This is a genomic window from Acinetobacter sp. Z1, from assembly GCF_024296945.1.
Taxonomy (GTDB): Bacteria; Pseudomonadota; Gammaproteobacteria; order Pseudomonadales; family Moraxellaceae; genus Acinetobacter; species Acinetobacter beijerinckii.
This window is the reverse complement of record NZ_CP101115.1, coordinates 2940772-2998442: the sequence shown is the minus strand read 5'-3', so window position 1 is coordinate 2998442 and position 57671 is coordinate 2940772. Positions and strand designations below refer to the sequence as shown.

At 38.6% G+C, this 57671-nt stretch carries 47 protein-coding genes (2 of these 47 only partly in view); 28 read left to right on the top strand and 19 right to left on the bottom strand.

The window, feature by feature from the left end:
- The 8 genes from NGC85_RS14110 to NGC85_RS14075 all read right to left on the bottom strand — a co-directional run.
- Positions 1-1299 carry the 5' portion of an efflux transporter outer membrane subunit gene (locus tag NGC85_RS14110; protein ID WP_254732005.1) on the bottom strand. The gene continues 102 nt to the left of window position 1, outside the view, so 1299 of the gene's 1401 nt are visible here — the first part of the coding sequence; its start codon is at positions 1297-1299; the stop codon falls past the left edge of the window.
- Positions 1300-1573: 274 nt separating this feature from the next.
- The gene (locus NGC85_RS14105; protein ID WP_005059540.1) at positions 1574-3565 is read right to left on the bottom strand and encodes a MacB family efflux pump subunit; all 1992 of its coding nucleotides are present in this window, start codon (positions 3563-3565) and stop codon (positions 1574-1576) included.
- Position 3566: 1 nt separating this feature from the next.
- Complete coding sequence (locus NGC85_RS14100) at positions 3567-4904, bottom strand: MacA family efflux pump subunit (protein ID WP_254732004.1); 1338 nt, start codon at positions 4902-4904, stop codon at positions 3567-3569.
- A gap of 109 nt (positions 4905-5013) precedes the next feature.
- Positions 5014-5844 carry a Sir2 family NAD-dependent protein deacetylase gene (locus NGC85_RS14095; protein ID WP_254732003.1) on the bottom strand — a complete coding sequence of 277 codons (831 nt, stop codon included), beginning with the start codon at positions 5842-5844 and terminating at the stop codon, positions 5014-5016.
- A gap of 37 nt (positions 5845-5881) precedes the next feature.
- Positions 5882-6877 (bottom strand): DNA polymerase III subunit delta, encoded by a 996-nt coding sequence (gene holA, locus NGC85_RS14090; protein WP_254732001.1) that lies wholly within the window; start codon positions 6875-6877, stop codon positions 5882-5884.
- A gap of 9 nt (positions 6878-6886) precedes the next feature.
- The gene (gene lptE, locus NGC85_RS14085; protein WP_005051468.1) at positions 6887-7396 is read right to left on the bottom strand and encodes an LPS assembly lipoprotein LptE; all 510 of its coding nucleotides are present in this window, start codon (positions 7394-7396) and stop codon (positions 6887-6889) included.
- 211 nt (positions 7397-7607) lie between these two features.
- Positions 7608-10232, bottom strand: coding sequence for a leucine--tRNA ligase (leuS, locus tag NGC85_RS14080; RefSeq protein WP_254731989.1), 2625 nt, complete (start codon positions 10230-10232; stop codon positions 7608-7610).
- A gap of 142 nt (positions 10233-10374) precedes the next feature.
- Positions 10375-10698, bottom strand: coding sequence for a DUF4124 domain-containing protein (locus NGC85_RS14075; protein ID WP_254731987.1), 324 nt, complete (start codon positions 10696-10698; stop codon positions 10375-10377).
- Between the two features lie 517 nt (positions 10699-11215).
- Here NGC85_RS14075 and NGC85_RS14070 point away from each other — a divergent pair.
- The 4 genes from NGC85_RS14070 (at position 11216) to NGC85_RS14055 (ending at position 17137) form a co-directional block, all read left to right on the top strand.
- On the top strand, positions 11216-12940 hold the full coding sequence (locus tag NGC85_RS14070; protein ID WP_005051484.1) for an acetolactate synthase 3 large subunit: 1725 nt from the start codon (positions 11216-11218) through the stop codon (positions 12938-12940).
- Positions 12940-13431, top strand: coding sequence for an acetolactate synthase small subunit (gene ilvN / locus NGC85_RS14065; RefSeq protein WP_004804329.1), 492 nt, complete (start codon positions 12940-12942; stop codon positions 13429-13431). The genes NGC85_RS14070 and ilvN overlap by 1 nt, the downstream gene beginning before the upstream one ends.
- A 101-nt stretch (positions 13432-13532) precedes the next feature.
- Positions 13533-14549 (top strand): ketol-acid reductoisomerase, encoded by a 1017-nt coding sequence (gene ilvC, locus NGC85_RS14060; protein WP_004655853.1) that lies wholly within the window; start codon positions 13533-13535, stop codon positions 14547-14549.
- 527 nt (positions 14550-15076) lie between these two features.
- Entirely contained in the window at positions 15077-17137 is a 2061-nt protein-coding gene (locus NGC85_RS14055) for a bifunctional diguanylate cyclase/phosphodiesterase (protein ID WP_005059526.1), read from the top strand.
- Positions 17138-17238: 101 nt separating this feature from the next.
- Here the strand turns inward: NGC85_RS14055 and NGC85_RS14050 are convergent, their stop codons facing one another.
- Positions 17239-18387, bottom strand: a complete 1149-nt coding sequence (locus NGC85_RS14050; RefSeq protein WP_254805613.1) for an alpha/beta fold hydrolase — start codon at positions 18385-18387, stop codon at positions 17239-17241.
- A gap of 248 nt (positions 18388-18635) precedes the next feature.
- Between NGC85_RS14050 and arsC the strand changes: the two genes are divergently transcribed.
- The 6 genes from arsC (at position 18636) to NGC85_RS14020 (ending at position 22887) form a co-directional block, all read left to right on the top strand.
- Positions 18636-19061: an arsenate reductase (glutaredoxin) gene (arsC, locus tag NGC85_RS14045; protein WP_254731986.1), complete on the top strand. Its 426-nt coding sequence runs from the start codon at positions 18636-18638 to the stop codon at positions 19059-19061.
- A gap of 58 nt (positions 19062-19119) precedes the next feature.
- Positions 19120-19440, top strand: a complete 321-nt coding sequence (locus NGC85_RS14040) for a metalloregulator ArsR/SmtB family transcription factor (RefSeq protein WP_254731985.1) — start codon at positions 19120-19122, stop codon at positions 19438-19440.
- A 6-nt stretch (positions 19441-19446) separates the two neighbouring features.
- Positions 19447-19920 (top strand): arsenate reductase ArsC, encoded by a 474-nt coding sequence (locus NGC85_RS14035; protein ID WP_005051490.1) that lies wholly within the window; start codon positions 19447-19449, stop codon positions 19918-19920.
- 7 nt (positions 19921-19927) lie between these two features.
- On the top strand, positions 19928-20971 hold the full coding sequence (gene arsB, locus NGC85_RS14030) for an ACR3 family arsenite efflux transporter (RefSeq protein ID WP_005059518.1): 1044 nt from the start codon (positions 19928-19930) through the stop codon (positions 20969-20971).
- Positions 20972-20976: 5 nt separating this feature from the next.
- A complete protein-coding gene (gene arsH, locus NGC85_RS14025; protein WP_005059514.1) occupies positions 20977-21681 on the top strand; it encodes an arsenical resistance protein ArsH in 705 nt (234 codons plus the stop codon).
- Between the two features lie 381 nt (positions 21682-22062).
- Positions 22063-22887 carry a hypothetical protein gene (locus NGC85_RS14020; RefSeq protein WP_005059512.1) on the top strand — a complete coding sequence of 275 codons (825 nt, stop codon included), beginning with the start codon at positions 22063-22065 and terminating at the stop codon, positions 22885-22887.
- 18 nt (positions 22888-22905) lie between these two features.
- On the opposite strand, the gene NGC85_RS14015 is transcribed toward NGC85_RS14020, so the two are convergent.
- Positions 22906-23256, bottom strand: a complete 351-nt coding sequence (locus NGC85_RS14015; protein WP_005059510.1) for an IS630 transposase-related protein — start codon at positions 23254-23256, stop codon at positions 22906-22908.
- Positions 23257-23699: 443 nt separating this feature from the next.
- Here NGC85_RS14015 and NGC85_RS14010 point away from each other — a divergent pair, with 443 nt between their 5' ends.
- The 5 genes from NGC85_RS14010 (at position 23700) to NGC85_RS13990 (ending at position 31424) form a co-directional block, all read left to right on the top strand.
- Positions 23700-25259, top strand: a complete 1560-nt coding sequence (locus NGC85_RS14010) for a YadA-like family protein (protein ID WP_254731984.1) — start codon at positions 23700-23702, stop codon at positions 25257-25259.
- A 57-nt stretch (positions 25260-25316) separates the two neighbouring features.
- On the top strand, positions 25317-26981 hold the full coding sequence (locus NGC85_RS14005) for a YadA-like family protein (protein WP_254731983.1): 1665 nt from the start codon (positions 25317-25319) through the stop codon (positions 26979-26981).
- A gap of 284 nt (positions 26982-27265) precedes the next feature.
- Complete coding sequence (locus tag NGC85_RS14000; protein ID WP_254731982.1) at positions 27266-28144, top strand: hypothetical protein; 879 nt, start codon at positions 27266-27268, stop codon at positions 28142-28144.
- Between the two features lie 207 nt (positions 28145-28351).
- The gene (locus NGC85_RS13995; RefSeq protein WP_005059498.1) at positions 28352-29419 is read left to right on the top strand and encodes an AraC family transcriptional regulator; all 1068 of its coding nucleotides are present in this window, start codon (positions 28352-28354) and stop codon (positions 29417-29419) included.
- Positions 29420-29726: 307 nt separating this feature from the next.
- Positions 29727-31424 carry a hypothetical protein gene (locus NGC85_RS13990; RefSeq protein WP_254731981.1) on the top strand — a complete coding sequence of 566 codons (1698 nt, stop codon included), beginning with the start codon at positions 29727-29729 and terminating at the stop codon, positions 31422-31424.
- 75 nt (positions 31425-31499) lie between these two features.
- Here the strand turns inward: NGC85_RS13990 and NGC85_RS13985 are convergent, their stop codons facing one another.
- Together NGC85_RS13985 and NGC85_RS13980 are read right to left on the bottom strand one after the other, a co-directional pair.
- Positions 31500-33008 carry a hypothetical protein gene (locus NGC85_RS13985; RefSeq protein WP_254731980.1) on the bottom strand — a complete coding sequence of 503 codons (1509 nt, stop codon included), beginning with the start codon at positions 33006-33008 and terminating at the stop codon, positions 31500-31502.
- Between the two features lie 424 nt (positions 33009-33432).
- A complete protein-coding gene (locus NGC85_RS13980; RefSeq protein ID WP_254731979.1) occupies positions 33433-33819 on the bottom strand; it encodes a carboxymuconolactone decarboxylase family protein in 387 nt (128 codons plus the stop codon).
- 527 nt (positions 33820-34346) lie between these two features.
- Here NGC85_RS13980 and NGC85_RS13975 point away from each other — a divergent pair.
- From NGC85_RS13975 to NGC85_RS13965, 3 genes are read left to right on the top strand one after another with little or no spacing between them, the layout of a single operon-like run.
- Positions 34347-35732 (top strand): long-chain fatty acid transporter, encoded by a 1386-nt coding sequence (locus NGC85_RS13975; RefSeq protein ID WP_254731977.1) that lies wholly within the window; start codon positions 34347-34349, stop codon positions 35730-35732.
- Positions 35733-35763: 31 nt separating this feature from the next.
- Positions 35764-36651, top strand: a complete 888-nt coding sequence (locus NGC85_RS13970) for a bile acid:sodium symporter family protein (RefSeq protein ID WP_254731975.1) — start codon at positions 35764-35766, stop codon at positions 36649-36651.
- 34 nt (positions 36652-36685) lie between these two features.
- Entirely contained in the window at positions 36686-38053 is a 1368-nt protein-coding gene (locus tag NGC85_RS13965; RefSeq protein ID WP_254731973.1) for an amidohydrolase, read from the top strand.
- 56 nt (positions 38054-38109) lie between these two features.
- Here the strand turns inward: NGC85_RS13965 and NGC85_RS13960 are convergent, their stop codons facing one another.
- The gene (locus NGC85_RS13960; protein WP_254731968.1) at positions 38110-39117 is read right to left on the bottom strand and encodes an AraC family transcriptional regulator; all 1008 of its coding nucleotides are present in this window, start codon (positions 39115-39117) and stop codon (positions 38110-38112) included.
- 216 nt (positions 39118-39333) lie between these two features.
- Here NGC85_RS13960 and NGC85_RS13955 point away from each other — a divergent pair, with 216 nt between their 5' ends.
- The gene (locus NGC85_RS13955) at positions 39334-40356 is read left to right on the top strand and encodes a fatty acid desaturase (protein ID WP_254805612.1); all 1023 of its coding nucleotides are present in this window, start codon (positions 39334-39336) and stop codon (positions 40354-40356) included.
- A 108-nt stretch (positions 40357-40464) separates the two neighbouring features.
- On the opposite strand, the gene NGC85_RS13950 is transcribed toward NGC85_RS13955, so the two are convergent.
- Positions 40465-41211, bottom strand: coding sequence for an IS5 family transposase (locus NGC85_RS13950; protein ID WP_254730381.1), 747 nt, complete (start codon positions 41209-41211; stop codon positions 40465-40467).
- 295 nt (positions 41212-41506) lie between these two features.
- Between NGC85_RS13950 and NGC85_RS13945 the strand changes: the two genes are divergently transcribed.
- The 5 genes from NGC85_RS13945 to acnA all read left to right on the top strand — a co-directional run bounded on the left by NGC85_RS13945 (position 41507) and on the right by acnA (position 48717).
- A complete protein-coding gene (locus NGC85_RS13945) occupies positions 41507-43096 on the top strand; it encodes a peptide chain release factor 3 (protein WP_005051522.1) in 1590 nt (529 codons plus the stop codon).
- A 69-nt stretch (positions 43097-43165) separates the two neighbouring features.
- A complete protein-coding gene (locus NGC85_RS13940) occupies positions 43166-43987 on the top strand; it encodes a hypothetical protein (protein WP_254731966.1) in 822 nt (273 codons plus the stop codon).
- A gap of 118 nt (positions 43988-44105) precedes the next feature.
- Positions 44106-45020: an RsiV family protein gene (locus tag NGC85_RS13935; protein ID WP_254731964.1), complete on the top strand. Its 915-nt coding sequence runs from the start codon at positions 44106-44108 to the stop codon at positions 45018-45020.
- Positions 45020-45835, top strand: coding sequence for a TatD family hydrolase (locus NGC85_RS13930; RefSeq protein ID WP_254731962.1), 816 nt, complete (start codon positions 45020-45022; stop codon positions 45833-45835). Before NGC85_RS13935 ends, NGC85_RS13930 begins: the two co-directional genes overlap by 1 nt.
- A gap of 125 nt (positions 45836-45960) precedes the next feature.
- Positions 45961-48717, top strand: a complete 2757-nt coding sequence (gene acnA, locus NGC85_RS13925; protein ID WP_254731960.1) for an aconitate hydratase AcnA — start codon at positions 45961-45963, stop codon at positions 48715-48717.
- Positions 48718-48761: 44 nt separating this feature from the next.
- Here acnA and NGC85_RS13920 read toward each other — a convergent pair whose 3' ends face one another.
- Positions 48762-49517, bottom strand: a complete 756-nt coding sequence (locus NGC85_RS13920; RefSeq protein ID WP_034710892.1) for a hypothetical protein — start codon at positions 49515-49517, stop codon at positions 48762-48764.
- Between the two features lie 288 nt (positions 49518-49805).
- Here NGC85_RS13920 and NGC85_RS13915 point away from each other — a divergent pair, with 288 nt between their 5' ends.
- Positions 49806-50993, top strand: coding sequence for an MFS transporter (locus NGC85_RS13915; protein ID WP_254731958.1), 1188 nt, complete (start codon positions 49806-49808; stop codon positions 50991-50993).
- A 60-nt stretch (positions 50994-51053) separates the two neighbouring features.
- Positions 51054-51815 (top strand): ThiF family adenylyltransferase, encoded by a 762-nt coding sequence (locus tag NGC85_RS13910; protein WP_254731956.1) that lies wholly within the window; start codon positions 51054-51056, stop codon positions 51813-51815.
- A 16-nt stretch (positions 51816-51831) separates the two neighbouring features.
- Here the strand turns inward: NGC85_RS13910 and NGC85_RS13905 are convergent, their stop codons facing one another.
- Positions 51832-52311 (bottom strand): CHAP domain-containing protein, encoded by a 480-nt coding sequence (locus tag NGC85_RS13905; RefSeq protein ID WP_005051539.1) that lies wholly within the window; start codon positions 52309-52311, stop codon positions 51832-51834.
- 766 nt (positions 52312-53077) lie between these two features.
- A complete protein-coding gene (gene dusA / locus NGC85_RS13900; protein ID WP_254731954.1) occupies positions 53078-54094 on the bottom strand; it encodes a tRNA dihydrouridine(20/20a) synthase DusA in 1017 nt (338 codons plus the stop codon).
- 823 nt (positions 54095-54917) lie between these two features.
- Here dusA and NGC85_RS13895 point away from each other — a divergent pair.
- Together NGC85_RS13895 and NGC85_RS13890 are read left to right on the top strand one after the other, a co-directional pair.
- Positions 54918-55136: a hypothetical protein gene (locus NGC85_RS13895; protein WP_005051582.1), complete on the top strand. Its 219-nt coding sequence runs from the start codon at positions 54918-54920 to the stop codon at positions 55134-55136.
- A gap of 272 nt (positions 55137-55408) precedes the next feature.
- The gene (locus NGC85_RS13890) at positions 55409-55882 is read left to right on the top strand and encodes a BLUF domain-containing protein (protein WP_254731952.1); all 474 of its coding nucleotides are present in this window, start codon (positions 55409-55411) and stop codon (positions 55880-55882) included.
- Here NGC85_RS13890 and NGC85_RS13885 read toward each other — a convergent pair.
- Together NGC85_RS13885 and NGC85_RS13880 are read right to left on the bottom strand one after the other, a co-directional pair.
- A complete protein-coding gene (locus tag NGC85_RS13885; RefSeq protein WP_254731950.1) occupies positions 55869-56207 on the bottom strand; it encodes a hypothetical protein in 339 nt (112 codons plus the stop codon). The genes NGC85_RS13890 and NGC85_RS13885 overlap by 14 nt on opposite strands.
- Positions 56208-56724: 517 nt before the next feature.
- On the bottom strand, positions 56725-57671 hold the 3' portion of the coding sequence (locus tag NGC85_RS13880; RefSeq protein WP_254731948.1) for an MFS transporter. It continues 247 nt past the right edge of the window; 947 of the gene's 1194 nt are visible here — the last part of the coding sequence; the start codon falls outside the window, past its right edge; it ends in the stop codon at positions 56725-56727.

The window sequence follows — 57671 nt, the reverse complement described above, 5'->3', positions numbered from 1 at the left end:
TGCATTGCGTGTGGTCTCTTGAGCATCCAGTAAATTCTTTAATGCAATCGCACCATTGCGATAACGCACTTCAGTTAAACGTTCGGTTTTATCTGCTAACTCGACATTACGTTGCTGTAACTGTACTTGTTGATTCAGTTGCGTTCGATTTGACAAAGCATTTTCAACATCTGCAAAGGCTTGATATAAAGTTTGACGATACTGTGTAATCGCTTTCTCATATTCAAGATCACTGATTTCAATATTCTTTTTCATATCATTATATTGCAGAAAAGGCAGGCTTAGGCTCGCCCCCAATGTCAAAGCAGGATTCTTCAATAATTGAGTGAGTGAGGTACTCGAAGAACCTAAACTACCGGTAAGATTAATCGATGGGTAGTAACTTGCTTTAGTTGCATCTTTAGTGGCTAAAGTTTTGCGTAGGCGCAATTCTGAAGCTTGTAAGTCTGGACGACGCGATAAAATATCCGCAGGTAAACCTACAGCGATATTTGGTAAAGCATTTCGTGGTAGCTGTTTCGGCTCTTGAATATTCAATTGCTGAATAGGTTGATGCAGCAATACCGCAATGGCAGTACGTGCTTCGACTCGCTGTTGCTCAATTTGACTCAGACTGGCTTTTTGACTTTGAACTGATTGTTCAGCTTGGGTTAAATCTAAACCTGAAACCGCACCTGCTTTATACTGTGATTGCACCAAAGAATAAATTTTTTGAGTAGAGGCTAGATTCTGCTGAATAGTTTGGTAGCGTTCATTTAAATAGCCCAATTGCCAGTACAGTTTCGCTGTCGTCGCAATTAAACTTTGAGCAGTAGCTTGTAAGTCTTGCGCACTTGCTAAAGCTTCCCAACGACTCGCTTCAGTTTGATTGGCGAGCTTACCAAATAAGTCGAGCTCATAGCTTACACCAACACTGGTTGATAAACCACGATCTGATCCATCACCTGAACGTAGATCATAATTATAACCAGTTGAAACACTTGAATTGGTACGTATGCCTTGTTGGTTCTCAGCCAAACCTGCTTGTAAGCGTGCTTGTTTTAACGTGATACCCGCAACAATCAGATCATTATTTTTAGCTAGAACTTGGTCAACCAATTGATTGAGCTGAGCATCATTAAATAGCGTCCACCATTGATCGGTTAGATTCACATTTTTATTTTTTTGTGCATCGTATTGGAACTGCTGTGGCACTTGTACGGCGGGTGCATTGTAAGGTGTTTTGACTACAGCAGAACAACCCGCTAATGATGTGCTGAGGCATAGTGCAAGTGCGATTTTATGTTGTTTGAATAACATTGATCGTCATTCCCTTAATAATTTGAAAGAGTGTGATCATCGAGACAGTGTCTTATCGAGTTCTCATCCATTTTCAGTTTAAGCCTTCGGCTCGACCTACCTTACGAAACAATGTTTCTCATTTCGGGAAAAGTAGGCAAAACCATCGTCATCCGCAAAACCTGTTCTATTTTTTCATTTATCTAACTTCTCGCAGAAATAATATCTTGTTGATACCACGCAGGTTGCGGATGACATTCCCGAGTATCTTATTTCTGAGATCAATTTTTGCTAGTTATTCTCTCGCTAAAGCTGCTACTGGATCGAGCTGAGCTGCATTTCTGGCAGGTAAGAAGCCAAATACAATACCGATTAAGCTTGAGCAGACAAAGGCAGCAACAATGGATGTGGTTGAATAACTCATTTCAATAATGCCTTTGGCGAAGTGCCCAATAATTTGTCCAATACCCAATGAAAGCAACACACCCAGTACTCCACCGAGTAAACAGACCAAAATGGCTTCGATCAGGAATTGCTGCAAAATATCACTTTGTCGAGCGCCTACTGCCATACGAACACCAATTTCTTGGGTACGTTCAGTCACCGATACCAACATAATATTCATCACACCAATACCGCCAACAACCAGTGAAATCACCGCGATCGCTGAGATCAATAGTGTCATGGTTGCCGTAGTCTGTTGGATAGTTTCACGGATACTGTCTGAGTTTTGGGTAAACACATCTTGCGCACCATGACGTTGTTCAAGCAAAGTTAAAATTGCATTCTCAGCCGCGCTGCTTGGATAGGTATCCTTAATACGCACAATAATGCTTCGAACATTGGATTGACCTAACATACGGCTCATGACTGTGGAATAGGGAAGGTAGACATTTAAACTGTCTGAGCTTCCCATAAAGCCTTGTTGCGCATCAATCACACCAATAATTCGGCTTGGAACACTGCCTAACAACAACACTTGTCCAACTGGATTAGTCCCATCTGCGAAGAAGGTTTTTTCAGTATTGGTATCAATCACTACGTCTTGAGTACGTTGAGTCACGCTTTCTTTATCAAAGGGTTGCCCTGATTTAAACGTCATGCCTCGGACATAGAAGAAATCATTACTGACACCGTTGATGGTGGCTGAAGCCTCAGTTTCTTTATATCGTAACGTCAAATTGGTATTGACCGATGGGCTGACACCATCGACATAAGGTTGCTCAGCAAGTGCATCTGCATCAGCAGGAACTAAAGTTTTGGTCTGTGATGCCCTTGAATTATCACCAAATCCTCGACCTTGATAAACCGTGATGGTATTCGTACCCAAACTACTAATATTCTCTAAGATTTGTTTCTGCGAACCATTACCAAGTGCAACAACAGATACAACTGATGCAATCCCGATGATAATGCCAAGCATAGTCAAAAAGGTACGCATTCGATGCGCATTCATGGCAAGCAATGCCATACGAAATGCTTCACCAAGACGATCAAAGAAAGATCGCCAAGCCGAGGTTTTCTTTTGAGTTGTGCGTTGTAGGGTTTGATGTTCTAGAGTTGCATCATTATTCTCAGGGATGTTTTCGCGGTCTGAAATAATATTACCATCACTAATCTCAATGATGCGTGTTGCGTTTTTAGCGACATTAAGATCATGGGTAACTAGAATGATGGTGTGACCTTTGGCATTTAGCTCACGCAAAATACGCATGACTTCAACACCACTATTTTTATCCAATGCGCCTGTGGGTTCATCGGCTAAAATGACATCACCGCCATTCATCAAAGCACGAGCGATAGAAACACGTTGTTGCTGACCACCTGAGAGTTGGCTTGGTCGATGGTGTAAACGTTCTTCAAGTCCCAATTCTGACAGTAATTCAGCAGAGCGTTCTTGTCGACGGCTGCTCTCTACACCTGCATAAATTGCAGGAACCTCCACATTACCTGAGGCGCTTAAATCACCCAGTAAATGATAGCGTTGGAAAATAAAGCCAAAATATTCGCGACGTAATTGCGCCAGTTCATCAGGTTCCAGTTGGCGCGTTTCACGACCACTGACCAAATAGCTACCAGCGGTAGGTTTATCTAAACAACCTAAAATATTCATTAAGGTTGATTTACCAGAGCCTGACTGCCCAACAATGGCAACCAGTTCACCTGCATAAATCTTTAAGTTAATTCCTTTGAGGATTTGTACTGTTCCTTCACCCGCAGGAAATTCACGGGTGAGGTCTGTGACCTCAAGTAATGGTTGTGATGAGTGTCTTTGATCTTGAGTCATATTACATTCTCATCGCACGTTGATTACTTCGTTTTGCAGATTCATTTGAACTATCTGATGCATCAGCAATTACCACTTGATCGCCTTGTTTTAAACCTTTAAGCACTTGTGCAGTCACTCGGTTGTTTAAGCCAATCAACACAGGTTGAGGCTGTGCAGTGCCATCGGCCTGTAATACACGAACCATACCTGTTGATGCCTTACCTTGTGCAATCAGTGCTTTGTCTTGCTCATTTAGGTCTAGACGTTTTGGTCGTTCCGCATTATTAGCATCGTTTGTTTTTGATTGTTCAGTTGACTTATTCGCATTACTTGGGCGCTCTTTACGATTCCCACGTTGGGTTTGAATCGCTGCCGAAGGAATCGTCAGTGCATTTTTAGCTTCTGCTAGGACAATATAAACTTGTGCAGTCATATCAATACGCAGTTTGCCATCTTCATTTGGTACGTCGAATAAAGCGTTGTAGTAAATCGCAGTTGAAGATGATGATGAGTTGGTTGATGAATTTTCAGTATTGATCGATTCAGGTGCAGGTTCAACTTGGCGTAAAGTAGCGTAATGCTTTTTCTCACTATTGCCTAAAGTCGTGAAATAAACGGTTTGTCCTTTTTCAACTTTCATGACATCGGCTTCAGAAATTTGAGCTTTAATGGTCATGGTATCTAAGGTTGCTAACTTAACGATTGTCGGAGCAGTTTGATTTGCGTTAACCGTTTGACCTTCTTCCGTTACAATTGCCACAATCGTACCGTTCATAGGTGCAACAATACGGGTATAGCCTAAATCTTCTTTTGCTGTTGCAAGTGTTAAACGTGATTGCTCAATTTGTGCATTAATTGCATTGATTTGAGCTTGTGCAGTTTTATAGTTTGCTAAAGCTGTTTCAAGTTCTGCTCGTGAGGTTGCATCTTGGCTAAACATTGCTTGTTGACGCTTATATTCAGCTTCTACTTTCGCTAAATTTGCTTGCTGTACTGCAAGTTGCGCTTGTTGATTTTTAATGTTGGCTTCCGCCGTTTTTAAATCATTCTCTTGACGAATGGAATCAATTTGTGCGATCAATTGACCTTGCTTAACTTGATCGCCTAATTGCACATACATTTTTTTGACTTGACCAGAAACCTGAGCACCGACACTGACCATTTTGGTTGCTTCAAGCACACCCGTTGCCAATACTGAGTTTTCGATATCACCACGAGAAACTTCGGCACTGATGTATTGCGGTGTTTCTGCTTTAGGTTTAAAAAACATCCATCCAAGTACTGTAATAATCAGTACTCCGATAGCGATCATAATTATTTTGCGAGGCTGAATTTTTTTAGACGTTTTTTTTTGCATGGCGACAGGTCAAAAATTAAGAAACTGAGCCTAGTATAGAAGTGAAATAAGGATAAAGCGTGAATATTTTTTATCTAGAATGCGGATTGTTTGCTATTTTGTGAATGGGTTAATCGATAAAAATCTGATAAATACTTTGTATTCCTACTTGAGCTTGAGTTGCCAAAGCGACACCACCTTGCTTCGGTAATCCATATTCTCTTGGATTGATTCGGATCAAATGCGGTGCAAACCGCTCACTGAAATAACGTACGGTCGGAATGGCTGTACCTGCACCGATTTCAATGATGATAGGGTGATGATGCCGCTTTAAAAAGGCTTGTAAACGGTTTGCTTGCTGATCGTGCTGATGACTTAACCATGTCATATCATTGAACATTAAAATATTTGGTCGTGCTAACCCGCCACAATTCGGACATTGAGGTTGTTGTCCTAGCCACTGGCATTGTTGCGTATCAATTTTAGGTTGTAATTCTTCAGCAGACCAAATGGTTAGTGTGCAGGTTTTCAGACATTGCAGATGATGAATTGAACCATGACATTCATAAATTCGATCAGGATCGAAGCCTGCTTTTTGAAACTGCCCATCCACATTTGAAGTAAATACAAAATAAGGTAATGCCAGTTGTTTTGAGAGTTGTTTAAGTAAATGGAAACCTTGATGCGGCAACGTTTGGCGATAAAGTTTTAGACGATGTCCGTAAAATCCCCAAGCCAAGTCAGGATGCTGTTTAAAAGCATTCGGGTTGGCAATTTCAGTAAAATCAATTTGTTGTTTGCCTAGTTCAGGATAAGCTTGCCACATACCTTGATTGCCGCGAAAATCAGGCAAGCCTGAATCAACCCCCATACCTGCACCAGCACTAATCAATAGGCTATCAGCACCTTTGAAAATGGATTTGATCTGCTCAATTTGATTTTGGGTTAAATGAAAGGACATAGGCGCATCGTTTTATGTTTAGCCTTAAGTTCATGTTCTATACAGATGGCGTGAATAAACTTTTGCCACAGAGTTCAGCTAAAGCTTGTAGCATTAAATGTTCAGAATTTTCTTTAGACATGCCTTTGATCGCAGCATCAATACGCAATAATAAATCAGACCATGTTAAAAATTGTCTTGGATTCAAACGACGTAAAGCTTGTTGATATTGAGAAACTTTAGTTTTCCAAATGCCAAGTTGAATCGCGTTGTGTGGTTGCTCAAATAACTGCATCAGCAAACGCATTTCTTTGTTTAGCGTCCATAAAATCAAGCTATCAGGTTCACCCGCTGCAATTAGATATTGATAGATTTTCACAGATTGCGCTAGATTTCCTGCCAGTAGAGCATCACTTAAATCATACGTGGTATAGCGTGATTGATCTTGTAAACAAGCATAAAGCTGTTCGATCTGAATCTGTTGAATATCTGGAAAAGTATCCGCAACTCGCATCAAACTGTTTTTGGCTGCAAGTAGGTTGTGTTCATGATGCTGCATTAGCCATTGCCATGCATCATTATTCAACTGGATTCCGAGCTTTTCTGCTTCAATATTTAAAATACGTTGTCGATCTTGTGGATATGTCGCCGTTAATGCAACGACAACTCCATTGGCTTCGATCACTTGAAAGAATGCCGACTTTAAACTATTGCTGTCCTGTTTCGGTAAAACAATCAGCAAGAGATTATGTTCATTATGCTGGATATAGCTTTTTAGTTGTTTTAAGCCATTGGCATCTGGTTTGATATTGCCATGTACTTCAATTGCCAGTTGTTGTGAAAACAATGACAAACTGTTCAGCGCATTAAAGACATTTTTCCAGTCATTTACGCTATTGATGTCATACCGCTGACGCTCAACCTCTTGCTGCTGCCAGCTTTTACGAAACGCATCTAGCAGATTTTGTTCAAGCAACGGCTCTTGACCATGCATGATCCATGCACCGCGAGCTTCTTCAATGCGTTTTAAGGCTTGAACATAATCTAGTTTCATAATTAAGGTTTATGGCTGAGCTTTAGGTAAGCGATTGGCTGCGATTTGACGGGTAATTTGTTGTGCGACATCATCAATTACAATACGGTTTAAATAAGCTTCTTGTTGATTGTCAGTGTTAACTGTTGCCACGTCGTATTGATAGGTACGAGAAGCCGTTAACGTACGAGGTTCTGTAATTTTCTTTCCTTGACGATCTTCAATTTGGAAAGTCACAGTCAAACGTAATAACACTTCCGTCAATTTACCATTGAGTAGCTGGCGGCGAGGGGTGTAATCCAAAACACGGAGTACATAAGCATCATTGGCGTTACTCAGTTGTACCCCTGTTGCGCCGAGATAAATACTCAGTTGATTTTCTAACTCATCGGTATTATCAGGCATCACCAAGGTGAGTTTATTGTAGACCAGTGGTGCAGCGGTTGGGTTAGTGCCTTTTAAATGAAAGCCACAGCCGACTAAGCCTGCACTTAGACCTAAAGTTAATACAACTGCTGCAACACGTTGAACTAAATGCATGCTTTGTCCTTATGATATTCCAACAAATATGGAAGATTTAATCTTGATAAATTGACCACATTTTAGAATCAAAGCCCGTTGAATAACAGCGGGCTTTGATGAGGTTTTGTTTATTGCTTTTAATTCCCCTCTTTTTTAAAGAGGGGTTAGGATGAGGCTAATAACCTCTCCCTAGGCCTCTCCAGAGAGGAGAGGGAGTTTAAGCAGAAAATTAAACCACTAAATTAACAAGTTTATTTGGTACGACAATTTCTTTTTTGGTTGGACCAGTCAAGAATTGTTGCACTTCTGGTAATGCTTTTGCCAAAGACAATAACTCATCTTTAGAGATATCAACTGCGACATCTAATTTACCACGAAGTTTACCATTCACTTGTACAACAATCGTTTGCGTATTACGCGTTAACGCTGACTCATCTACTTGAGGGAACAGCGTCGTATTAATATCAATACTAAACTGCGCCAAAAGTGTTTGACTTAAATGTGGTGCAAATGGCGCAAGTAACGTCAATAAAGTGGTAATTGCTTCACGTGCCACAGCCACATCGTTGTCATCTTTTGCTTCGAACTTATTGCTGGCATTGAGTAATTCCATCAATGCTGCAATAGAGGTATTAAAAGCATGACGACGCTCAATGTCATCACCGACTTTTTGGATGGTTTCATGGGTTTTACGACGTAAATCTTGTGCATCTTTAGAAAGATTTGCTGTATCAATTGCAGTCGATTGATTGCCTTTTTCCAAGAAGCCAGTAGTCAACCGCCAGACACGTTTCAAGAAGCGATTAGCCCCTTCAACACCTGCATCTGACCATTCTAATGATTGATCAGGTGGCGCAGCAAACATCATGAATACACGTGCAGTATCCGCACCGTACTGGTCAATAATCGCTTGTGGGTCGATACCGTTGTTTTTTGACTTAGACATTTTCTCTTGTCCGCCAATCACAACTTCCTGACCATCACCTGAGTATTTCGCAGAAAGGATACGACCTTTATCGTCACGCTCTAATTCTATGTCAGCAGGGTTAAACCAAGTTTTCTTGCCATTCTCTGCTTCGCGGTAGAAAGTATCAGCCAATACCATGCCTTGTGTTAACAAGTTGGTGAATGGCTCATTACCTTGTACCACGCCTTCATCACGCATCAACTTATGGAAGAAACGTGCATAAAGTAAGTGCAAAATTGCATGTTCAACGCCACCGATATATTGGTTCACAGGAAGCCAGCTTTGCGCCGCTTCAGGTTTCACCATACCGCCAGTAAAGTCTGGAGATGCGTAGCGAGCATAGTACCAAGATGATTCTACAAAGGTATCCAAGGTATCTGTTTCACGACGAGCATCGCCACCACAGCTTGGACATTTGGTTTCATAGAATTCAGGCATTTTGTTCAATGGGTTACCAGAACCATCTGGAACCACATCAGTCGGTAATACCACAGGTAATTGATCTTCTGGTACTGGCACTTGACCACAACTATTACAGTTGATCATTGGAATTGGACAACCCCAGTAACGCTGACGAGAAACACCCCAATCACGTAAACGGAATTGAACTTTAGAATTTGCCAAGGCTTGTGGTTCTAATTTAGCAAGGAACGCATCAAAAGCGGCTTGGAAATTTAAACCATCAAATTCGCCTGAATTAACCAGTTTGCCTTCTTTAGAGCCATACCATTCTTGCCATTCAGCAGAAGAGTATTCAGCATCATCAGCACCTTTGGCATCAATCACTTGCTTGATGGCTAAATTGAATTTGTTAGCAAATTCAAAATCACGTTCGTCATGTGCAGGAACAGCCATCACTGCGCCTGATCCATATGACATCAATACATAGTTTGCGATCCAAACAGGGAGGTCTTCACCTGTCACTGGGTGCTTCACATATAAGCCAGTTGCCATACCTTTCTTTTCAGCAACTGCCAAGTCAGCTTCTGCAACAGAACCCATACGGCACTCTTCAATAAATGCCGCAAGTTCAGGATTATTTTCTGCTGCTTTAAGTGCCATTGGATGTTCTGCTGCAACCGCAACATAGGTCACACCCATTAAGGTATCAGCACGTGTGGTATAAACAGTTAAACTATCAGCATAAATTTCAGTATTTGCAGAAGGGAAAGTAATATCCATCCCTGTAGAACGACCAATCCAATTACGTTGCATGGTCAAGACTTGTTGCGGCCAGCCGTCTTTCAAGGTGTCCAAATCGTCTAATAATTCTTGTGCATAGTCGGTAATGCGGAAGTAGTACATTGGGATATCACGTTTTTCAACCAATGCACCTGAACGCCAACCACGACCATTTTCAACTTGTTCATTCGCAAGTACAGTTTGGTCAACTGGGTCCCAGTTTACGGTTGAAAGCTTACGATAGATCAAGCCTTTCTTATAGAGCTGGACAAATAACCATTGTTCCCAGTGATAGTATTCTGGTGTACAGGTCGCAAATTCGCGATCCCAATCCACAGACAAGCCCAATTTTTTTAATTGGTCACGCATGTAGGCAATATTTTCAAAAGTCCATTTTGCAGGTGCAACTTGATGGGCTATTGCTGCATTTTCAGCAGGTAAACCAAACGCATCCCAACCCATTGGTTGTAATACCGTTTCACCTTTTAAACGATAAAAACGGCTGATCACATCACCAATGGTGTAGTTACGCACATGCCCCATATGCAGTTTGCCACTTGGATAGGGGAACATCGATAGGATATAGCGATGCTTGCCCTCTACAGTGTCTGCAACTTTGAAAACTTTGCGATTGTCCCAGTCTTGTTGAACTTGAGGCTCAATGGCACTTGCTTGATATTCGGAGTCAATGTGAGAAGTCGTCATAGGGATATGCGATACAACAAAAATTAAAGTTAAGATTGCCGCACAGCATAGCGCAAAATAGGGGCGAATGTCAGTTTTTAGCTGAGGATTTTATCTTCAAGGTGGTCATGCAACCACCTTGGTTTTATATACTTAATGTATTTTAGCGATCTGAATGGGATGAGCTTGACTCAGATTGAGGTGTTGACGAGTTTCTTGCCGCCGTTTCAGTCGCTGCACTTGCTGCACGAGATGCTTCTTGAGCTGCCTGTTCTGCTTGATTTGATGCTGTTGTCGTTTGAGATTGTGTAGGCTGACTTGCACCATAAGTCGAAACTTTATCTAAACGTTTTGCACCTTTAGGTGGTGGGGTCGTGGTGTAATGTGTCGAACCATTTTTATCCACCCATTTGTAGTATTGTTGAGCAAATGTTGAATTTGAAAAAGCTAATAGTGTTAACGCTGTTATTAAGTAAAATGTTTTCATATTTGATCTCCCCAAGAGAATTTTACCTATTCTATCTTTCAATCTATCTTGATTAAAATAAGTAAATTACGATGCCTAGTTTTACCTAAAAAGAAAATAGGTTTTGGACAAAAGGGCGGTAAAAATGACTAAAATATTTTGTGAAATGTGTTTAAAAAAACAACAGCCAAAAAATATTCGTTAAAAACCTTTTCTTAGTTCTTGACTTTGCTTATGAAAGAAACAAGAATGCTTTCTCAAGTTTTATATGTGTTTATTTGATCACCCTTCGAATAAATGTCATGGCTTGCAATGGACATTCTTTCTAGCCGAGAGAATGCTGTTTTGAAATTTGCTTATCCCAGCATATTTTGATTCGAGATGTCATCAAGTTTATACGGCTGATGAGTCTCAGAAAATTTTTCCTATTGCAGCAAAAACGAGTAGAATACGCACAGTTATAAGAAGTGCAAAAGTTAATGAATGAAACACAATTTATGTCTCCCATAAATTGTGCAAAATACTAGGGTGAATCACGTTGGAACTTTTATCTGGTGGTGAAATGCTCGTTCGTGCGCTTGCGGACGAAGGCGTAGAGCATGTTTTTGGGTATCCAGGCGGCGCTGTATTACATATTTATGATGCGCTATTTCAACAAGACAAAATCAACCATTACCTCGTACGTCATGAGCAAGCTGCTGGTCACATGGCAGATGCATACTCACGCGTAACGGGTAAGACAGGTGTTGTACTGGTCACTTCTGGGCCTGGCGCAACCAATACCGTCACTCCAATTGCTACAGCCTATATGGACTCAATCCCAATGGTGATTTTGTCTGGTCAGGTTGCAAGCCATTTGATTGGAGAGGATGCATTCCAAGAAACGGATATGGTTGGTATTTCTCGTCCAATCGTAAAGCATAGTTTCCAAGTGCGTCACGCGAGCGAAATTCCTGCAATTATTAAGAAAGCATTTTATATCGCGTCTTCTGGCCGTCCAGGTCCAGTGGTTATTGATATTCCAAAAGATGCAACCAATCCAGCCGAAAAATTTGCTTACGAATATCCTGAAAAAGTGAAGATGCGCTCATATCAGCCGCCTTCTCGTGGTCATTCTGGTCAAATCCGCAAAGCGATTGATGAACTCATTACTGCAAAACGCCCAATGATTTATACGGGCGGTGGTGTTGTTCAAGGTAATGCATCCGCTTTATTGACTGAACTTGCACATTTATTAGGCTATCCAGTCACCAACACCTTGATGGGTTTAGGTGCTTTCCCTGGTAATGATCCACAATTCGTGGGTATGTTAGGGATGCATGGTACTTATGAAGCCAATATGGCAATGCATAATGCTGACGTGATTTTGGCAATTGGTGCGCGTTTTGATGACCGCGTGACTAATAACCCTGCAAAATTCTGTCTCAATGCGAAAGTGATTCATATTGATGTAGACCCAGCAACAATCTCTAAGACGATCATGGCGCACATTCCAATTGTGGGTGCTGTTGAACCAGTTCTTCAAGAAATGTTAGCTCAGTTGAAGCAGATGAATGTTTCTAAACCAAATCCAGAAGCGATTGCTGATTGGTGGTCTCAGATTAACGAATGGCGTAAAGTTCATGGTTTACGCTATGAACCTGCTCAAAATGGTGAAATGAAACCACAACAAGTGGTTGAAGCGCTTGATCGTGTAACCAATGGTGAAGCGATTATTACCTCTGACGTAGGTCAGCACCAAATGTTTGGTGCAAACTACTATAAATACAAACGTCCACGCCAATGGATTAACTCTGGTGGTCTAGGCACGATGGGTGTGGGTTTACCGTATGCAATGGCAGCGAAGCTTGCATTCCCAGACCAACAAGTAGTGTGTATCACAGGAGAAGCATCAATCCAGATGTGTATCCAGGAATTATCAACATGTAAGCAATATGGCTTGAATGTGAAAATTCTTTGCTTAAATAACCAAGCTTTAGGCATGGTGAAGCAGTGGCAAGATATGAATTATGAAGGACGTCATTCAAGTTCTTATGTAGATTCATTACCTGATTTTGCAAAATTAATGGAAGCTTATGGTCATGTAGGCATTCAAATTAATCATGCAGATGAGTTGGAATCTAAACTTGCTGAAGCAATGGCGATTAATGATAAGTGTGTTTTCATTAATGTCATGGTTGATCGTACAGAGCATGTGTATCCAATGTTGATTGCTGGGCAATCGATGAAAGATATGTGGTTAGGCAAAGGGGAGCGTACATAATGAGACACATTATTTCTGTACTCGTTGAAAATGAAGCAGGTGCGCTTTCTCGTTTGGTGGGATTATTCTCTCAACGTAATTACAACATTGAAACACTCAATGTTGCACCAACTGAAGATGAAACCTTATCTCGTTTGACGCTTACCACTTATGGTGATGATCATAAAATTGAACAAATCACCAAACAACTCAACAAATTAGTTGAAGTGGTTAAAGTGGTTGATCTTTCAGAAGGTTCACATATTGAACGTGAATTGATGTTGATCAAAGTCAAAGCTTTAGGTGCTGCTCGTGCTGAAATTAAGCGCACCGCAGACATCTTCCGAGCGCAAATTGTTGATGTGACACCAACCACATATACGATTCAAATTGCAGGAACCACTGACAAGATTGATGGTTTTATTGATGCTTTAGCTGAAAATACGATTCTTGAAGTTGTGCGTTCTGGTGTATCCGGCATTGCGCGTGGTGAAAAAGTTCTAACTATTTAATAACCTCCTCAATTCTTCCTATAGACATGCAAGAATTGAGGGTTAAAAAGATCTGTCCTTGTACAACAAGGGAAATGACAAAATTTTAGCGGAGAAAACAGATGCAAATTTTTTACGATAAAGACTGTGACTTATCAATCATCCAAGGCAAGAAAGTTGCAATTATTGGTTATGGTTCACAAGGTCATGCTCACGCACTTAACTTGAAAGATTCAGGTGTAGACGTAACTGTTGGTTTACGTGCTGGTTCTACTTCATGGAAAAAAGCTGAAAATTCTGGTCTTAAAGTATCAGAAGTTCCTGCTGCAGTTGCTCAAGCTGACTTAGTTATGATTTTGACTCCTGATGAGTTTCAATCTCAACTTTATCGTGATGTAATTGAGCCGAATATTAAAGAAGGCGCGACTTTGGCATTTGCGCATGGTTTCTCAATTCTTTATAACCAAGTTGTTCCACGTAAAGACTTAGACGTAATTATGGTTGCTCCAAAAGCACCAGGTCACACTGTACGTTCTGAATATCAACGTGGTTCAGGTGTTCCTGACTTAATCGCAATTCACCAAGATGCTTCTGGTAATGCACGTAACGTAGCTCTTTCTTACGCTTCAGGTGTAGGTGGTGGTCGTACGGGTATCATCGAAACTTCTTTCCGTGAAGAAACTGAAACTGACTTATTCGGTGAGCAAGCAGTTCTTTGCGGTGGTGCGGTTGAATTGGTTAAAATGGGCTTCGAAACTTTGGTTGAAGCTGGTTATGCACCAGAAATGGCGTATTTCGAATGCTTACACGAACTTAAGTTAATCGTTGACTTGATGTTCGAAGGCGGTATCGCGGACATGAACTACTCAGTTTCTAACAACGCTGAGTACGGTGAATATGTGACTGGTACTGAAGTCATCAATGAACAGTCTCGTGAAGCAATGCGCAATGCATTAAAACGTATCCAATCTGGTGAATATGCAAAAATGTTCATTCAAGAAGGTGCGTTAAACTACCCATCTATGACTGCTCGTCGCCGTCAAAACGCTGCTCATGGTATCGAAGTAACAGGTAACAAGTTACGTGCGATGATGCCTTGGATTCAAGCGAACAAAATCGTAGATAAAGAGAAAAACTAAGTTTTAGTTTAATCTTTAAAAACCCTTGTTTCTACAAGGGTTTTTTATTAGTTAAATTATAAGAAAAACTCGTTAAGTTTTGAGCTTTAGTTTCAATAACAGAGTTATAACAATATCGAAATTAAAAAAGCATATTATATATATGTTATATCTATGTCTATTAAAGTAGTTATAGCGGAAATAAAACAACAAAATTGCTGCATTCTTTTATCGTGCAGTTGATTTAAAAAACGAACGAAAATTACGCGATTAAAAACTAAAAATTAGCTGGCAAAAATAAATTAGTCTTTCGGTAAAAAATTGAGATAAAAAAAACAAGACTTTTCATTGGTTTGAAATGATTATATGTTTTTATTCTATTGATTTATAAAGTGAAAAAGACTTGACCTTATGCTAGATGATGTTATTGTTAAGGAAAGTTTATGAATTTACGATTTGTATCTTTTTTGAGTGTGAAGGATCGTTCTGATTTTGGGCTATTCGCTCAGCAAATAAAAAAAAGTACTGAATAATCATGGAAGTCCTTTATGGTACACGTTGATTACGATAGCACATTGGTCATCGTTTCCATTCTGGTTGCAGTAGCGACATGTTATGCTGCAGTTTCGATGGAAGAACTCGTTTTCAAAGCCGCTTATAAAAAGTTTGAAAAAAGCATCTTGTTTACGAGTGGTTTAATCTTAGGATTAGCGATATGGTCAATGCACTTTGTGGGGATGCTGGCTAGCCACTTGCCGGAAGGCTATCATTTTGATTTTAGTTTAACCGTACTGTCTTATATGGTTGGTGCGATCGCATCTATTTTTGCTGTTTGGTTAACGACAAGACCGACTTTGCCTATACCTCGCTTAATATTAGGTGCAGTATTTATGGGCTTTGGTATTTCTGGTATGCATTATACTGGAATGCTTGCATTATCCGTTCAACACCATCAAATGCATTACGATCCTCTATTGGTGATCTGTTCTGTTTTGATTGCGATTAGTGGTTCTGGCCTAAGTTTCCTATTTGTTTTCAAGTACAAAACAGCCGTGAAGTATCGAACAACATTAAAAGCAATTGTTGCAATCCTCATGGCGTTTAGCATCGTTGGGATGCATTATACTGGAATGGCAGCGACATACTTTGATGAGAGTATTGCAAGAGTTTTAAGCCAAGCACAGACTGAACAAAGCGTTTTGTTATTTACCATTATTTTTATTACCAGCTTAGTCTTTGTTGCTGGCTTTGCTGTAGCCATCTTGGAAGCCAGATTGGAAGAACGTAATCAGCAACTCACCAAGATAAATAAGGAATTAGCTTCTCAGTCTTTACATGATTCATTAACCAAATTACCTAACCGTTTGCACTTAACTGAAAGTTCTGAAGTCATATTTACCCATCATCGTTTAAACGATCAAAAAGCTGCTTTTTTATATATAGATTTAGATCGATTTAAATCGGTAAATGATGCTTTTGGACACCATGTTGGTGATCAACTTTTGATTCAAATGGCAAATCGTTTGCATGATAAGTTAAGTTCAAGCCATAAGTTGTTTAGAATCGGCGGTGATGAATTTGTATTATTATCTGAGAATACAGATGTAAATGAAGCAATGAAGCTTGCTGAGGAAGTGCTACATTTTATTCAAGAAACATATTTAATTGCTGCAAAAGAAATTAACATTTCAGCCAGTCTTGGAATAGCAATGTATCCTGAGCATGGAACTAATGTACAGGATTTATTGATTAATGCTGATATTGCAATGCTTGCTTCCAAAGATCAAGGTCGTAATACTTACACAGTTTTTCATTCAGTAAACAATCAGCAGGATGTACGAAGTCAGTCTAAATTGATTAATGACTTATATAAAGCAGTTGAAGAGCAGCAGTTCGTACTATTCTATCAGCCAAAATTTACCTCAAATTATGAAGTCTGTGGCGTAGAGGCATTAATTCGATGGAAGCATCCGAGTCTAGGGCTTTTAACACCGCAAATGTTTATTGAGGGGGCTGAAAAAACGGGTTTAATCATCCCAATGGGATATTGGGCACTTGAGCAGGCGTGTCAGCAGATCCAAAAATGGGAGTTGAGTCATAGTCCATTTTATCCAATTGCCGTTAATCTATCTGCTCTGCAATTTGAAAATAAGAAACTCTTCGATGTCCTACAACAATTATTAGAAAAATATCAAATTAAACCTCACAACCTTATTTTAGAAATTACTGAATCCACTGCCATGCATCACATTGATTCAAGTATTCGTACTTTGGAGCGCTTGCGCAAATTAGGGATACGTATCGCGATTGATGACTTTGGTACAGGCTATTCGAGTTTCTTATATTTGAAAGATTTACCTGTGGATGAACTTAAAATTGACCGAGGTTTCTTAATTGATTTACAGCCAAACTCCAAAGAGGAGGCGATCTTAGAAAGTATTATTCATCTTGCCGCAAAATTAGGTTTGATCGTTACGGCTGAAGGGGTAGAGACGCAACAACAAGCAGATATTCTAACTAATTTGGGATGTAATCAATTGCAAGGCTATTTGTTGGGAACGCCTGTCAACGTGGAAAGTTTAGTGTTAAGCCGCCATCATTTTGCATAATAGCTCAGCCTAACTGAATGATATTGAGTAGTTTATGTGCATATATTGCACATCTCTTTCTGAATAAAATAGAGATGTGCTTTCCAAAGTGATTTTACCAATTAAAGAGAGCGCTCTGTTAACCATTGATTAATCACTGGCCAAACTGCTTGTGGTGCTTGGCTGCCAGAAACCAATCCCATATGTCCGCCTGAAACAATTTTAAATTGCTTGTCTGTACTACTAATCAAATCCATTAATGGTCTTACTGCTTCGGAGGTGACTATGATGTCAGTATCTCCACCAATCGCGAGCACTGAGCACTGAATATCTTTTAGATTTGCAGTTTGGTCGCCAAATTTAACACTACCAGTTGAAAGCTCATTATCAATCCAAAAACGCAAAATAATATCTCGCATCACGCCGCCAGGATATGCAAGCATATTATCGACAAATGAACTTGAAGTTGCATGATTAATAATAAATTGACGATCATCTAAGTTTTTGAATAATTGCCAATAATTTTTTAAATTTCCAATAGGATCTGTTAATTTAAATCCAAGCGTATTCTGCCAGCCATGAACATGAAAAACCCGACTTGGAATTTGATTAATACGGAATTTGGTATTGTTTCGAACCCACTGTGCAGGCAATGTCAGGCGTTGATAAAACCTCCCCATATAACCTGATTTATGCGTATTGATCGGCGAAGCTAAAATAATTAAATTTTTAATATCTTGGTCTTTGAATAATGAGGTATAGCATAGCGATAACACGCCACCTAAACTCCAACCAAACAAAGATAATTGTTGTTGACCACTATGTGCTCGAATTTTATCAATAAAATCTGGCATAAATATTTTGACATAGGTACCAAGATTATATTTTGCTTGGTGAAGACTTGGCGTTCCCCAATCTATTAAATACACCTCAAAGCCTTGAGATAGAAAATAACGCACAAGACTACGTGTTGGAAATAAATCGAAAATCAGCATGTTAGCAGCAAGAGGTGGAACAATGACCAATGGTGTACGAGGCTTCTGCGGCACTTCAATGCTATCATCTTTATAGTGACGTAAGCTGATAATTTCACGTTCATAGATCACATCAAAAGGTGTTTTACCTGACAAAGCAAGTTGACCACCTCTCAAAATACGATCTGCCGCATTTGAAAATACATGCCGAGTTCGTTGACTCTTTCGGCTATTCAACACTTTTTGGGCAGTTTTAGATTTGAGCAAGGTCTGTTTCACTTTTGGCAATTGAGTCATCGGATAAAACTCTAAGGTTGCATTCTGTAGCGGCATCTTAGAAGAAAACACTGATAAGCTCAGTGACTCAACTGCTTAACTTACTTTCCAAAATGATCAATTTGTTAATAACAGTGTTTCATATCGCTATCAATTAGCGGTTTTTTTAATCTTATTTGTGAGACTGAATAAATGCACTATATATGATATTGCATATATATGTTTTTTCATATATAAAGTGATATATGTTTAATGATAGTTACTAGAAAATGAGCAAAATTAAGATTTATCACAATCCAGAATGTGGCACCTCACGAAATACCTTGGCACTCATTCGGAATACGGGTATTGAGCCCATCATTGTTGAATACCTCATTACACCACCGACGCATGACGAATTAGTTAAATTGATTCAGGATGCAAAATTAACTGTAAGACAAGCGATTCGTCAGAATGTTGCTCCTTATCGTGATTTAGCATTAGATCGTGAGGATTGGACAGATGAGCAGTTGCTTGCATTTATGCTTGAACATCCGATTTTGATTAATCGACCATTTGTAGTAACCGATCTTGGTACTCGATTAAGCCGTCCATCTGAACTTGTTTTAGAGATTTTACCATTAGCGCAACAGGGTGCTTTTGCCAAAGAAGATGGTGAGAAAGTGATTGATGAAAATGGGCAACGACTGAAATAAAAATTTAACTGTTATATTTGATTATCTGTATATCCAAATAATGAGATAAGGCGCAACTATGGATCAAGTCAATTTTTTTAAATGTTTATCTGATGAAACACGTCTCAGTATTGTAGCCCTAGTTGCTGAAAATAAAGAGCTTTGCGTATGCGATTTAACTGAAAAATTGCAGTTGAGCCAACCCAAAATTTCTCGTCACCTAGCATTATTACGTTCATCTGGATTACTTCAAGATCGAAGACAAAGCCAATGGGTGTATTACAGCATTCATCCTGAGTTGCCGACATGGTGCCATGACATTTTAACAACATTGATCAGACATCATCCTCTAATTAATCAAGATTGCCAAACCCTACAAATTAAAAGTTATTGTGAGTAAAAAATAATGAAATTCCTTTTTTTATGTACTGGAAATAGTTGCCGTAGCATTTTATCTGAAGTGCTTTTTAACAGTCGTGCGCCTGAAGGTTGGAAGGCATACAGTGCTGGTAGTAAGCCGTCAGGACAAGTGCATCCGTTGACCATAGAAACTCTAGAAAATCTTGGTCTTTCAACTGATGGCTTGTGGAGTAAAACCATTGATGACTGCGAACAATATCAACCTGACGTGGTGATTACTGTTTGTGATTCAGCAGCTCAGGAAGCGTGTCCACTTTATTTGGGTGGTGCGATCAAAGCACATTGGGGCTTGGCTGATCCATCACATTTAGATTTGCCGAAAGAAGAAAAGCTCAAAGCTTTTCAAGTGACAGTCGATCATATCAACCGCCGTTTAGATGCTTTATTTGCACTCGATACAGCACATATGTCTCGTCCTGAGTTGATTGCAGCGATCAATCAAATTTCGCATATTGAATGAGATCATCATGGCTCAACAAAGATTATCTTTTTTAGATCGTAACCTCACGCTATGGATTTTTATTGCCATGGCGTTGGGGATTGCAATCGGTGTGTTCTTTCCCCAAGCCTCAGTGGCATTAGATAAAATGAGTGTGGATTCAGTCAATATCCCGATTGCGATTGGCCTGATTTTGATGATGTATCCACCTTTGGCAAAAGTGGACTATGCTACGCTACCACAAGTGTTTAAAGACAAAAAAACCTTAACTTTGTCTTTGGTACAGAACTGGCTTATTGCACCTGTTTTGATGTTTGCATTGGCGATTATATTTTTGCAGAGTTATCCCGAATACATGACAGGCGTAATCCTGATCGGTTTGGCGCGCTGTATTGCGATGGTTTTAGTCTGGAATGGCCTAGCCTGTGGTGATAACCAATATGTTGCGGCATTGGTGGCATTTAACAGTATTTTCCAGATTCTATTCTTTAGTACCTATGCTTGGTTATTCCTGACCTTCTTACCGCCGTATTTTGGCGTTGCTGGGCAAGTGATCAATGTCGATTTTTGGACGATTACCCATGCGGTATTGATCTATTTAGGTATTCCATTTTTCCTTGGCTTTATGAGTCGATTCATTCTGGTTCGAGCTAAAGGTTTAGATTGGTATCAAAATATCTTCTTACCTAAGATCAGTCCACTGAGTTTGTTGGCTTTGTTATTCACGATTGTGGCGATGTTTAGTCTCAAAGGTGGTGACGTTGTAAGCCTGCCAATGGATGTTCTGCGTATCGCAATTCCTTTAACAATTTACTTTGTCTTGATGTTCTTTATTAGCTTCTTTATGAGCAAATGGATGGGCAATGATTATCCGAAGACAGCAGCAATCTCTTTTACTGCTGCGGGGAATAACTTTGAATTGGCACTTGCTGTCGCGATTGCAACTTTTGGTTTAGCTTCACCAGTCGCTTTTACCACGGTAATAGGTCCACTGGTTGAAGTACCTGTTTTGATCGCTTTAGTGAGTGTGTCCTTATGGCTCAGAAAAAAGTTTTTTAAAGCAGAGGTGTAATTTCTATGACTCTCCCAAATGTAGATATGAATCTTCTCGATCAACCAAGTTTAGAAAAAGTTCAGGCAAAAGCCTTAGATCATCCACCGCGTATTTTATTGCTCTATGGTTCAAACCGTGAGCGTTCATACAGCCGATTGGCGGTGATGGAAGCTGGGCGTATTTTGGAACAGTTTGGTGCTGAAGTGAAAATCTTTCATCCTAAAGGTTTGCCTTTACCTGAAGATGCAGATATGCAACATCCAAAAGTCAACGAGCTACATGAACTGTTGGCGTGGTCAGAGGGTATGGTGTGGTGCTCACCTGAACGTCATGGTTCAATGAGTTCAATTTTTAAATCGCAGATTGATTGGATTCCATTGGCTGGCGGCGCGATTCGAGCGACGCAAGGAAAAACGTTGGCATTGATGCAAGTGAGTGGTGGTTCGCAATCTTTTAATAGTGTTAATCAAATGCGTATTTTAGGTCGTTGGATGCGCATGATCACGATTCCAAATCAATCCTCTATTCCAAAAGCTTTTTTAGAATTTGATGAAGATGGCAAAATGAAAGCTTCTGCATTTTATGATCGAATTGTTGATGTGATGGAGGAGTTATATAAGTTCACCTTGCTCACTCGTGGACAAAGTCAGTACCTCACAGATCGTTATTCAGAGCGCAAAGAATCTGCTGAAGAGTTATCTAAACGTGTGAATCAGCGTGCTTTATAAAATGAAAAAAACAATTTTTAGATGAATGACTTAAACCTAGTTGAAATTACTAGGTTTTTTTATGGAATGATTTCCGTCATGATCGGCAATCAGAAAATATTATTGAACCATTGAAATAAAATTAAATAATTAGAAATGAAGGTTTATTTTATTAAAAATATATTTTCAAGACGTGTTGAATAATTAATTATTAACTATGTTTTTGAAAAATAATTGTTTTATTTAATGTGATTTTATTCCAAGGTAAAAAACTTAATAGTTTTATTAAAAAAAGGCTACAATCCTGACGCTCAATTGATCTAAATTCGTCTAGAATAAGATGAGAGATTAAAACAATTCGTGAAAGGTTAATTTTATATTGTGTTTGATAATGGAGTTTGCATGAGTAAAGACACATCAGCTTTAGTTGTTTCAGATGAGGCAATCTTGTCTCACGATACTGAAACGACTTTAGAGCATGTTGTCAGTATTATGCCTCAATTAATCCATTGGCTCATTAAGTCGGGTATCGGTTATAACGAGTTTACAACGGCGCTCAAGGCCTTATTTTATAACGAAGCTCTCAAAGAGTTGGATGCCATCAAACAAAAGAAAACGGATTCTGCAATTAGTTTATTGGCAGGTCTGAATCGTCGTGACGTAAGAAGTTTTTGCCAAACTTATGGTGAATACACGCTTGTGGATCAATTTAATTTACAGTTACCGATTAGTGTTCCAGCGCGTGTGGTGGGGATGTGGATCAATCAAAAACTACCTCAACAGATTCCTTTTCAAGGTGAGGAAAATAGTTTTGAAAGCTTGGTGAAGCAAATTTCATCAGAAAAACATCCTAAGTCAATTTTATTAGAACTAAAGCGTTTGGGAATTATTGTAGAAGAAGAAGACCAAGTTATTTTACAAAATTCTAGTTTTACACCGAATCCACAAGCCGATGAAAGTAAACAGCTATTTACACAAAACATTTCAGATCATTTGTCTGCGGGTATAAGTAACTTAACCAACAACACAAATTTTTTAGAGCAAGCCATTTTTGCAGATGAATTGAGTCAAGAGTCTATTGAGAAATTAAATCAACTGAGTGTAGATCTGTGGAACTTGATGTCTAAAGCAATTGTTTCAGCAGCAATCGACTATTGTAAAAATGATGAGGGTGATGCTGACGCAAATAAGCGCTTTAGATTAGGTGTGTATCAATATAATCAATAAACAATTAAAGTCATTGGTTTAGCTATTCTGTTTTTTTATTCTTCCAATTTTACTTAAACCTCGCCAAAGTATTGAATACGAAATCTTATAACCAAATTTTTGCTCAAATGGTTCAAGTAAATCTTGAATGCGCTTATAAGGCGTTGAGTCGACAAACTCCTCAAAACTTTTTAAATCTTTGATTGTAAAAGGTCTACCATTGCGAACTGCTGGTAAAGGCTTGAGATCTTTTGTATTTTTTTCTAAAGAAATCCATTCGTCTAAGGTGGATCTTGCGATATTAAATTGCTGACAAACTTTAGATTTATGTTTGGTCTGTAAGTATGCTGCCATGACTTTCTTTCGAAGATCTAATGAATATGCTCGCATAAAATTTACTTGCTATTTCCTTTTCAAGAACTGGTCAGTGTTATGTATCAAAAATAATTTAAGTTCCTATCAAATCATTGGCTTTTGATACTTTTTCATTGGTCGATTCAAGCGTTAACAGGCAGAAATGTACCACTAAAATTAAATAATGTACATATTGAACATATTTAAAAATATTTTTTATTTCAAACTAAACATTTTTTATAAATTTTATAAAAATAATTCAAATTAATAAATGGTTTATCTTAATTTTATCTAATTTTAGTCATAGTTTATGAACTATTGCACAGCCAACAACTATATGTTAGTTTTTTAAATATGTGCATAATACACATTAAATATTTATTTTAATGACGCATACCACAGAATACATAAATTCAACTTTTATATTGTTAAAAAACCTATTTTTATCAACAAGTAATGAGTTTCAAAAGGACGACGTAATGAAAAAAACTTTTCAATTATCAGTGATTGCAACGGCATTATTGACTGCAAATGCATATGCGGCAGTAACAAATATTGGGACAGGAAATACTGCGACTGGACCAGATACGACAGTTGTTGGTACTAATAACGCTGCTGCGAATACAACAGTAGTAGGTACGGAAAACAGCGGAACCGGTGGGGAAGGCTTTGTGGGAGGGGCAGGGAACACTGTAGACGGTTTTGGTTCTGCCGTCATCGGGAATAACAATACGACCAATGATCAGTATGCTGTTGCTGTGGGTAGTAATAATGAGGTGACAGGTGCTGGTGGTACGGCTGTGGGTAATAATATTACGATTCATGATAGCCAAGCTACAGCAGTTGGTGGAAATATTGATGTTAAAGGTCAATATGCTAGTGCATTTGGAGACTCTGTTACGGTTGATGGTACGGGTGCAACCGCAGTCGGTTCTACATCGCAAGCCACAGGTCAGTATGCAACAAGCCTTGGTTATGGTGCGCAAGCAACTGCTGATAATGCAATTGCAACAGGAAGCAATTCAGTTGCAAGTGGTTTGAACTCAATTGCAATTGGTAATAATGCTGAAGCAAGTGTAGAAGGAGCTATTGCACTGGGGAATGGAGCAAAAGCAACGGCAAAAAACTCAGTTGCAATTGGTGCCAACACTGTGGCTGATGAAGAAAATACTGTGGCGATGGGTGATCGCCGTGTGACTTGGGTTGCTGATGGTATTGGCGATAATGATGCAGTGAATGTCAAACAATTAAAAGATGCGCTTGCGAGTGTTGATACTGCACCAAGCCAAGCAGACCTTGATGCGATCAACGATAAAATTACGACCGAAAAAGCGGCACGTGAAGCAGGTGATGCAGATCAAGCTAATAAATTAGCGGCAGAAAAAACAGCGCGTGAAGCGGGTGATGCAGACTTGCAAGCGAAGATTGATAACGAAGCACAAATTCGTGCACAAGCTGATGCAGATGAAACAGTTGCACGTACTGCTGCAATTAATAATGAAGCTCAAATTCGCGCAAATGCAGATGCAACTGAAAAAGCAGCACGTATTGCTGGAGATGAAGCTGAAGCGACTGCGCGTATTGCAGGTGATGAAGCTGAAAAAGCAGCGCGTATTCTAGCGATTAATACAGAAAAAGATGCGCGTATTGCGGGTGATGCTGCTGAAGCTCAAGCGCGTACAAATGCAGACATTGCTTTAGGTAATCGCATTGATACTGAAACAGCAACACGAATTTCAGAAGTAAGTCGTTTAGATCGTCGTGTTGACCAATTAAATACCCGTTTAGATCATGTTGAAACCACTGCAAATCGTGGTATCGCGATCTCTTTAGCAACTCAACAAGCCATTCCAAGCATTCAACCAGGACAAGTCGCAGTCTTTGGTGGTATGGGTTATTACGAGGGTGAAGCTGCAGGTGCATTCGGCGTCGTAACATCGTTCAGTGATCGTTTCTCTGGAAGTGGCGCAGTTGGTGTTGCAGATGGCGGAAAATTTGGTGGTCGTGCGGGTGTCGCTTATGTCATCGGAGGGAACTAAGTCGTACTTGGTTATTAACACTGGGTTTGATTTAGTCACAATAAGAAGGATGATGTAATGAAAAAAACTTTTCAATTATCAGTAATCGCAGTTGCCTTAATGGCAAGTCATGCGTATGCCGCACCTGTATGGGAAGGTCCAACGGGAACAGGTACGGGTCTCAGTAATGCGATGGGGGGACAAGGAAATTATGCAAATGTTGACCCCTCAGCCAATGGTATTATTTTAGGTCAACTTAATGATGTTGATAACACCAGTATTGGGATCGGTTATAACAGCAATGCCATGGGAGCAGGAAGTTTTTCTGCTGGGTCAGCAAATGATGCCACTGGTGATTCTTCTGTTGCTGTAGGTCGTGTCGCGAATGCCAATGGAGATAATAGTATTGCGCTTGGTGCCACAGTTACAGCAGGAGGTACAGATAGTGTAGCTGTAGGTAATAGTCAAACAGTTAACGGTGATAATGCAACAGCGGTTGGTCGTGGCAGTCTCGTTAATGGTAGCCAAGCTAGCTCTTTGGGACACCTTGCTTGGACGGGTGGCGATGGTGCAACTGCGATTGGTAGCGAAACATGGGCAAATGCTAACAATGCAACGACGCTCGGTTTTAATGCAGAAACAGGCGGTGAAAATACACTTCGTATAGGCGCTCAATCTTCTGGTTCAGGTTTGAATTCCGTGGTGATCGGTAGCCATGCAACTGGTACGGCTGAAGACGTGGTATTACTCGGTTCAGGTGGTATGACAGATCCGAGAAATGTTGGAACAGCAATTGCCGATGACAAAAATTCAGTTGCGATTGGCTATGGTTCTGACACACAAGGTCAGGCTGGCGGTAATGAAAATACAGTGAGTGTTGGTGGTTTACTTGGTGGTGCAATTCGTCGTATTACGCAGGTGAATAACGGGGTGAATGACCAAGATGCTATTAATGTATCTCAGCTCAATGATGCTGTTGGTAGTCTGACCTCTGGTGCTGAATTGATTGCACACGCAGATGGTTTACTGACAACAGAAAAGGATCAACGTATTGCAGCAGATGCAGCGGCAGTCAATGCAATTACCGCGGAGGCTACAGCACGTGCAGCGGGTGATGCAGCTTTGCAAAATGCATTAAATGATGAAGCTCAAAAACGAGCGCAGGCAGATGCTGATCAAGTGGTTGCTCGTACAGCAGCAATTGATAATGAAGCACAACTTCGTGCTGCGGCAGACGCAACTGAAAAAGCAGCGCGTGTTGCAGGTGATGAAGCTGAAGCTACAGCACGTATTGCAGGTGATGCAGCTGAAAAAGCAGCACGCACGGCAGCGATTAATGCTGAAGCGCAAGCCCGTATCGCGGGGGATGCAGCAGAGGCGGCAGCCCGCGCTGATGCAGACCTTGCTTTATCAAATCGTATAAATGTAGAAGCAGCAACACGTACCAGTGAAGTGAATCGCTTAGATGGTCGCCTTGATCAAGCAAGTCGTCGCTTAGATGATATTGAGAAAAGTGCTTATCGTGGTGTGGCGATTGCATTAGCAGCACAACAAGCTGTTCCAAACATTCGTTCAGGTCAAGTTGCATTATTTGCAGGTGTTGGTCATTACGAAGGTGAAACTGCAGGTTCAGTCGGTGTAGTGACTTCATTTATTGCCAATCGCATTTCTTTGAGCGGTGCTGTAGGTTTCGCTGGTGGAAATGAAGTCGGTGGACGTGTTGGTATCAGTTATTCATTCTAGATGATTCATGGTCTGAATGAATATTCAAAATAAGAGCATTTAAGCTTTAGATTGGCAAAGTTTTGGCTTAAATGCTCTTAGATTAAAGCTCCTCTTGGGTTACCTTTTTTCAGCATGGGGGTAGCCTTTTTTTCGATTGAATCAGCTTAATTAATTGATAGATTGATATATCTGAGCAATTTAGTTGGTTTAAGTATCTGTTAAAATAAAATAGTGTGGGGTAATTCAAACAGATGATAGGAAATCATCTGTTCAATATAACAATGTTTATTGGGGCAGTATGAATGGCATATTTACATTCCAAGCTTTGCTTAATTTTATTAGGGACTTTAGTTTTTACTGGGTGTGAAGATGAAAATGGCAATTTTAATGTTGGTGTCAGTTTAGGGGGAACAGGTACAGGTGGCTTATCAGTGGGAACTGAAAGTCCACTGCCAAAACCTGATGTTAAACCAGATCGAATGGAAGAGGATGGGGTGGTATATGCAGTTGCATATCCTAATCCTGTTACGCAAAATTGTGATGGTATTGAACGTACGATTCAATTTGTTCGTCATTATGCTCCTCATATTCCAATGATGATGGGAGATCGGACAGATCTTGTGGGTATGAAAGAGTCATTACGAATCCGTTTTAAACTTCAAGTCATTGTCAAAAATACAACTTCATCTCCAATATATGAATATACAAATAGTTGTAAAGCAGCTTTTCAGCTTACAGGTACAAAAACTACAAAAACCACGCAAACAGACTACTGTTTAAATGATGAGACAGTGAGTGTTTATCAACCCAATGAATCACGGGCATATTTTTATACATTTAATTTGCCGAATATTTTACAAAATTGGACAGCAAGCTACCATGCGCAATATTCTAAAAAATTCTACGCAGAAACTCTAGGTAGTAGCTATGATGATGAAAGTATAAAAGATAGAACACAATGTGACCCATTAAGTACCATGTTATTACTTGATGAATTCCCATCAACAAAAGATGGCGCTCCACCATCAACAAATATTGGAAATGGTAACAATTCAGGCTCTACCAACCATCCACCAACCGATACAGGCAATCCTCCGCCAATTTTTGGTGGTTTTGATTTGGGTGACGAAGATACCGAATCACCTATATTTGGCGGTTTTGGTTTAGGTGATGGGCCATAAATAAACAATAAATTCAAAAGCCATCGATTGATGGCTTTTTTGTTTTTCAAATGCTTTAAAAGTCAAAAAATCAGTTTTGAAATTTTATGTTTTGATCGTTTGACTAAATAAAGCTTAATATGGGGGACTGCTTCAATTAAATAGCTTTAAACAGGGATTTAAAATCTTAAGATTTGGCAATAGATAATCTAGGATGAGATGATAAGGATGACTACTGATTTACAAAGAAAAGTTGATGGGAATAGTCCAACTAGAGTACTCGTAGGCCTCGTAAATCATTTCTTAGAGCATGCCAGTTTTTTTGGAATCAATAGGCAAGAACTATTGCTACAGGGCGGTCTGACAGAAGAACAGCTTGGCGATTCAAACCAATGTATTCCGCTGCATTATTTTGAAAGTGTGGTTGCTTATACATATCGCACCTGTAAAGACCCATTAATTGCTTTAAGCTTTTTCCAAAAAATGGACTCCACTGCTTATGGTGTATTAGGTCATTTAGTACCTTTGGCTTCTAGTTTGAATAAAGCAATTGAAACATTAAAGGAGTTTCAACCACTGATTGGCTGTATTGGTGATATTTCATTACAAGCAGAATCTGACGTGGTTTATTGGAAATGGAAATGCAGATCAAACGATCCGATTTTTAGCCGTTGTGCCAATGAATATAACTTATCGTGGTGGCTCAGTTTACTTCGTTTAGTCAGAAATGAAGAGTTTTCCATTCTCAAGGCTGTTCACTTTACGCACTCTTTGGCGAAGCCCGAATTACAAGCATATTATGAAACGTTTTTTGGTTGTCCTGTCTATTTTGATCAAGCAGAAACAGCTTTGTTATTGTCACCTAAATCATTAACCATGACATTGAAGACAGGAAATGCAGGTTTATATGACAGTGTCAGATTATTCGCGTCAAAGTTATTAGAGCAACAACGAGTTGAACAAAATTTTGCACAACAAGTGAAGGCACAAATTTATTTATTACTTCACCATGAGCGATTGTCTCGCGAAAATGTTGCAGAACAATTAGGTGTTAATGTAAGAACTTTAAGTCGGAAGTTGCAGCTTGAAGAAAGTTCATATAGCAAACTACTGGATGAAGTTCGTTTTGAATTAGCCGTCAATTATTTGGAAAGTTATCAGCATTCAGTTTCATTTATTTCAAAAGCATTAGGCTTTTATACCAGCCATTCCTTTATTTCTTGGTTTAAATTGCAGACTCAGTTAACACCAACTCAATATCGTAAAAATGCAAATTCTAAAGTGGTCGAAGACTAAAACTTATGGATGCTTAAAACAGACCATTTTTCAGTTTGTCCCATATTAGAAATGAGGTGACTCAGAAGCGTTATTTTTAAATGATGAGTTCATTATAGGATTTGAAAGATGACTTAGTGAATCATCAATGAATTCTAGTTGCTAACAGCGACTCACTGTAGTGTTGTAGGGATTAGCATGATTTTGATGATCAATAAGAACGTTAGTTCGGTAGGAATATGGATATTTTTACTCAAAACTCGTGATTTAAATAATCGGGTAAGTCACATGAAGATGTGTTGAGTTTGAGTAAATAAAGGGAATGAATATGAAAATAAATCAGATTTATCAGCAATATATCGGTTTGGTGTTACTTGGATGTTCAGTGACAGGTTGTGGAAGTGATCGCAATACGGTTGTCGTTAATCCACCTGTTATTGGAGACAGTTGCCCAAGTATTATGGATGAAAAACAATTTACGGACGCTAAAACTTTAGAAAAAATGGTACAAGTCGGCCCTGACTTGGCGCAATTGCGTTCAACAGGGAGTCAAGCGCACCAACAGTTAATTAATTGGATCGAACTTGAAGCCAAGAAAATACCGGGTATACAGCTAAAATCAGATCAATATGAGATTCAGCGTTGGCAACCGATGATAATGGCTGAAAATGGTAAAGGTCGTAGTTTATTACGTTCTGGGCAATTGTCCGTGAATGGAAAAGAGATCCCGATTGCTGGAGCTGTTCCTTATTCATTAGGTACAACTTTAACTGGCAACAGTGGCGAATTGGTTTTTCTCACAAGCAATCAACCTATTACGGCTGAACATAAAGGTAAAATTATTGTGCGTGCGATTCCAACGTCACAAGACCCTGTATATGCCAATATGGTTGCACCACCTTATGCATTTTTATTTCAGTTCGCAAAATATTTAAGCTCATCTCTGAACGAACTCAAAACACAGCGATATGACAAGCCTTTTCTAGCTGGTGAGTTAATGAATCAAGACTTAATTGCGGCTGGGAAAGTGGGGGCGGCGGGTTTAATTCTAGGTTTTGATGTACCTCGAGATCAGGTTAAAGACTACTTTGATCCGCACAACGGATTACATTATCGACTTCCAGCAGTATTTTTAGGTATAGATGAATTTGCTGAAGTCAAAGCTTTAGCATCGAGCAATACTCAAGCAAAAATTGTGGTTCAGGCTGAACGAGATACTACAACCACCCGAAATTTGATTGCTACTCTGCCGGGTTTAAGTGATGAAAAAATTGTATTTGTCGCAAATACAGATGGAAATACGTTGGTACAAGAAAATGGTGTAAGTGGTATGATTGCAATGGCACAATATTTTGCAAAGCTACCGTTAAAATGCCGCCCGAAAACCTATGAATTTGCATTCAATACAGGTCATTTACATATGTCGAAAGAGGGAACCTTTCGATATATGGAACAACTCGATCAAGAATATAAACAAGGTAAAGTCAGCTTTGTTTTTGCAGTAGAGCATTTAGGAACACGCGAAATCGTTGCTAAACCACGAACAGATGGTGGTGTTGGAAGAACGTTAGAATTTTCAGGTAAGCCAGAACCACAAGCTTGGTTTGTACCCGAAGATCATGTGTTAATGCAGAAAGTTGCAACCGAAGCTGCGCAAAGACGTAAATTACCTGCGGTGATGATATCGACGGGCCAGGATGTACCTAATGCTAAACGCTTACCAAAACAGTGTGATTTTGGGGGAATCGGAAATGCTTCACATAAAAACTTAATCCCAACTATGGCGACAATTTCAGGACCTTGGTCACTTTGGGCACCATCATTTGGCAAAGATGCAGTTGATTTTAATTTAATGCGAGAACAGTTATTAGCGATTGGTGATAGTGTTTTGGCTTTACAAAATCATACTAAAGCAGAAATTGATGGACCTTATACCGCTTGGAGAGCGGCTGGCGAGCAAGGAAAACTTGTTTGTTCACATAACACGAATAGCGGTATAGAGGATGCGCCAAGTACTGTGAATTGATGAAGAAATATAAATGTTTTGTCTAAGTTATAAGGAGGAAGTCGATAGGTTTCCTCCTTATTTGTTTGTATTAAATTAAAACTTTTCTCTCACCCAACCATATGCGGCTGCGAATGGTAGGGCTGTTCTTGCCAAATATGGTACATGCCATAAACCACCGTGATTTGCATTTTCCATAATCAGTTCTAATGGATGATCTAACTGTTTATCAGGATTCGTCGCGCTCTCTGGGTTATTTAGATCATGAATCCAAAGCGCAGCCATAATGGCATTAGTCGTTTCAGGATTAAAAGTTTCAACCTTAAATAAATCAGCGCCCGAAAAAGCTGCTTTCAGAATTGGATTTTTAACGACCGAGTGCGTTGTGGTAGACGGCGCAATATTGATGACTGTCTTCTGACCACGCGCACGTGTTGAAATAGCGAACCATTGTTGCAATCGCTTCGCGAGGGCGTAGTTTGGACCTTGTTCAATCACCATACAGTCGGAAATACCATATTGTTGACCATTATCTGATTGAATTAACTGTTTCAAATTGGGTTTGAAAAAGTTGCTAAGAGAAATATTATGAATGGATTTAGTGAGCAGTTTTTCTACGATTGGACGCTGTTTAATTTTATCCTGTATAGAATGCACGACTGCTTTTGGAATGGCATAGATATCGGTCGGCGTGAGCATAAACATGATACTGCTATCAGGTTTGTGTTGACTCACTTGTTCCATGATACTGATCATCGCAATCGAAACACGGACATGTTTTTCACCATCTAGATATGCAATACCTGCCAAGTCTAAAGTCTCAGAAAAGGTGTTTAACCAATTGGCAATCTCTGGCGTTTGAGTCAGTAAATTTGCACCCAGTTGCTGCTTATCAGCGACCTTCATTTGCGGTGCGATTAAGGTGGCATTACCTTTTTCAATCACTTTGGTGATTTTTTCCCAAATGGCTGGATGGGGGAGGTCAATCGCTACAATATTAGCACGCCATTTTGCTAGCCAACTTAAAGGACCTGCTTCAGAACCTGCACCGAACAACACCATAGTGCGCTTTGATAAATCAAACCATTCAGGATGTTGATTGAGTAAGCGGAGCGCCTTGGCATGACTCGGTTCAATGACTTGTTGTTGTTCCCAAAGATCAATTTGCTGAAATAGTGCTTCGCCTTGTAATTTTTTTCCATGATAGGGAATAAACCAAGGTTCAATGGTTGAGCTACCTGTGCCTTTTAATATAAAAGACTCAAAAGGCTGATCTTTAATATTTGCCATTGCACTAGTTAAAGTTTGACTTTGTTCAGCACGATTAAAATTAAATAAACTTTTGGCTGTCTCTAAACCTTGCTGTGCAATACGTGCAGGATGATCGACAGATTCGATCCCGACCTTGACCAATTCATGAAAATAAAATGGATAATTTTTTCGCCAGTTTTTCTCGCTAGCCAATTTTGTAGCGTAACGAGAATCTACACTTTGTAGTGCTGACTTTAAAATTTGTTTAGCAGTATGGGTAGTACTTGGTGATTTTTTCCCAGACTGTAGAGGGAATTGTATGCCATCATGGTCAAATTGTATTTTTTTACTCAATTGATTGCTCCACTTTACTCAAAATTCATTCATTATCTTGCACATCTTAGTAAGTTCAGGCGCTAAAGATGATGGCAAAAAGTGTATTAATAACGCTTAAGCTTTATTCGATTGATATTGAGGAAAATTTAGTCAGAGAAAATTGAAATATGCTTGTATTTTTCTATTTCACTGTAACCTTTCATACAGCCCAATCGAGACAAATAGGATTTAAAGACTTAACTTATTATTTTCAAAGCATAAAACTAAAAATAAAGAAAGAAGTAACGTAAATGGGGCATTTGATTATTGATTTGGGGCATTTAAACAGAATAGATCATGTGGCTGATATCCAATGCAGCGGATATTGAATACAAAAACGCCGAAAAATTCTTGATTCGGCGTTAGCTTTTTTAACCTGAGTAATGCTTAGTTGAGATTGAATTTAAGATTCAGGTGTGTAGTCTTGAATGACTTCAAGCGCAGCCCGAAATGCTTCTTGAGTAGCTGGCGCACCGCAATACGGTAAGCTATGTAATAAAACTTCCTGAATTTCTTCAATACTTGCCCCATTGTTTAAAGCACCACGAATATGACCTTTGAGTTCGGTTGGGCTTTTGAGTGCAGTCAAAAATGCAATGGTAATTAGCGAGCGATATTTACGGGGCAATACGCCTTCACGTTGCCATGTAGAACCCCAAGCATGTTCATTAATCCAGTTCTGTAAAGGTTCAGTGAAAGGCACTGTATTATCTTGTGCACGTTTTACGAATGATTCACCCATCACTTCGGTACGTACTTTAAGTCCATTTTCATAATCTTGTTTTGACATATTTTACTCTTGTATCAGCGGAAAAGATTGGATTAGCCTTTCAATAGCAACTTATCCTAATTCAATCATTATTTAAGATAAAGTCATTCTGCTTGACTGTGATGTCCTTGATTTGGATAGATGAAATTATTTTTGAGATATACGCTGGATAGCAGTTTATTGATTCAATTTTTCAAGTAGTAATGTTATGTAGTTTCAGCATCGATACTAAATTGTTGAGGGTTTTATACAGGTGAATAAAAATCAGAGCAACGCCAAATATACGCAAGATTTAACTCTTATTCAGGATATCCATAAAGGGTTCCAATAATCAATTCATACCTTAAATCAAGGACAAGACATCAATTGATGCCTTGTCCTTTTAGTTCTTTCTATTTTTTATTACTGATTAAAAACCGACCACACCCTTAAAGAAAACGTTTTTTAAGTATGGCATCCTCAGTCAAATGTTTGGCGTTTGGAGCTAAGCAGGAAAGTAAAAACACACATAGAGTGTGATATGAAAATAAAAAATCCAGGATGGATTCATGAACTCTGTAGTAAGCAATAGAATATTAGTATTAGCAATAGCTTCAATTTGTACAAGTGCATTACATGCTGCTGCATTTGATAAAACAGGCCAATCCATCTCAGCATTTTTACAACCTGGAAATTACTTTGAAGCCAGTTTAGGTGTGACAGATACAGATTTAAAAGGAGTGGAATCTGGTACTAATCCTTCACATCAGTCAATTTCCGATATTGCCAATACAGATTATAGGACTACTGCGACTTTAAAATTGCAGTTGGCACCGCAGTATTCATTTGGGTTGCTTTATGATCAGCCTTTTGGTGCTGACACTGAATATTCTGGTGTAAATGGCTTTGTCGCAACGCCAAAAGACACGGTTATGTTACCCGGCATTACAACCACAGGGCTTACAAATGCTACTTCTGGTCAAGTGCCTACAGGAAATGCAAAATCAGAATTTGATATTCAAAGTCTCAGCTTTATTGCAGGATATCAGCCTAATAAAAACTGGAATATTTTTGCAGGCCCTGTTTATCAAACCTTCAAAAGTCAGGTAAATTTAAGAGGCAATGTATTTAGTCTTTATAATGGCTATGACTTTCAAACTAAAACTGTGGGCGATTGGGGCTGGTTAGCTGGACTGGCTTATCAAATTCCTGAAAAGGCAGTTAAAGTTTCACTTACCTATAGGTCTACCATTACCCACAAAGTAAACGCAACTGAAAATGCGCCGTTAATTGATATGTTAACGACTCAGCAAGGACGCGATTTAGTTAGCCAACATCTCGACTATATGATTTCTATCGGGCAGATGACCGAGCAAAAGAAAAATTATTTAAATCATATTATTTCAGAGTTACCTAATGGTGAAGGCTCTGGCACAACCAAATTTAAATCTCCAGACTCAGTGAATTTAGAGTTTCAAACAGGTTTACGTCAGGGAACTTTATTGTTCGGGAGTTTACGTTGGGTAAATTGGAGTGAATTGGCGCTACAACCTTACCGTTTTGGTGAAATCTCAAAAATTGTTGGAGTGTTATCAACACCAAGTCGTCCGGAAGGTTTTAATTTGGTTCGTTATGACAATGACCAATGGACTATAAATTTAGGATTAGGACAACGTTTTTCACCTAAATTGTCAGGCTCCTTGTCAGTAGGATGGGACTCTGGTGTCGGTGATAAAGTTTCAACGGGGGGCCCCACCAATGGATATTACAATATAGGACTTGGTGCTCAATATAGCCCAACATCGCAATACTTTATCGCTGGCACTGTTAAATATTATTGGTTAGGTGATGCAAAAGGTCAGCTTGGGGCACAAGCTGGTAGTGACTACTACGTAAGCGAGTTTAAAGACAATCAGTCGATTGGATATGGGCTCAAAATTGGTTATAAATTTTAAATAGCACAAAAAATTAAAAGGGAAGAGAAGAATGGATTCATTGGTGATTACCTTATTTTTACCTATAGCCTTGGCTATTATTATGGCAGGCATGGGTTTGGAATTAACCCTCAATGATTTTAAACGTGTTAGACAGCATCCCAAGGCTGTTTTTATTGCACTATTTTGCCAATTAGTACTTTTGGTGAGTATCGCTTTCATCATAGCCAAGATCTTGGCATTACCTGCAATGATTGCCGTTGGATTGATGTTACTAGCAGCTTCACCTGGTGGTCCAACTGCTAATTTATATAGCTATTTATATAAAGGGGATATTGCGCTCAATATTACTTTAACGGCCATAAATTCAGTCATTGCTGCTTTTACCTTACCGTTGATTGTTAACTTTTCCTTACAACATTTTGTTTCAAGTGAGCAAAATGTTGGTTTGCAATTCTCTAAAATCATTCAGGTATTCGTCATTATTTTAGTTCCTGTAATCATTGGAATGTTAATCAGACATTTTTCGCCGTATCTAGCAGAAAAATTAAATAAACCTGTTCGTTTTTTCGCGATTATATTTCTACTTTTTATTGTTTCACTTGCGATCGCCAAAGATTATCAAAAACTTCTCAACTATATTGGCTTAGTGGGCGGATCAACCTTGCTTTTCTGTATTTGTAGCCTTGCGATTGGATATTTGGTGCCTCGGTTATTTGGCATTAATAGCTTTCAAGCCAAAGCATGTGCTTTTGAAATAGGAATTCATAACAGTACCTTAGCGTTAACAATCGCTTTAACTGTTATGGCGAGTTCGGACGCAGCTATGCCGGCAGCCGTGTATTCAATCTTAATGTATGTAATGGCAACACTATTTGGTACATTATTGAATCGATTAGAAAAGAAAGATTTAGCTAAAAACAAAATAATTATTAACTAACTGCAAAGATTATTAAAACGGAGCTTTATTCATAATGAACAAATTTTTTAAAAACAGCCTATTTTTAGGGTTATCGACTTTGATTTCAGGTTATGGAACGGTCCTTCATGCAGAAGCAAGTCCAACAACTTTACCTGCCGTCTCACAAAAAGCGTTAACGATTATTGATGGGCAAACACAGTGGTTAAGTAAGGTTTATAAAGATATTCATGAGCACCCAGAATTGGGATTTATGGAAACGCGTACCTCTGCAATTGTCGCTAAAGAGCTTAAGTCATTAGGGTTTGATGTTAAAACAGGAATAGCCAAAACAGGTGTTGTTGGCATTTTAAAAAATGGTGATGGACCAACAGTCATGTACCGTGCTGACATGGATGCCAATGCTGTTCAAGAAGCCACTGGTTTACCTTATGCCAGTAAAGTGCGAGTAAAACTTGAGGATGGAACTGAAACACCTGTTGCACATATGTGTGGTCATGATGCACATGTGACATGGATGCTCAGCATGGCAAAGACCTTAGTGGCTTTAAAAAAGGAATGGAGCGGAACCATTATTTTAGTCGCACAACCTGCCGAAGAGCCGATAACGGGTGCAAAAGCAATGGTGACTGATGGTTTATGGACAAAATATAATTTACCAAAACCTAATTATTTCTTTGCAGTGCATACGACACCAGCACCTGTTGGTGTCGTTATTAATGCACCGGGGCCACGCATGGCGGGAACCGATCAGCTCGATGTTTTATTTAAAGGTGTTGGCGGACATGGGTCATTACCAATGTTAACCAAAAACCCAATTAGTATGGCGGCAAATGCAATAAATCAATATCAAACTATTATGGGTAATGCAGTTGATCCTCAAAAAGCGGCAGTTTTATCTATTGGCTCGATCCAAGCTGGAAATTCTAATAACGTGATTCCTCCTACTGCATTAGTCAAAATGAACTTACGTTGGTTTGATCCAAAAGTACGTGAAACTTTATTAAATAACATTAAGTTCATGAGTGAAGGTACAGCCGAAATGCAAGGTATAGGGAAAGATCAATTGCCTACTTTGACGTTTAAAGGTTCAAGTACGCCTGTAGTCAATAATAAAGAATTCTCTACGCGTTTAAATGGACCACTAAAAGCATTATTAGGCGACAAACAGGTCTTAACCGACTATCCGCCATTTATGGGGTCGGAAGATGTACATCATCTCTTAGGCGATCAAAAAGACATTCCTTTTAACTTCATGTTCATTGGTGTGGCAGATCCGCTTGTGTTTGCAAATGCAATAAAGCAAGGCAAACCTGCACCATATATTCCGCATAGCCCGAATTATGTTGTAGATTTAAAAGCCTTACCAGTCGGAGCTAAAGTCACTACGGTATCTATGCTTGAACTGTTAAATAAAAAATAAGAGGTTCATAAAAAAGATGCACTAATGCATCTTTTTTATCTTAAATTTTTAAAAAATTAAGAATAAGACAGATGTTTTTCCCGATAATGTAGTGGTGATAAATCTGTCCAGCGTCGGAAAGCACGGGTAAAACTACTTACATCGGTAAAGCCAAGAATATAGGCAATTTCAGTAACGTTGTGGCTTGAATGTTTGATATAAGACAAAGCGAGTTCGTGGCGTGTATTGTCGAGTAGTTCGCTATAAGAGGTCTTTTCTGCTGAAAGCTTGCGTTGCAGACTCCGTACACTTAAGCCTAAACTTTTTGCAACGTCTTGCTGTTGAAAATCACCTGTAGATAATTTTTCAATGAGTTTTACTTTCACACGAGCCAATATGTTTTCTTTATCAAACCGTGCGAGATAACGATTAATAATCTCATCATATTCTTGGGTGAGGCTAGGATTTCCACCGTCTAAAGGCTGTTCTATGGATGCCGTGTCAAATACAATCATGTCTTTAGGCGCATTAAACACAATCGGCGCTTTTAAAATACTCTGAAAAGTTTCCAGATCTTCTGGTTCTGGACGTCTCAGTTCAATCCGTAAGGGCGAGAAGACTGAACCTTGTAACGCGCGACTTGAACGAATAAAAACAGAGATAAAAGCATCGATAGATTCGGGTTGCACTTCGTTGGGAACATGAATAACGAAATAATGATTTTTTCCCTCGCCATAAAACTCAAGTTCGGGAATATCGGTCACTATGCGGAAGTAACGAATAATTCTTAAAAACATTTCTTTCAGTGTGGTGCTGGTAATGAGTGAATGGCCCAACACATGAAATGTATTTTGGTTGACTTGGCTGGCAACTTTAAGGCCAAAACATGAGTCCTGAGTCGCTTGAACGGCTAATTTCCATAAATTCGCCGTTTGTTTTAATGAATATCGCGCATCTGGATCGTTTAGAGCCTGAAGATCTAAACCCGCTTGTTCTAATAAAGGTTGACTATCAACTCCTGTTTTTTCAAGCGCTTTTTGAATCGCTTTAACCCAGCTAGCCAGTGCCGTTGCTGTCTGTGGCATGCTATATCCTATAACTTGTGACTCATATTCCTCTGAAGAGTATAAAAGATTTAAAACTAAAAAATCTTTTGTTTGTTTTGAATCTTTTTATTTTGGCATCCATAGCCAATAGATTGGCGTTTCGAGCTAAGCGTACAAAGGTAGATATAAATAAAGTAGGAACATGAGAAAACTGAGGAATAACGGATGACCTACATAAATAAGAATCCTGCTGGAATGAGTGATAGCGAAAAAACGGAACACATTAAAAAAGTGGTCACAGCGGAAGGAGTGGCTTTACGAAAGCGCTATCCAATTTTAAACCATCAAAACGCAATAGGAGCGATGATTCTATTTGTTTCCCTTATTGGAATGGTTGCTACAGCAGTACTCTATATAAATCATCATCTTTCAGCTTGGTTCGTAATTCCAATTATTGCGTTTTTTGCATCTCTTACCCATGAGTTAGAACACGATCTCATTCACTGGATGTATTTTAGAAAAAAACCGTGGGCCCATCATTTAATGATGGGATTAGTGTGGTTAGCTCGCCCAAGTACAATTAACCCGTGGAAACGCCGTGAGCTTCATTTTAATCACCATAAAAATTCAGGCACTGAAGTTGATTTAGAAGAAAGAGCGCTAACCAATGGAGAGCAGTGGAGCATACGCCGTTTCTTTGCCATCGGTGACAATGGATTTGCAGTTTTGCTACGCATTATCGCTGCAAACAATTGGACTGTTAGAAAAGTTATCTTTAAACGTGCGTTCTTAGCTTATTCTCCACTTGGCATTATTCACTGGTCTCTTTGGTATATCTTCTTAGGCTTCCATGTAGTTGATATGGTTTCAAGCTTGGCAAATGCACCGATTGCTTGGTCGGAAAATACTTTAAATATCATGCATGTGATTAATATTTTGACTGTAGTTTGGATTGCACCAAATGTGCTGCGTACATTCTGTCTACACTTTGTGACCAGCAATATGCACTACTACGGTGATGTTGAATTAGGTAATGTGATTCAACAAACTCAGGTATTAACGCCGTGGTGGATGATGCCATTTCAACTGTTTTGCTTTAACTTTGGCTCAACGCATGCTATTCATCATTTTGTGGTGAAAGAACCATTTTACATTCGCCAAATGACTGCACCAGTTGCCCATAAAGTGATGCGTGATATGGGGGTCCGGTTTAACGATGTCGGTACTTTTAAAAGAGCAAATCGTTGGAATTTAGAGCATATACAAGAAACTAAATAGATAGATTTACACCCAGTATCGACGGTAAAACTCCGCTCGATACTGCTTAATATATTTGTAGAACTCATAAGAAAATATTAATTTTATAGTCTAGGGTGTGTTGACATTTCATAGCGGTAGCCAAATAAATATACAGGCTAAAGCAACTGAATTTTCGTAGTTCCGCTTTAGCTTGTCATAACGTGTTGCAATTCCCCTAAATTGCTTGAGTCTAGCAAAGGTATTCTCCACTAAGTGCCTGATTTTATATAAGTGCCAGTCCATATAATCATTGTTCGATCGTGTATTGGATTTCTTTGGAATATTTGCTTTAGTCGCTGTTTTTTCTATCTGCTCTCTCAATAATTCTGAGTCATATCCTTTATCTGCACAAAGCACATCGGTATCTTTTAAATCAATGCTATCGACTAATGCAGGTGCAACACTCACATCATGGGTGGTGCCATCATGAATGAGAAATTGGATTGGGTTCCCATTTGAATCCACAGCTAAATGGATTTTAGTACTGTTTCCACCGATGCTTCTTGAAATAGCTTGATCCTTGAGTCCTGTAGCATGTTGATGTGCTCGAATATGGCTAGCATCAATAAACACCCATTCTAGATCAGCATGTTTTGATAATAATTTAAATATTTTTAGTAGCTTATTATCTTTAGACCACCTGGTGAATCGTTTAAATATGGTGTTGGACTTACCAAAAGATTCAGGTAAATCTCGCCAAGGACAACCTGTTCTAATTCTATAGAGAATGGCTTCAATAAAATTTCGAAGATTATGTTTGAGGTAGATCCCCAAATTGTGGACAATAGATTTCAGCTTTAACCAGTGTTGATCATTCAGCATTGTACGAGTCATAGCGAGGAGTAAATTTGGTTTGGCGATTGAATTTTACTTTCTCGCTATTTTTTTGCACAGCAAATGTCAACAGACCCTAATAAAATAATTTGTATTTTTAACAAAATCAATTTAAGCATGCAGTAAAGATATGAGAGAAAATTGTTTTGTGGATAACTTAAGACCTATCAACAATCAATCAACAAGTTCTTTAAATCTGCTACAATTGCCGCCAATTTTAAATTCTTTCGTACGCCATCTGTTCTTGCCTTAGTTTGCAGATACTAATGGGTACAATTTAGTGTAGATTTTTCTCATGTTTAAAGATGAATTAGCGGCGCAAGTTGCCCAACGACGCACATTTGCGATCATTTCCCACCCCGATGCGGGTAAAACCACCATGACAGAAAAACTGTTGTTATGGGGTAAAGCAATTCAGGTTGCAGGTATGGTAAAAAGCCGTAAATCTGACCGCGCTGCAACATCGGATTGGATGGAAATGGAAAAAGAGCGTGGGATTTCGATTACCACCTCGGTTATGCAGTTTCCTTATAAAAAGCACACCATTAACTTACTGGATACCCCAGGACATGAAGACTTCTCGGAAGATACCTATCGTACTCTAACCGCGGTTGACTCTGCACTGATGGTGATTGATGGTGCAAAAGGTGTCGAAGAACGTACCATTAAATTAATGGAAGTGTGTCGTATGCGCGATACACCGATCATTTCATTCGTAAACAAAATGGACCGTGAAATCCGTGAGCCTTTAGAATTACTTGATGAAATTGAAAGTGTCTTGAAGATTCGCTGTGTGCCAATCACTTGGCCTTTAGGCATGGGACGAGATTTCGCAGGTGTATATAACCTCATCGAAAATAAACTGTATGTCTATAAAGCGGGTTTTGGTTCAACCATTACTGATATTGAAGTCCGTGATGGATACGATTATCCAGATATTCGTGAGAAAGTGGGCGAATTAGCTTGGGCATCATTCGAAGAGTCGCTTGAGTTGGTTCAAATGGCGAATGAACCATTAGATCGTGAATTATTCTTACAAGGTAAGCAAACCCCGGTTTTATTTGGTACTGCACTAGGTAACTTTGCTGTTGATCATGTATTAGATGCATTTATCAATTGGGCACCAGAACCTAAAGCGCATCCAACTCAAGAACGTACAGTTGATGCAAACGAAGAAGGCTTCACTGGTTTTGTTTTTAAAATTCAAGCCAACATGGATCCGAAACATCGTGACCGTATTGCCTTTATGCGTATTTGTTCAGGAAAATATGAAAAAGGTTTAAAAATGAATCACGTGCGTATTGGTAAAGATGTACGCATCAGTGATGCTTTGACTTTCCTTGCAGGTGAGCGAGAGCAATTAGAAGAAGCTTGGCCAGGCGATATTATTGGTTTACATAACCACGGTACGATTCAAATTGGTGATACTTTTACCAGTGGTGAGAAATTACATTTTACAGGTATTCCTCACTTTGCGCCTGAAATGTTCCGCCGTGTACGTTTGCGTGATCCTTTGAAATCGAAGCAATTGCAAAAAGGTTTAAAAGAATTATCTGAAGAAGGCGCAACGCAGGTATTCATGCCACAAATTAGTAACGATCTGATTGTCGGTGCAGTCGGTGTGTTACAGTTCGATGTGGTCGCTTATCGCTTGAAAGAAGAATATAAAGTTGACTGTATCTATGAACCAGTGAGTGTGCATACCGTACGTTGGGTTCATTGTGATGATGAAAAGATTTTCAATGAATTTAAGAAAAAAGCACATGATCAATTATCAGTAGATGGTGGTGGTCATTTAACTTATCTTGCACCAAGCCGTGTAAATTTACAGTTAATGCAAGAGCGTTGGCCAGATATTCAGTTCCGTAACACACGAGAACACTAATATAGACAAAAACAGCTTCTAATTAGAGGCTGTTTTTAATTGAATAATCAAAAAATAAAGGATGATGTGATGAACACTGTAAAACCAATTTTTGCTATCAGTTTAATGATTGGAATGATGGCTTTAACAGCATGTGATCATCCTAAAAAGAATGAAACGGACTCTAAAGCTGCGCAGCAGACTGAAAAAATGGAGCAAGCAGAGGTTCTTCCTTATTTAAATATGCAAGAAACCAAAGCGAATTATGCTTTACCCTTTTGTGAAAAGAAAAACTGTATTGAACTCGATGTTCAAACCATTAAAACTCAAGATGAATGGCTGAATACTTGGATTGCAAAAAATCAGGCAAAAGTTATTCAGCAACAAATTGAGCAAAATAAGGATTTGACACTTCAGCAAGCCATCAATGCTTATGTGAAAAAGTCAGATGAATGGCAAGATAAATATTCTAAAAATAAAGCCTATGAATTACATGTAAATACACGCATTGCTTCGCAGCGTAATCAATATGTGTTGTTGCAAGTTGGACTTGATTCAAAACAAGAGGATATTGCGGTAAAAGATCGTTATTATTTTTTCGTAGCAGATCGTAAATTACAAAAGAATTTAACCGTACTCGATGTGATTCAAAAAAAACAGCAAAATGCTATGAATGATATTGTGCAAACACATTATCAACAATGGATCGAAAAACAATCATCAGAGGTAAAAAAACAAGTTCCTAAAAAATTGTATTGGGGACAAGCAGATTGGTTCTTTGATGGTGAAGGGGTTGGGTTACATTACCGCGCTAATGAAATTAGTAAAGATGCGCCACAGTTAGATATTTATTTAACAACCGAACAAACTAAACAAATGCTACAAGCAGAAGTCTACCAAAAGATGTTTTAAGCTTTTAAAGATTATATTTCTAAGTTTCGTATAGAAATTGCATGTGCTTATAGCGGATTTGCATGAAGTTAGATAGCATCTAAAAATAGTGTGTAATAACAACGGTTGTAACTTTCCAATGAAAACATTTTATAAATATAGTGTTCTTGCTTGTGCCATTCTCCTTGCTGCGTGCCAACCCAAGTCAGAGCCTAAAGATGTAGAAGATAAACCACAAGATACGCCTGTTGTGCAGCAAGATGCGGAACCCGTTTTACGCGGTGAAACAATTAAATTGCCAGTGAATTTACCAGAATGTAAAGGCAATACTTGCCCAGAATTTTCAATTGAACGTTTACAAACGAATTTTCCATTTATTGATCAATTACTCGATCAGCAAATTTTAGACCAGTTAAGCAAAATGTTAGAAGTCGTTGATGCGGATAAAGATGTTGCATCGGCAGTAAAGGCAAATGAACAAAAACAAAGTTTAGATACACAAGCTCAACTATATGCAAACTCATTTATTAAAATTGATGAAGAGCTAAAAGCTTTAAGTAGTAGTCATCAAATCAGTTTGATGGTTAAGCCAAAAATATTACAGTCTAAAGGTGTATTGGCAACGGTAGTACTAAATAGCAGTAGTTATTTAGGTGGTGCACATGGTGCAACCGCCCAACGCTATTACAATTTTGATTTGAAGAATCAAAAGCAAGTGCAATTAACAGATTTGTTATTACCTAAGCAAAAAGCAAATTTAGATAAGCTCGCGCATGAAGCGTTTAAGAAGTGGATTGTAGATTCTAAACTAGCCAATAATGCTGCGGAATATGAAGAAGCTTGGCCATTTTCAGTCACAGATAACTTCTTGCTAGGTGAACAGGGCTTAATTCTTCAATATGCTGAATATGAGATTGGACCGTATGTCGTTGGATTACCACGTTTGGTGATTCCCTTTGATCAATTGCAGGGTGTATTGAAACCTGAATATTTACCTAAAGTTGAGAGTCCTGCTGCCTCTACTGTCGCAACAACAGATAAAAGCAAGTCTTAATGCGATTGTTTGATACCCATACTCATTTTGACGTTGCCGATTTTGATCACGATCGGCAACAACTGGCTATGCAAGCAAAACGAGTTGGGGTCGATGCTTTAGTTTTGATTGGTTTTATTGAATCTCGATTTGACGAATTGATTCAAACGCATCAACAATTAAATGTGTGGGAAAATGTTCCGCAATCTTATCTCGCGCCAGGGCTACACCCGTTTTATATCGAGCAGCATCACTCATCACATTTACAGCGGCTCGAACAAGTCTTACAACAATATGATTGCGTTGCAGTTGGGGAAATTGGTTTAGATACTTTTTTAAAACAACATAAGCAACCTGAATTGTTTTCCAAACAGCAAGACTATTTTAATACGCAACTTGAATTGGCAACGCAATATCAAAAACCTGTGTTATTGCATATTCGCAAAGCTCATGCAGAAACCCTTGCCATTTTAAAAGCACAAAAATTCAAATTCGGTGGTATTGCACATGCCTTTAGTGGAGGTGTGGAAGAAGCCAAAGCTTTGATCAAGCTTGGTTTTAAAATCGGTATAACTGGACAAATCACAAATCCAAATGCAAAAAAACTACATCAAGTTGTGCAGGCGATTGGGGTTGAACATTTAGTCATTGAAACAGATTGTCCTGATATGACACCGCTATGCTGTCAAACATCCACAGAACATCGCACTCGAAATACACCCGTTAATTTGCCTTATGTGTTGGAAAGTTTGGCACAAACAGTCGGGCTTCCTCAACAAACCCTTGCCGACCAGCTATGGCAAAACTCGCTTGTTGCATTAGATTTAAAATTTTAGAGTAATAAGAAAATAATCTTATAAAAATAAGATAACTAAAAGGGAACATATCCTTTTCGAAACAAGGTTACATTAGATAGACAACTTCATAATAAACAAATTCGCCACACTGGGAGGGCAACCTAATGGCCAGATATAGCAAAATCAATAGTTTCAATGCATTACAAACACTAACTGTCGCTTCTAAATCCTATCAAATATTTAGCTTGTCACAAGCATCAAAAACACTAGGTAATATAGATCGGTTGCCTAAATCATTGAAGGTTTTACTCGAAAATCTACTGCGTTTTGAAGATCAAAAAAGTGTAAAAGTAGAGCATATTCAGGCGGTGGTAGATTGGCAAAAAAACAAACGTTCAGACCAAGAAATACAATATCGTCCTGCGCGTGTGCTCATGCAAGATTTTACAGGCGTACCTGCGGTTGTTGATTTGGCGGCGATGCGTGCTGCGATGGAAAAAGCTGGTGGTGATGCTAATCTGATAAATCCATTATCTCCTGTGGATTTGGTGATTGATCATTCGGTGATGGTGGATCATTTTGCGAATGAACACGCTTTCGCTGAAAATGTCGAAATTGAGATGCAACGTAATGGCGAACGTTATCAATTTCTCCGTTGGGGGCAATCTGCATTTAACAATTTCAGCGTCGTTCCACCAGGCACGGGTATTTGTCACCAAGTCAATTTAGAGTATTTGGCTCAAGCGGTTTGGTTGGGTGAAGATGACGGTGAGGCGTTTGCCTTTCCAGATACTTTGGTTGGAACAGACTCCCATACCACCATGATTAATGGTCTAGGTGTTTTGGGATGGGGTGTTGGTGGTATTGAAGCCGAAGCAGCGATGTTAGGGCAGCCTGTTTCAATGCTGATTCCAGAAGTGATTGGTTTTAAATTGAATGGCAAATTGAATGAAGGCATTACTGCTACAGATTTAGTTTTGACCATTACCCAAATGCTGCGTCAAAAAGGTGTCGTAGGTAAATTTGTTGAGTTTTATGGGGATGGTCTAGCTGACTTGCCTTTAGCTGACCGAGCGACGATTGCCAATATGGCGCCTGAGTATGGTGCAACCTGTGGTTTCTTTCCGATAGACGAGGTCACACTTGGATATCTAAGACTCACAGGTCGTCAACAAGACCGTATTGACTTGGTTGAAGCTTATAGCAAAGAACAAGGTTTATGGAGAAATGCAGGTGATGAGCCGATTTTTACAGATACATTGAGTCTTGATATGAGTACGGTACAAGCGAGTTTGGCAGGTCCGAAACGACCTCAAGATCGAGTTTTACTTTCAGATGTTCCAAAAACCTTTAATACGCTGATGGAACTCACGTTAAAGCCTGCCAAAGAAGCAAAAGAAAACTTAGAAAATGAAGGCGGTGGTGGAACCGCAGTTGAAGCAAAAAATGCAAATTTACCGCATCAAGACCCTTCTTGTATGATTGATGGAAAATCGTATCCTTTGAATGATGGTGATGTCGTTATTTCTGCAATTACTTCATGTACCAATACCTCAAATCCAAGTGTTATGTTAGCTGCGGGTTTATTGGCGAAGAAAGCAATTGAAAAAGGACTACAGCGTAAGCCTTGGGTAAAAAGCTCACTGGCACCCGGTTCTAAAGTTGTCACAGATTACTTAGCTGCTGCTGGTTTAACGCCGTATTTGGATCAGCTTGGCTATAATCTTGTCGGATATGGCTGTACCACATGTATTGGGAACTCTGGACCTTTACCAGATCCCGTTGAAGAAGCAATTCAATGCCATGATTTAAATGTGGCTTCGGTACTTTCAGGTAACCGAAACTTTGAAGGTCGTGTCCATCCTTTAGTAAAAACAAATTGGCTTGCTTCTCCGCCATTGGTGGTTGCCTATGGTTTAACTGGTAATATTCGTACCGATCTGACCACTCAGCCGATTGGGCAAGGTAGTAATGGCGAAGATGTTTACTTAAAAGACATTTGGCCGAGTCAGGCTGAAATTGATCAAGTTCTGCAAAAAGTGAATACGGAGATGTTCCATAAAGAATACGCAGCAGTCTTTGATGGAGATGAGACTTGGCAAGGGATTCAAATTCCAGACAGTCAAACCTATGCATGGCAAGATGACTCGACCTATATTCGTCATCCTCCTTTTTTTGAAGAGATTAACCAACCACCGCAAGCCATTTCTAATATTGAGCATGCGCGTATCTTGGCAGTGCTTGGAGATTCAGTAACGACTGATCACATTTCTCCTGCTGGAAATATTAAAAAAGACAGTCCAGCTGGACGCTATTTGCAAGAGCAGGGCGTAGATGCAAAAGACTTCAACTCTTATGGTTCGAGACGTGGGAATCATGAAGTGATGATGCGAGGTACCTTTGCTAATATTCGTATCAAGAATGAAATGCTCAATGGTGAAGAGGGCGGAAATACGATTTATATCCCAAGCAATGAGAAATTGGCAATTTATGATGCATCGATGCGTTATCAGCATGATAAAACCCCTCTAGTGATCATTGCGGGTAAAGAGTACGGTACAGGTTCATCTCGTGATTGGGCTGCAAAAGGAACTAATCTTCTTGGGATTAAAGCGGTGATTGCCGAAAGTTTTGAACGTATCCATCGTTCGAATTTGGTTGGTATGGGCGTATTGCCATTGCAGTTTGTTGATGGACAAACTCGTCAAACTTTAAATCTAACGGGACGTGAAATTCTTTCTATTCATGGCTTATCTGATGATATTCAACCACACCAAACTTTAGAAGTGAGTGTGATTCGAGAAGATGGTCACCATGACCAATTTAAAGTGTTGTGTCGTATTGATACTTTAAATGAGGTGGAATATTTCAAAGCAGGCGGTATTTTGCATTATGTGCTTCGGAATCTAATTGCTGCTTAGATTGAAAAAAGCCCTATAAATTTATAGGGCTTTTTCAAAAAAATTTAGCTAAAGTTAAATAATTTTTTGAAACTAAAGGTTGGTTTCAACATCCAAACACCCAACTGATTAAAATATAGTGAATCTTCTTCAAAGAAGTCTCTCGACTCTTTTCTGTAAAGTTTTAATATTTGTCCACCTTCTTCCGCAGAAAAAGTTTGTTTCTCTAAAAGTGTTGGGCTTTCTATAAGAAGATAGAGTAAGAACTGATTCAAAATAAATGATGCATGCTCTACTTTTGAATTTATACAGCCATCAGCTTTGCCGAATTGGTGCATGCCACAAGAATAAACATGCTCCTGATCTGAAACAGTTGGAATGAATGCTTTATATAAATCAATCGGATTCTGTGCATCGAAGTTTAGCCAATCAGATCGAGGATGAGTAAGTCCTGATGTTTCTATTTTAATCGCTAAGCCACCTGCTTTGAGTAGAGCCTGACCCAGTAATAAAGCTTGTTGTACCAGTGCTATTGATCCAGCTTCGCAAATCACATAAATAACCATATTATGTTGTTCAATTTCTTGTAACTCTTGTTCAGAGAAACGATTCAAACTCTGCTGTCTAAATATATGACTTACTTTAGGATCATTTTGAAATTCTTCAATCTCAGCAAAATAATCACTGGTTAAAGATTTAATAATCACCCCTGCGTAAATATATCCTGTGTCATGAGTAAGAAGAGCATGCAACAAGGCTTGATGGTTTTGCCAGATACCAGGAATACATAAGATAATATTTTGTTGACCTTGTTCATTCATAATCATATTTTCTAATGAATTATTTTTTTGATCATACAATAATTCTTGCTAATTTCTGCCTTTCTTTACGATCTAATTAATTTCGATAAGTTGATAATTTGGGTTAAATTATTATGTTAGATTTCTTTTTAAATCTATTTATGAGCTAAACATTTATACTCAGGTATAACTGAGATTGTATTAATCATCCAAGATGAAGAAGCTAAAAGATGAAAATTAGATTTTCATCTTTTTATTTGAGTTTAGATGGATTAGCAGTATGGTATCTGAGTAAATTTTCATGGAACGATGGCGTTGAATCAGCTACCTAAATATGTGTATTACCTACTCATTGCACAAGCATTTAATCTAATTGCCGCAGTATTATCGGTTACGGTTTCTGCTATTGTCGGTTTAAAGCTCGCACCTACGCAGGCTTTAGCGACAGTTCCTTATGGTTTACAGTTTTTAGCCATGTTGCTAACGACCTTTATTTTTTCATTTTTGATGAAACGATGGGGGCGTCATGTTGTATTTCAGTGTGGTGTACTCTCCTTATTTACAGCTGGGATTTTTGGATATTACGCTATATTAAAACAAGATTTTTGGCTGTTATGTCTTACACATTTTTCGCTTGGGCTTTTTCTATCCACAGCAAGTTTTTATCGTTTTGCCGCATCTGATCGTTTGCCATCTGCATTAATCTCCAAAGCGACTGCATTGGTGATTTCAGGTGGTGTTGTGGCAGCTGTAATCGCACCTGTATTAGCGATTCAATTCCAGAAAGTGAAAGGATTGCCAGATTTCACCGCAATTTATTTGATCTTTTGCGGATTGGCTTTGTTGTTATCGCCGATTTTGTATTTATGGAACTCAAAACACAAATTACAACAAGTTCCACAGCCAAAGGTTAACTCGCCGAATCGAGTGAAAATGTCAAAGCATCTGATTATAGCTGCAATTATTAGTGGAGCATTTGCATACTACATTATGAATGTGATGATGATTATGTCGTCCTTACATTTAAAAGAGCATCACTCTTTTCATTACGCATCAATTTCAATTCAGTTGCATGTCTTGGCGATGTTTATCCCATCATTCTTTGTATCGAAGCTAATTCAACGTTGGGGAACCCATACGATTATTTATACGGGTTTCATTTTATTAATGCTGTCTGCATTTATACCGATGATGGGGCAAGCGGGAATCTATATTAATGTCGCATTGGTTGTTTTAGGCGTAGGTTGGAATTTTGCCTATTCTGGCGCTTCTACATTATTGGCTGGATTGGAAGAACAACAAAAGCATCGTGTTCAAGGGATCAATGAAACGGTGATTGCATTATTCGCTACTTTAGGTGCTTTTTTACCTGCACCAATCCTCACTAGTTTTGGGTGGAATAATGCAAATTTATTGGCGCTTTCACTCACCTTTATTGTGCTTTTAGTCTTGATTGGTTTGAGTCGTCGACAGCCTGTACAAGCATCATCGATGTAGCCTAAATTTGTATAAACGCGTTAAAATAGCTACTTAACTTTAGCTGTAGAATTATTTACGATGACCGATCTCCAAAATGATGAATATGACCGCCGTTTCGCTGGTGTGGCTAAAATTTATGGAGAAAACTCATTCAGTCACTATGAAACTAGTCATGTCATGGTGATTGGCATTGGTGGTGTTGGTAGTTGGGCCGTTGAGGCTCTAGCACGTACAGGAATTGGCGAACTGACTTTGGTGGATATGGATGTGATTGCGGCATCGAATATCAATCGACAATTGCCTGCGATGACCGCTACATTAGGACAAGAAAAAATTGAAGTCATGGCTGAGCGTTGCAGACAGATCAATCCGCGTATAAAAGTGAATGTGATTGATGACTATCTAACAGCTGATAATGTTAAAGAGCTTCTAAATCCTGTTCCGAACGTTATTTTGGATTGTATTGATGATGTCAAAGCCAAATTTGCGCTGATGCTACATTGTCGTTTTAATAAAATCCCGTTGATTGTTTCGGGCGGTGCGGGCGGCAAACTTGATCCATTGAAGATTCGAGTCGCAGACCTGTCTAAGACAGAGCAAGACCCGATGTTGGCAAAGTTGCGAACACAATTACGCTCAAAAGGTATTTGTAAAAAGCCAAAAGAAAAATTTGGAATAACCTGCATCTATTCCATCGACAATCCGTTTTCAAGCGCTGATGTCTGTCCTAGTGCTGGACTACGCTGTGGCGGTTATGGCTCGGCAGTTGTAGTGACATCGAGTTTTGCAATGGTTGCTGTGGCTGAAGTTCTGAAAAAACTCGATAAAATGAGGGCTTAACTGAAAGCCCCAAAATTTAAACTTGTGGGTACTGTGGCGCTAAACGGTAGTAGCTATAGGTGACGTTAGGGTCTTTATATACATCATAACTGGTTTGCTTGAAGTCAGAGACCCATTGTGATCCGGTAAAGCCAGCAATATGCCCATAACGATGTTTTTTAGTACGGTGGATAATATAAATATCACCAGGTTGCGGGTTATTAAACTCAGGCTTGATTTTTTGATAACCGATTTGTTGTAAAGTACGCCCCCAATCCGAAGCTGCGACAGGGTGTTGAACGATATTTGCACCCGCTGACTGTAAAGCGATTCTAACAAATTTAGCACATTGAGAAGAGCTACGATAAGCTGCTCGTTTGGCTAACTTCTGAGAAAACTTACTCACATCAATTGCTGGTACTGACGGAGCTTTTGGCATCTCTCGATAAGGAATAACCACCTGTTGCGCGGGTGGGTGAATCATACTGTGGTCAACTGAAGGTACATCATAAATCATTGTGAATCTCTACCGCATTTTCAAAACAACTGAACGTGTGCCAGAATTTATTACGGCGCCCATAGTAAGCGAAAAACCTTAAAAAAACTGAAATGTAACGTAATAATATAACATTTAGACTATGTTATAGATCACTTACGACAAAACACGATTTAAGAATCTTTTTATTTTCAGTGGTTTGTTGGTTGATTAGTTTAGATAAAATGATTTGTAAGATTATATTTCATTTTGTTTAAAAAATAGATGCCTTAGCGTCATTTTATAGATTTTTAGAAATCTTTTTAGTTAAAATAAGTTATTGTTTAATAAGGTTATTTAAAGTAAAATTGAAATTGATTTGTCCCACTCATTTATTTAATTTTCTTCAGATAATGCAACTAATTCAGGCATGTATAAAGGATTTTAACTCTCAATGTGGTTAGGAAAAACAAAAAGTCATTCAAAGCATGATGCAGAAATTAGTAAAAGACTAAATATTCTATTTTTAAGTAAAATATCCAATTTATAGGATTAATTAGTTATCGATAACCTGAAGATATCTTATATTTTTTGTAGATTAATCAAACATCTAATAAGGATTTAATCCCCGTTGGATTGTTTGAACAAGGTGAAGTTGTGTAACTACATTCAAGCATAACTGTGCATTCACGTTGTTATGCTCAAGTGATTAATGAAAAATTTGGTTTTGGGCAATCACAGCTGTTACTCAACATTTTAATTGCTTTACATTTCAATGCCGAAAAAAGCCTGTTAGAGCCGCGAAAATTTAACTTTGATGTTCTGTTAAATAGTCTTCAGTGCGTTGCATTGCTGCCTGAATATTTTGAATGGCATGTTCAATGTCTGCGATGGTTTTAGCATTACCACCACTCAGCGCCTGACGCCATTTACGTGCGCCTGGTAAGTTTTGAAACAAACCAAGAATATGACGAGTAATAATAGAAAGTGGAGCACCTTCCGCCACACGCTGATGAATATAAGGCATCATCTGTTGCATAATCTCGAAACGATTAGGTTGTTGTAGATCCCATAGCTGTGCCATCTCAGCCAATAAATAGGGATTATGATACGCCTCACGTCCAATCATGACGCCATCGACATGCTGTAAGTGCTGCTGAGTTTCTTCAAAAGTTTTGATACCCCCATTAATCTCAATAGTGAGATGTGGGCGTTGTTGTTTAAGACGATATACATCTTCATAGCGCAGTGGTGGAACCTCACGATTTTCTTTTGGTGACAAACCTTGCAAGATTGCGATCCGCGCATGCACGATAAAATGCGTACAACCTGTAGCTGCTACGGTATCGACAAAATGCAGCATTTCTTCATAAGACTGCATGTCATCAATTCCAATACGATGTTTTACCGTGACAGGAATTGAGACTGCCTTTTGCATACTGTGAATACATTCAGCTACTAAATTTGGTTCAGCCATAAGACAGGCACCAATTTTATTGTTTTGGACACGATCACTTGGGCACCCGACATTTAGATTGACTTCGTTGTATCCCCAATCTTCAGCCATTTTGGTGCAGGTGGCGAGATCTTGTGGATTGGAGCCACCAAGTTGCAGCACGATTGGATGCTCTTCTTTATTAAAGTCCAAATGACGGTTAGCACCACCGTAAATAATCGCTCCAGTAGTGACCATCTCGGTATATAGCACCACATTTGGATTAAATAAGCGCGCAAAGAAACGATAATCTTTTGTTGTCCAATCCATCATTGGGGCGACACTGATTCTTGGTGTTGGAGTTGTTTTAATGTTTTGTTCAGTATTCATTAAAAATCATACCTATAATTCAATGTTGGACAACAATAATCAGAGTCTTAAAACTGCTTTTGATTAATTTATCTTTACTTCACATTTAGTACATAAAAAAGTAATGGCAGAATATTACTGTTCTGCAAGTTACGATTGACATGTGATGTGTCGAAGAGGAAAGCGAGTGGATTGAAAAACGAACTAAAGATGCTAATTTTTAGACATCTCAGCGGGGCGCAATACTAACATAAAAATAATATCAGCACATTTCATCAATGATTAACGTTTCATAGAAATAAATGATTACTTTTATAGAATAAAAATGTGATGTTTATCACTTAATTAATTTACGGATTGTAAGTTTATAAAAGCAATATTCTATTTAACTATTTGTTTATATTTAATAAAAAATATAAGCAATATTTTTGGTTACAACCATTTTATCGACAATTGATTATTGAATTTGCCATATTGCTTGACATAACTGGCAAGCAGAGGAACTTGCTGTCACTGAGGTTTAATTTTGATTGATTGATGTGAAAGATTGTGTTTCTGAGATTTTCTGATCAATTTCTTAAAGACCTCATTTTGAATCTAAACTTGGGATCAACGGATTTACAGTTTCATTTTCAAGTCGATGTTCTCAGTTATAAATTTCAATTAAAAGTATAGGATATTTTGTTTGAGACGATGTCGAAAGATGTGAATATTCTCTACAAAAATTACTTCATTAAAATCAGGCATAACGCTCTGTTTTAATTTTTTACGATGTAATTGACTGTTTTCAATTCCATCATTTTACTTTCTTTATGGTTTTCAATGCGTAGAACTGGAGTTTCTAATGAATAATATAAAAATCAAGGTGAAGGATCAATTTGAATCTGAAAAGATAGCAATCGCTAAAATTAAAGAATTGAGTGATCAAGAAGTTCCTTTGTTTAAGCGAATTGAACAAATTGAAGTGGAAGGTGACATCCTTTTACCCAACATTGACCTGCTTTATGAAAATCCAAAAGATGGTTGCATTTATAGATATGTAGAAACAGTCGATCCAATTTAAGCAAGAAAATGAGCGTTATTGAAAGGGTTTAAAGCTGCATTAATCTATGTAATAAATCCACAATTTTTTTTGTGGGTTTATTTCAAGCAAGTCCAAGTGATATTTTATAAAAGTATCGGTTCAATGATTTTGATCTAAACTAAAATTTATCAATACTTGAGACTCACTTAAAAATAAATTGAATTTTTGCTGTTTTTTTATTGTTTGATATAAACATATGATAAATTAAAAAATCTATACATGATGAAACGATAAGTTTCACGGAATTCTTTATGAAAATTCGCCTATGTTATTCCAGTCAGCGAAACGATGAAGGCGATGATTTATTACAAGATTTACGTGATATCCTCACCGAAGCGAGAGATTTCAATACCCGTCATCAAATTTACGGTGTGTTGTATTATGCTGATAATGCTTTCTTTCAGTGTCTAGAAGGCGAGAAGAATGCTGTAGAGCGCATCTTCGAAAAAATAATCGCAGATTCAAGGCATCATAGTGTCAAACATATTAGTAGTTATGTCATTGAACAATTTTCTTTTAAAAAATGGTCAATGAAATATGTGCAACGTGAAACCAATATTGAATATTTTTTTCTTCGGCTAGGAGAGAATAATTTCAATCCTAGCTGTTTAAATGAGCAGAGTTTAACCCCTTTTCTACAAGAGCTTTTGATTGCAGAGCAGAGTAAGATACCCGTTGGTCTTAAAAAGGTTGGTATGTTGAACCGAGTTGTCAATCCGTTCTAGTTTGATTAAACAGTGCTTTGCTATCAATATTGCTCAACCTAGGAATAACTTTGATTGTGAGTAGATACATTGCTGTGGATGTCATGAACATCCATATCACATCCAAACTTTGACTGATGATGAGCATCGAAGCATAAAAAAATGCAAAGAGGATTAAGCAAAACTCATTACCTTTGAAATACCAAGTTATAAATAATCCAAAAATACTGGCTGAAATGGTGAGATTGAGTGTCTCATTAAAACCTAAAAAGTTAAATAAAATGAGCAATAGGCATAAGCTTAATATTGATAGTAAAAATACAAAAATATTTTTTGCAGTAAACATATTCTATTTCCTATCATAAAAATTTGAGAAAACCTTCCCTCTGTTTCCAGAGGGAAGATTGTACATAGCTGTACTTTATTTGAGATACTTTTCTATTATTAAGCATTTTTATATTAATAAAGATTGCTTTGTTTTTTCTCCAGATCTCTTCATTAATATTCAGCTTTCTATTTAATAGTAAAGAGTGCTTGTATGTACGTGGTTAATTATCAAAAAAATCAATTGCTTGCAAAATACGCTTTTGACTTACACGATTGTGAGATATGGCTTGCAATGGTTTATTTTTTGATCAAAAATTACATTTTTAATAATATTTAAATTGTTTTAAAACAAATGCTTATTCTTAATTTTTTGATGTTTACAATTTTAACAAAACACAACAATATGTTGTCATATTAATGATGACTCCATTTTTAGCTATTTTTTGAAAGATAAACAATTTAAAAAGATGGTTGAAAATAAGAGTATGCCTGCAAATATTACCTCAAAAATGAAGGCAATATTTGCAGTGAGATATTTAGCAAGAAATGCGTTTTTGTTTTTGATTTAAAAGATTATCAATTAAACTAAAGATTATGCAGGCAAATACTAAACTAATCCCTGCTAAACAGGTCATCGTCCAGCCACCGTGATTCCATGCAAAGATACCGAGTGCTGAACCACATGCGCCTCCAGTGAAATAGGCAGTCATATAAATGGCATTAATCCGTGATTTCGCATCAGGACGTAATCGGAAAATAATACTTTGATTGCTGGTATGTACCAGCGCTAAAGCCAATTGAATTAATGCAAACCCTAAAATATAGCTGAATAAGTAGGTTTGCCCGAAATAGAAAAAAATCCAACTCAGAATAAACAAAGCACAACCTATCCATGTGAGTTGATTGGTAAACCCTTGATCAGCATATTTGCCGATATATTGAGTTGATAAAGCACCAAAAATACCGACTAAAGTCACCATACCAATTAATAAATCTGGTAATTGATAGGCTGAGCTCAGCAGCAAAGCAATCGTGGAATATAAAATACTCACCGCTGCGAAAGCGAAGCCACCTGTGAGTGCTCTTAAAACTAGACGCTTTTCCTGTTTTAACAGTTTCCCCATCGAAATGAAAACTTGTCCATAATTCAGCTTCATTTTCATCACATAAGGTAAGCGGCTTTTTAATGCAAACGCGAGTAGTAGCATCAAAACACCACTCACCACATAGATAACTTTCCAGTGGAACAAATTGGAAAACAAACCTGCCAAGCTAGTAGAAAGTAAAATACCAACCAGTAAACCACTCATTAAAAAGCCGACGACTTCGCCTGTTTTCTCAGGCTGAACTGTCATGGTTGCCAAAGGAATCAAAACTTGTGCTGCAACAGAGAATAATCCAGCCATGACTGTACCCACCCAAAGCATAGGTAGGTTGACTGAGAATGCACTGATAAATAACCCAACTGCACATAGTGCCATTA

Excerpts from the sequence above, each read along its gene's own strand:
- NGC85_RS13885 (WP_254731950.1), bottom strand. The coding sequence starts at position 56,207 with ATGTTTACTGCAAAAAATATTTTTGTATTTTTACTATCAATATTAAGC.
- leuS (WP_254731989.1), bottom strand. The coding sequence starts at position 10,232 with ATGACGACTTCTCACATTGACTCCGAATATCAAGCAAGTGCCATTGAG.
- NGC85_RS13995 (WP_005059498.1), top strand. The coding sequence starts at position 28,352 with ATGACTACTGATTTACAAAGAAAAGTTGATGGGAATAGTCCAACTAGA.
- dusA (WP_254731954.1), bottom strand. The coding sequence starts at position 54,094 with ATGAATACTGAACAAAACATTAAAACAACTCCAACACCAAGAATCAGT.
- holA (WP_254732001.1), bottom strand. The coding sequence starts at position 6,877 with ATGAAACTAGATTATGTTCAAGCCTTAAAACGCATTGAAGAAGCTCGC.
- ilvC (WP_004655853.1), top strand. The coding sequence starts at position 13,533 with ATGCAAATTTTTTACGATAAAGACTGTGACTTATCAATCATCCAAGGC.
- NGC85_RS14055 (WP_005059526.1), top strand. The coding sequence starts at position 15,077 with ATGGTACACGTTGATTACGATAGCACATTGGTCATCGTTTCCATTCTG.
- NGC85_RS14105 (WP_005059540.1), bottom strand. The coding sequence starts at position 3,565 with ATGACTCAAGATCAAAGACACTCATCACAACCATTACTTGAGGTCACA.
- ilvN (WP_004804329.1), top strand. The coding sequence starts at position 12,940 with ATGAGACACATTATTTCTGTACTCGTTGAAAATGAAGCAGGTGCGCTT.
- lptE (WP_005051468.1), bottom strand. The coding sequence starts at position 7,396 with ATGCATTTAGTTCAACGTGTTGCAGCAGTTGTATTAACTTTAGGTCTA.
- NGC85_RS13890 (WP_254731952.1), top strand. The coding sequence starts at position 55,409 with ATGAAAATTCGCCTATGTTATTCCAGTCAGCGAAACGATGAAGGCGAT.
- NGC85_RS14010 (WP_254731984.1), top strand. The coding sequence starts at position 23,700 with ATGAAAAAAACTTTTCAATTATCAGTGATTGCAACGGCATTATTGACT.
- NGC85_RS13980 (WP_254731979.1), bottom strand. The coding sequence starts at position 33,819 with ATGTCAAAACAAGATTATGAAAATGGACTTAAAGTACGTACCGAAGTG.
- NGC85_RS14020 (WP_005059512.1), top strand. The coding sequence starts at position 22,063 with ATGAGTAAAGACACATCAGCTTTAGTTGTTTCAGATGAGGCAATCTTG.
- NGC85_RS14075 (WP_254731987.1), bottom strand. The coding sequence starts at position 10,698 with ATGAAAACATTTTACTTAATAACAGCGTTAACACTATTAGCTTTTTCA.
- NGC85_RS14100 (WP_254732004.1), bottom strand. The coding sequence starts at position 4,904 with ATGCAAAAAAAAACGTCTAAAAAAATTCAGCCTCGCAAAATAATTATG.
- NGC85_RS13905 (WP_005051539.1), bottom strand. The coding sequence starts at position 52,311 with ATGATTTATGATGTACCTTCAGTTGACCACAGTATGATTCACCCACCC.
- NGC85_RS13935 (WP_254731964.1), top strand. The coding sequence starts at position 44,106 with ATGAAAACATTTTATAAATATAGTGTTCTTGCTTGTGCCATTCTCCTT.
- NGC85_RS14050 (WP_254805613.1), bottom strand. The coding sequence starts at position 18,387 with ATGACTCAATTGCCAAAAGTGAAACAGACCTTGCTCAAATCTAAAACT.
- arsC (WP_254731986.1), top strand. The coding sequence starts at position 18,636 with ATGAGCAAAATTAAGATTTATCACAATCCAGAATGTGGCACCTCACGA.
- arsB (WP_005059518.1), top strand. The coding sequence starts at position 19,928 with ATGGCTCAACAAAGATTATCTTTTTTAGATCGTAACCTCACGCTATGG.
- NGC85_RS13950 (WP_254730381.1), bottom strand. The coding sequence starts at position 41,211 with ATGACTCGTACAATGCTGAATGATCAACACTGGTTAAAGCTGAAATCT.
- NGC85_RS13960 (WP_254731968.1), bottom strand. The coding sequence starts at position 39,117 with ATGCCACAGACAGCAACGGCACTGGCTAGCTGGGTTAAAGCGATTCAA.
- NGC85_RS13930 (WP_254731962.1), top strand. The coding sequence starts at position 45,020 with ATGCGATTGTTTGATACCCATACTCATTTTGACGTTGCCGATTTTGAT.
- NGC85_RS13970 (WP_254731975.1), top strand. The coding sequence starts at position 35,764 with ATGGATTCATTGGTGATTACCTTATTTTTACCTATAGCCTTGGCTATT.
- NGC85_RS13940 (WP_254731966.1), top strand. The coding sequence starts at position 43,166 with ATGAACACTGTAAAACCAATTTTTGCTATCAGTTTAATGATTGGAATG.
- NGC85_RS14035 (WP_005051490.1), top strand. The coding sequence starts at position 19,447 with ATGAAATTCCTTTTTTTATGTACTGGAAATAGTTGCCGTAGCATTTTA.
- NGC85_RS13915 (WP_254731958.1), top strand. The coding sequence starts at position 49,806 with ATGGCGTTGAATCAGCTACCTAAATATGTGTATTACCTACTCATTGCA.
- NGC85_RS14095 (WP_254732003.1), bottom strand. The coding sequence starts at position 5,844 with ATGTCCTTTCATTTAACCCAAAATCAAATTGAGCAGATCAAATCCATT.
- NGC85_RS13895 (WP_005051582.1), top strand. The coding sequence starts at position 54,918 with ATGAATAATATAAAAATCAAGGTGAAGGATCAATTTGAATCTGAAAAG.
- NGC85_RS14000 (WP_254731982.1), top strand. The coding sequence starts at position 27,266 with ATGGCATATTTACATTCCAAGCTTTGCTTAATTTTATTAGGGACTTTA.
- acnA (WP_254731960.1), top strand. The coding sequence starts at position 45,961 with ATGGCCAGATATAGCAAAATCAATAGTTTCAATGCATTACAAACACTA.
- NGC85_RS13990 (WP_254731981.1), top strand. The coding sequence starts at position 29,727 with ATGAAAATAAATCAGATTTATCAGCAATATATCGGTTTGGTGTTACTT.
- NGC85_RS13945 (WP_005051522.1), top strand. The coding sequence starts at position 41,507 with ATGTTTAAAGATGAATTAGCGGCGCAAGTTGCCCAACGACGCACATTT.
- NGC85_RS14040 (WP_254731985.1), top strand. The coding sequence starts at position 19,120 with ATGGATCAAGTCAATTTTTTTAAATGTTTATCTGATGAAACACGTCTC.
- NGC85_RS14005 (WP_254731983.1), top strand. The coding sequence starts at position 25,317 with ATGAAAAAAACTTTTCAATTATCAGTAATCGCAGTTGCCTTAATGGCA.
- NGC85_RS13975 (WP_254731977.1), top strand. The coding sequence starts at position 34,347 with ATGAACTCTGTAGTAAGCAATAGAATATTAGTATTAGCAATAGCTTCA.
- NGC85_RS13965 (WP_254731973.1), top strand. The coding sequence starts at position 36,686 with ATGAACAAATTTTTTAAAAACAGCCTATTTTTAGGGTTATCGACTTTG.
- NGC85_RS13910 (WP_254731956.1), top strand. The coding sequence starts at position 51,054 with ATGACCGATCTCCAAAATGATGAATATGACCGCCGTTTCGCTGGTGTG.
- NGC85_RS14015 (WP_005059510.1), bottom strand. The coding sequence starts at position 23,256 with ATGCGAGCATATTCATTAGATCTTCGAAAGAAAGTCATGGCAGCATAC.
- NGC85_RS13955 (WP_254805612.1), top strand. The coding sequence starts at position 39,334 with ATGAGTGATAGCGAAAAAACGGAACACATTAAAAAAGTGGTCACAGCG.
- NGC85_RS13920 (WP_034710892.1), bottom strand. The coding sequence starts at position 49,517 with ATGAATGAACAAGGTCAACAAAATATTATCTTATGTATTCCTGGTATC.
- arsH (WP_005059514.1), top strand. The coding sequence starts at position 20,977 with ATGACTCTCCCAAATGTAGATATGAATCTTCTCGATCAACCAAGTTTA.